Origin of the sequence: Neotamlana nanhaiensis (assembly GCF_000943555.1) — a bacterium.
GTDB classification, from domain to species: domain Bacteria; phylum Bacteroidota; class Bacteroidia; order Flavobacteriales; family Flavobacteriaceae; genus Neotamlana; species Neotamlana nanhaiensis.
This window is the reverse complement of the sequence record NZ_JTDV01000019.1, coordinates 1-57671: the sequence shown is the minus strand read 5'-3', so window position 1 is coordinate 57671 and position 57671 is coordinate 1. Positions and strand designations below refer to the sequence as shown.

General features: G+C 34.9%; 48 protein-coding genes and 1 tRNA gene (1 of these 49 running past the window's edge). 26 read left to right on the top strand and 23 right to left on the bottom strand.

The genetic code is table 11. The annotated features are described in order from the left end of the window. The 7 genes from PK35_RS16575 to PK35_RS16545 all read right to left on the bottom strand — a co-directional run. Positions 1-57 carry the start of a glycoside hydrolase family 88/105 protein gene (locus PK35_RS16575; protein ID WP_044627695.1) on the bottom strand. Its footprint begins 1188 nt before the window's first position, so the window shows 57 of its 1245 coding nt (coding positions 1-57); the start codon lies at positions 55-57; the stop codon falls past the left edge of the window. A 128-nt stretch (positions 58-185) separates the two neighbouring features. After that, positions 186-1193 carry a DUF4861 family protein gene (locus PK35_RS16570; protein ID WP_044627694.1) on the bottom strand — a complete coding sequence of 336 codons (1008 nt, stop codon included), beginning with the start codon at positions 1191-1193 and terminating at the stop codon, positions 186-188. A gap of 5 nt (positions 1194-1198) precedes the next feature. Then, on the bottom strand, positions 1199-2623 hold the full coding sequence (locus PK35_RS16565) for a glycoside hydrolase family 28 protein (RefSeq protein ID WP_044627693.1): 1425 nt from the start codon (positions 2621-2623) through the stop codon (positions 1199-1201). Positions 2624-2702: 79 nt separating this feature from the next. After that, entirely contained in the window at positions 2703-4943 is a 2241-nt protein-coding gene (locus PK35_RS16560) for a pectinesterase family protein (RefSeq protein WP_044627692.1), read from the bottom strand. Positions 4944-5040: 97 nt separating this feature from the next. Next, positions 5041-6585 (bottom strand): DUF5123 domain-containing protein, encoded by a 1545-nt coding sequence (locus PK35_RS16555; protein ID WP_044627691.1) that lies wholly within the window; start codon positions 6583-6585, stop codon positions 5041-5043. 27 nt (positions 6586-6612) lie between these two features. Continuing rightward, positions 6613-8472, bottom strand: coding sequence for a RagB/SusD family nutrient uptake outer membrane protein (locus PK35_RS16550; RefSeq protein ID WP_044627690.1), 1860 nt, complete (start codon positions 8470-8472; stop codon positions 6613-6615). 20 nt (positions 8473-8492) lie between these two features. Next, complete coding sequence (locus PK35_RS16545) at positions 8493-11753, bottom strand: SusC/RagA family TonB-linked outer membrane protein (protein WP_082048614.1); 3261 nt, start codon at positions 11751-11753, stop codon at positions 8493-8495. Positions 11754-12002: 249 nt separating this feature from the next. Here PK35_RS16545 and pelA point away from each other — a divergent pair, with 249 nt between their 5' ends. Genes pelA through PK35_RS16530 form a run of 3 tightly spaced genes read left to right on the top strand, consistent with a single transcriptional unit; the run spans position 12003 to position 16115 of the window. Then, positions 12003-14009 carry a pectate lyase gene (pelA, locus tag PK35_RS16540; RefSeq protein ID WP_044627689.1) on the top strand — a complete coding sequence of 669 codons (2007 nt, stop codon included), beginning with the start codon at positions 12003-12005 and terminating at the stop codon, positions 14007-14009. After that, on the top strand, positions 14002-14742 hold the full coding sequence (locus PK35_RS16535) for a rhamnogalacturonan acetylesterase (protein ID WP_044627688.1): 741 nt from the start codon (positions 14002-14004) through the stop codon (positions 14740-14742). The genes pelA and PK35_RS16535 overlap by 8 nt, the downstream gene beginning before the upstream one ends. An 8-nt stretch (positions 14743-14750) precedes the next feature. After that, positions 14751-16115 (top strand): glycoside hydrolase family 28 protein, encoded by a 1365-nt coding sequence (locus PK35_RS16530; RefSeq protein WP_082048613.1) that lies wholly within the window; start codon positions 14751-14753, stop codon positions 16113-16115. A gap of 146 nt (positions 16116-16261) precedes the next feature. Here the strand turns inward: PK35_RS16530 and PK35_RS16525 are convergent, their stop codons facing one another. From PK35_RS16525 to PK35_RS16510, 4 genes are all read right to left on the bottom strand, one after another. Beyond that, positions 16262-18445, bottom strand: a complete 2184-nt coding sequence (locus tag PK35_RS16525; RefSeq protein WP_044627687.1) for a PepSY domain-containing protein — start codon at positions 18443-18445, stop codon at positions 16262-16264. A 145-nt stretch (positions 18446-18590) separates the two neighbouring features. Beyond that, the gene (locus tag PK35_RS16520) at positions 18591-19073 is read right to left on the bottom strand and encodes a DUF2271 domain-containing protein (protein ID WP_044627686.1); all 483 of its coding nucleotides are present in this window, start codon (positions 19071-19073) and stop codon (positions 18591-18593) included. Positions 19074-19182: 109 nt separating this feature from the next. After that, positions 19183-20685: an ankyrin repeat domain-containing protein gene (locus PK35_RS16515; protein ID WP_044627685.1), complete on the bottom strand. Its 1503-nt coding sequence runs from the start codon at positions 20683-20685 to the stop codon at positions 19183-19185. Between the two features lie 4 nt (positions 20686-20689). Then, on the bottom strand, positions 20690-21595 hold the full coding sequence (locus PK35_RS16510) for a DUF6607 family protein (RefSeq protein ID WP_044627684.1): 906 nt from the start codon (positions 21593-21595) through the stop codon (positions 20690-20692). 149 nt (positions 21596-21744) lie between these two features. Between PK35_RS16510 and PK35_RS16505 the strand changes: the two genes are divergently transcribed. The 7 genes from PK35_RS16505 to PK35_RS16480 all read left to right on the top strand — a co-directional run bounded on the left by PK35_RS16505 (position 21745) and on the right by PK35_RS16480 (position 30752). After that, the gene (locus tag PK35_RS16505; protein WP_157841076.1) at positions 21745-23808 is read left to right on the top strand and encodes a TonB-dependent receptor plug domain-containing protein; all 2064 of its coding nucleotides are present in this window, start codon (positions 21745-21747) and stop codon (positions 23806-23808) included. A 3-nt stretch (positions 23809-23811) separates the two neighbouring features. Further along, entirely contained in the window at positions 23812-25200 is a 1389-nt protein-coding gene (locus PK35_RS16500) for an HmuY family protein (protein WP_044627683.1), read from the top strand. A gap of 31 nt (positions 25201-25231) precedes the next feature. Continuing rightward, a complete protein-coding gene (locus tag PK35_RS16495; RefSeq protein ID WP_044627682.1) occupies positions 25232-26494 on the top strand; it encodes a T9SS type A sorting domain-containing protein in 1263 nt (420 codons plus the stop codon). A gap of 129 nt (positions 26495-26623) precedes the next feature. Then, positions 26624-27628 (top strand): LacI family DNA-binding transcriptional regulator, encoded by a 1005-nt coding sequence (locus tag PK35_RS16490; RefSeq protein WP_044627681.1) that lies wholly within the window; start codon positions 26624-26626, stop codon positions 27626-27628. Positions 27629-27975: 347 nt separating this feature from the next. Next, positions 27976-28122, top strand: coding sequence for a hypothetical protein (locus PK35_RS17645; protein WP_157841075.1), 147 nt, complete (start codon positions 27976-27978; stop codon positions 28120-28122). A gap of 164 nt (positions 28123-28286) precedes the next feature. Further along, complete coding sequence (locus PK35_RS16485; RefSeq protein WP_162182425.1) at positions 28287-30071, top strand: tetratricopeptide repeat-containing sensor histidine kinase; 1785 nt, start codon at positions 28287-28289, stop codon at positions 30069-30071. A 9-nt stretch (positions 30072-30080) separates the two neighbouring features. Next, positions 30081-30752: a response regulator gene (locus PK35_RS16480; protein WP_044627680.1), complete on the top strand. Its 672-nt coding sequence runs from the start codon at positions 30081-30083 to the stop codon at positions 30750-30752. A gap of 243 nt (positions 30753-30995) precedes the next feature. Here the strand turns inward: PK35_RS16480 and PK35_RS16475 are convergent, their stop codons facing one another. Next, positions 30996-31493, bottom strand: coding sequence for a DUF456 domain-containing protein (locus PK35_RS16475; protein ID WP_044627679.1), 498 nt, complete (start codon positions 31491-31493; stop codon positions 30996-30998). Positions 31494-31679: 186 nt separating this feature from the next. Here PK35_RS16475 and PK35_RS16470 point away from each other — a divergent pair, with 186 nt between their 5' ends. The 4 genes from PK35_RS16470 to PK35_RS16455 are packed head-to-tail and all read left to right on the top strand — an operon-like array spanning position 31680 to position 35890. Further along, on the top strand, positions 31680-32039 hold the full coding sequence (locus PK35_RS16470; protein ID WP_044627678.1) for a BlaI/MecI/CopY family transcriptional regulator: 360 nt from the start codon (positions 31680-31682) through the stop codon (positions 32037-32039). Between the two features lie 2 nt (positions 32040-32041). Then, positions 32042-34237, top strand: coding sequence for a M56 family metallopeptidase (locus PK35_RS17915; RefSeq protein WP_052826061.1), 2196 nt, complete (start codon positions 32042-32044; stop codon positions 34235-34237). Continuing rightward, the gene (locus PK35_RS16460; protein ID WP_044627677.1) at positions 34230-35372 is read left to right on the top strand and encodes a tetratricopeptide repeat protein; all 1143 of its coding nucleotides are present in this window, start codon (positions 34230-34232) and stop codon (positions 35370-35372) included. Before PK35_RS17915 ends, PK35_RS16460 begins: the two co-directional genes overlap by 8 nt. 41 nt (positions 35373-35413) lie before the next feature. Further along, the gene (locus PK35_RS16455) at positions 35414-35890 is read left to right on the top strand and encodes a hypothetical protein (protein ID WP_044627711.1); all 477 of its coding nucleotides are present in this window, start codon (positions 35414-35416) and stop codon (positions 35888-35890) included. Here PK35_RS16455 and PK35_RS16450 read toward each other — a convergent pair. The 3 genes from PK35_RS16450 to PK35_RS16440 form a co-directional block, all read right to left on the bottom strand. Then, positions 35887-36621, bottom strand: coding sequence for a Bax inhibitor-1/YccA family protein (locus PK35_RS16450; RefSeq protein WP_044627676.1), 735 nt, complete (start codon positions 36619-36621; stop codon positions 35887-35889). The genes PK35_RS16455 and PK35_RS16450 overlap by 4 nt on opposite strands. A gap of 78 nt (positions 36622-36699) precedes the next feature. Beyond that, positions 36700-37809, bottom strand: a complete 1110-nt coding sequence (locus tag PK35_RS16445; protein WP_044627675.1) for a glycosyltransferase — start codon at positions 37807-37809, stop codon at positions 36700-36702. Then, a complete protein-coding gene (locus PK35_RS16440) occupies positions 37806-38492 on the bottom strand; it encodes a hypothetical protein (RefSeq protein ID WP_349675073.1) in 687 nt (228 codons plus the stop codon). The genes PK35_RS16445 and PK35_RS16440 overlap by 4 nt, the downstream gene beginning before the upstream one ends. 356 nt (positions 38493-38848) lie before the next feature. Between PK35_RS16440 and ruvC the strand changes: the two genes are divergently transcribed. From ruvC to PK35_RS16400, 8 genes are all read left to right on the top strand, one after another. After that, positions 38849-39400: a crossover junction endodeoxyribonuclease RuvC gene (gene ruvC / locus PK35_RS16435; protein ID WP_044627673.1), complete on the top strand. Its 552-nt coding sequence runs from the start codon at positions 38849-38851 to the stop codon at positions 39398-39400. After that, positions 39400-40524 carry a radical SAM family heme chaperone HemW gene (hemW, locus tag PK35_RS16430; protein ID WP_044627672.1) on the top strand — a complete coding sequence of 375 codons (1125 nt, stop codon included), beginning with the start codon at positions 39400-39402 and terminating at the stop codon, positions 40522-40524. The genes ruvC and hemW overlap by 1 nt, the downstream gene beginning before the upstream one ends. Before the next feature lie 61 nt (positions 40525-40585). Continuing rightward, positions 40586-41335 carry a cyclase family protein gene (locus PK35_RS16425; RefSeq protein ID WP_044627671.1) on the top strand — a complete coding sequence of 250 codons (750 nt, stop codon included), beginning with the start codon at positions 40586-40588 and terminating at the stop codon, positions 41333-41335. After that, positions 41336-41680, top strand: a complete 345-nt coding sequence (locus PK35_RS16420; RefSeq protein ID WP_044627670.1) for a DUF4260 domain-containing protein — start codon at positions 41336-41338, stop codon at positions 41678-41680. A 7-nt stretch (positions 41681-41687) separates the two neighbouring features. Next, positions 41688-42296 (top strand): DUF4230 domain-containing protein, encoded by a 609-nt coding sequence (locus PK35_RS16415; RefSeq protein WP_044627669.1) that lies wholly within the window; start codon positions 41688-41690, stop codon positions 42294-42296. Further along, a complete protein-coding gene (locus PK35_RS16410) occupies positions 42296-42694 on the top strand; it encodes a GNAT family N-acetyltransferase (RefSeq protein WP_044627668.1) in 399 nt (132 codons plus the stop codon). Before PK35_RS16415 ends, PK35_RS16410 begins: the two co-directional genes overlap by 1 nt. 3 nt (positions 42695-42697) lie before the next feature. Beyond that, complete coding sequence (locus tag PK35_RS16405; protein ID WP_044627667.1) at positions 42698-43063, top strand: MmcQ/YjbR family DNA-binding protein; 366 nt, start codon at positions 42698-42700, stop codon at positions 43061-43063. A 17-nt stretch (positions 43064-43080) separates the two neighbouring features. Further along, the gene (locus tag PK35_RS16400) at positions 43081-43659 is read left to right on the top strand and encodes a PhnA domain-containing protein (protein WP_044627666.1); all 579 of its coding nucleotides are present in this window, start codon (positions 43081-43083) and stop codon (positions 43657-43659) included. Here PK35_RS16400 and PK35_RS17910 read toward each other — a convergent pair. After that, the gene (locus PK35_RS17910) at positions 43656-43796 is read right to left on the bottom strand and encodes a hypothetical protein (RefSeq protein WP_044627665.1); all 141 of its coding nucleotides are present in this window, start codon (positions 43794-43796) and stop codon (positions 43656-43658) included. The two genes, PK35_RS16400 and PK35_RS17910, sit on opposite strands and share 4 nt — an antisense overlap. 30 nt (positions 43797-43826) lie before the next feature. Next, positions 43827-44255, bottom strand: a complete 429-nt coding sequence (locus PK35_RS16390) for a YybH family protein (RefSeq protein ID WP_044627664.1) — start codon at positions 44253-44255, stop codon at positions 43827-43829. A 214-nt stretch (positions 44256-44469) separates the two neighbouring features. On the opposite strand from PK35_RS16390, the gene PK35_RS16385 reads away from it, so the two are divergent. Beyond that, positions 44470-44748 carry an STAS domain-containing protein gene (locus tag PK35_RS16385; protein WP_044627663.1) on the top strand — a complete coding sequence of 93 codons (279 nt, stop codon included), beginning with the start codon at positions 44470-44472 and terminating at the stop codon, positions 44746-44748. Here PK35_RS16385 and PK35_RS16380 read toward each other — a convergent pair whose 3' ends face one another. The 6 genes from PK35_RS16380 to PK35_RS16355 form a co-directional block, all read right to left on the bottom strand. After that, positions 44749-45849 carry a DUF4407 domain-containing protein gene (locus PK35_RS16380; RefSeq protein ID WP_044627710.1) on the bottom strand — a complete coding sequence of 367 codons (1101 nt, stop codon included), beginning with the start codon at positions 45847-45849 and terminating at the stop codon, positions 44749-44751. 149 nt (positions 45850-45998) lie between these two features. After that, positions 45999-46589 carry a hypothetical protein gene (locus tag PK35_RS16375; protein WP_131474431.1) on the bottom strand — a complete coding sequence of 197 codons (591 nt, stop codon included), beginning with the start codon at positions 46587-46589 and terminating at the stop codon, positions 45999-46001. A gap of 72 nt (positions 46590-46661) precedes the next feature. Further along, a complete protein-coding gene (locus PK35_RS17245) occupies positions 46662-48233 on the bottom strand; it encodes a M56 family metallopeptidase (RefSeq protein WP_052826059.1) in 1572 nt (523 codons plus the stop codon). Between the two features lie 2 nt (positions 48234-48235). Continuing rightward, positions 48236-48601, bottom strand: a complete 366-nt coding sequence (locus tag PK35_RS16365) for a BlaI/MecI/CopY family transcriptional regulator (protein WP_044627661.1) — start codon at positions 48599-48601, stop codon at positions 48236-48238. A 74-nt stretch (positions 48602-48675) separates the two neighbouring features. Next, positions 48676-49536 carry a DMT family transporter gene (locus PK35_RS16360; RefSeq protein ID WP_044627660.1) on the bottom strand — a complete coding sequence of 287 codons (861 nt, stop codon included), beginning with the start codon at positions 49534-49536 and terminating at the stop codon, positions 48676-48678. A gap of 119 nt (positions 49537-49655) precedes the next feature. Then, positions 49656-51044 carry a dipeptidase gene (locus tag PK35_RS16355; protein ID WP_044627659.1) on the bottom strand — a complete coding sequence of 463 codons (1389 nt, stop codon included), beginning with the start codon at positions 51042-51044 and terminating at the stop codon, positions 49656-49658. A gap of 128 nt (positions 51045-51172) precedes the next feature. Between PK35_RS16355 and PK35_RS16350 the strand changes: the two genes are divergently transcribed. The 3 genes from PK35_RS16350 to PK35_RS16340 all read left to right on the top strand — a co-directional run. Further along, positions 51173-51254: transfer RNA gene (locus tag PK35_RS16350), tRNA-Leu, on the top strand. Positions 51255-51646: 392 nt separating this feature from the next. Continuing rightward, the gene (locus PK35_RS16345; protein WP_044627658.1) at positions 51647-53041 is read left to right on the top strand and encodes a PKD domain-containing protein; all 1395 of its coding nucleotides are present in this window, start codon (positions 51647-51649) and stop codon (positions 53039-53041) included. After that, positions 52950-57671 (top strand): PKD domain-containing protein (locus PK35_RS16340; RefSeq protein ID WP_162182424.1); only part of this gene is annotated, 4722 nt, incomplete at its 3' end. The genes PK35_RS16345 and PK35_RS16340, both read left to right, overlap by 92 nt.

Genomic DNA, 57671 nt, shown 5'->3' with positions numbered 1-57671 from the left:
AAGAAATAAGCATAATGCCACTGCTAAAAGCGACATATGTTTTGTTGAAGTTTTCATTATAGTTTGATGTTTAATTTTAGTTGATTTATTAATGTTTAAATGTGGCCTCTTAAAAGGTTGTAAAAAATTAAATTTAAGGGTTACACCATTTAAATTTTTATTCTTTTTTTATTGAAAAGTGACTTTTATTCTAAAGCACCATTAGCTTCTAAAGTACTTAGTTTGCTGTTTATGTCGCTTAAAAAATCAGCTTCATTGGTAATACCTTTAAGTTCTTTTTCCCAAGCTGCTAAAAAGTAATACGTAACTGTTTCTGTAGTAGGTTTAAAAATAACTAAGTGGTCGTCTTTACCTAATTTTTGAGTTTCAACTTCATCAACTTTATAAAATAAAGCCATTCCTAATTTATCGGCAGGATGGTTTAAGGTTTGCACGCCATAAGTCGCGATATAAGCCCATTTAGAACCTACTTTTTTATGAAGCGCTACATCGTGGTTAACAATACCTGTACATAAGCCTGTTATCGCTTTTGATGGTGTTAATTCTGCTTTTGTAAATCTATCGGAAGGAAAAATAGATAGTTTTGATGTTAAGTCGATTGTGTCTTCACCCGATTCCCAACCGGTATATTCAATATTTACTGATGATACTGCTGAAGCATTTTCTACACTAGCAAACGTACTTTTTACGTTTTGAAAATGTACAACGGTATCTGCAACCACACGACCGTAGCCACCAATACCCATTGATTTTCCTGCTTTTAAAATATCCATTCCCCATGGCGACGAATCGTGGTAAGAATCGAAACCATTTTGTCCTACTTGTGGTAAAACCAAAGTATCTACTTTTTTACCAAAAATATCGATAGCATTTCGCCAATCTAAATACAAACGATAACCTACTTGTGCATTTTCCCAACCTGGACCTTCGTAGCGTAAGTACCAAGAGTGGTCGGTATGCTCTTCAGGAACGGTTAAAGAATCAATGTTTTGAAAAGTACCGTTTAAATATTCTTTGTGACCTCTAGGGCCATCTGCCCATTCGCCACCTACAGCTTTAGAAAGTTCTGCGTAAGTAATTTGTTTACTGCTTTCAACTTCTGCAACAGGAGCAGTTTCGGGGTTGTTTGATGCTTTGTTTTTACACGCAAAAAGTGCTAAGGCAGCACAAGATAGAATGGCTAATTTTTTCATGAATTTTAATATTGTTTTCCGTTAATGGTTGTGTTTTTAAATACTATTGGATCTGAGTGTTCCACAGACAAAGGTGTTTTTGCACCTTTAATAGTAACATTGGTTAAAGTTACGTTTTTTACTGGGTTTTGCTCGCGTCCTTTTATTAAAATAGCATATTTACCACTGTTTTCTACGGTTACATTTTCTAAATGAATATTTTTTATTTCAGGAATGTAGTTGCCCTCTTGATTCGCATAAATACCATAATGCGTGTTTATTTTTAAAACAGCCTCTTTTACTTGACCAACTTTTATGTTTTTTACAAAAACGTTTTCAACAAAACCACCTCTAAGCGTGTTTGTTTTTATACGAATGGCACGATCTAGGTTTGGACTATCCATATTACAATTTCTAACATAAACGTTTCTAATACCCGCAGAAAGCTCGCTTCCCATTACAACGCCACCGTGGCCATCTTTCATATAGCAATTTTCTACTACAATGTTTTCACTTGGAATGTTAACGCGTCTACCTTCATCGTTTCTTCCAGATTTAATGGCAATACAATCATCACCAGTATCGAAAGTACAATTGTTAATGTGCACGTATTTTGAATATTCGGGATCGCAACCATCATTATTTGGTCCATGACTGCTAACGGTAACACCATCAACTCTCACATAATTACATTTTATAGGATGCATTACCCAAAACGGTGCATTAGTAAAAGTAACACCTTCAACCAGCACGTTATCGCACTCGAAAGGTTGGAAAAACAATGGACGCAATTGGTGTCCTTCACCAAAAATACGTTCTGCAACAGGCGTTGCATTTTCGTTCATGGTTCTTAAGCGTGGTAAATTGTGTTCGTCTTTTTGTTGTGGTTCACCATCTAAATGTCCATAACGCTCAGCACCACACCAAGGCCACCAGTTTTCTTTATCGGCTTGACCGTTAAAAGTACCTTTGCCAGTCACCGCAAAATTGTTTTGTTTGTAAGCATAGATTAGCGGTGAATAATTCATTAATTCTACGGCTTCGTAAGAGGTGTGAACCACAGGAAGGTAAGCCGATTTGTCTGTTGTAAATAAAACATTTGCGCCAGTTTCTAAATGTAAATTTACATTGCTTTTTAAATGAATTGGGCCTGTTAAAAAGTTGCCTGCAGGAATTAGCACTTTACCACCGCCAGAAGCATTACAAGAATCTATTGCTTTTTTAATGGCGTCGGTGTTTAATGTAGATCCATCTGCCACAGCTCCAAAGTCTAATATATTAAAAGTTTTGTCGGGAAAAGTTAAAGGTTTTATAGATGCAATGATAGAATCAGCTTTAGCAAATACGTCAACAGGTGTTTGCGTTTCCTTTTTTTTGTTTTTACAAGATGCCAAAATAAGACTGCTTAAAATAAACAGAAACAGGTACTTAGTGTGAAATAGTTTTTTCATGATTTTATTTAGTGTAATCGATTGTACTAAAATACAAAAGAAGTTGTAGTTTGTTTAATTTTTTAAGAATGAATTTAAGTTAGAACTCAGAATTCCAATCGTCATCGCCTCCTAAAACATTTTTAATGCTAAAGTTTTCTAAATCTTTTTTGGTTATTTTTTTTGCCCACTTTACTCGTTTTTTAGAAGCGCCTGCACCGGTAGATTTATATTCGGCGTAAAAGGTGGTTACTTCTGCATGAGGTTTTCCCCAATTGTGCCAACCTTCAGGTTTTATTAAGTTGCCCATGTCGCAGTTTATAAAAACAGTTTTCGCATAATCACGCCAAGGTCTGCCAAGGTAAAAGCTATGCTCTTCGGCACTTCCTGTAATTTTACAATCTTTAAATACAAAGCCAAATTTGGTGTTTTCGTTGGTTGATGCTGCCGTAACGTAGCCTTTGTTTTTACAGTAAATTTCGCAGTTTTCGAAATAGCCTGTGGACCATCCGAAGATAAAATCTACCGTACCCTCAATATAACAATCTTTATAATATTGGCGGCTATCGTTACCATGTAAATACAAGGTGTCTTGGTTGCCTAAAAAACGACAATTAACAAACACAGCCTTGTCCCCATCTACACGCACCGCCACGGCTTGACCAACGGTACCCGCACTATTTTCGAAAGTGATGTTTTTTGCTTTAAAATTATCACCAAAAATAAAAAACGAGGTTGAGCCTGTGGTGCCCATTTCTTCCCCAAAACTATTTAGTTTTTTTGCGTAATCGTCGTGGGTAATGATGGTTTTTAATTTATCTTCTCCAACAAAAGTGATATTGGTTTTTGAGGTTGGAAGTACTAATTTCTCTTTGTAAACGCCATTCTTTATGTAGAACTTGGTTTCGTTTTTTCTAAAATCTGGTACGGCGTTAATAGCTTCTTGAACAGTAGTGAAGTCGCCATTCCCTTCAGCATCAATTATAAAATGAAACTTTTCGCCGTTAATTTCTTTTTCTTGCGGAAGTACTTTAGTTAAACTGTTTGCATACAATTCAATATTTGTGTAATCGGCGTTTAAACTATTTAAGTTACTGTCGTTGGCGCTAGGGTTGAGGTTATTTTGTGTTTCCCAATCATCGGGAATACCATCGTTATCGGTATCTGTTTTTGCTTCGGAAGATTTTAATTCTGGCCATCCGCCAACATCTTTTTGCGAATCGATGATGCCATTTTTTATGCTAGCTGAACCTTCTTCAACGGCATGAATAATTCTAATATCAACTTTATCGCGAGCAACACTAGCGCCAGCTTGTTTTAAAACCATTTTGTATGCGGTTTTAGAATCTGAAGTTTCAATATTGCCTTCAATAAAAATAGGATCATTTAGTTTTGTTTCTAATGGGTTGTCGCATTGCACACCGCCATTCCAATTGTTTGTAGTGATGTTTGGGTAGCCGTCTACATAATTACCATTTACATAAAATTTACCGTATGGTTTATTCGGACTTACAATTCTATCTAATTTTGAAGACGTTGTTGCGGGTCCTGATTTGAAGTAATTATTAACCAGATTATAAGTGCCTTTTTCGCCACCATAAATATTGTTTTCGCCCCAGTTGTAAATGACGTTATTTCTAAAATCGACAAATTCGTTTTCTGAATTTTCGGTAGTTTTCGAACCACTAAAACGGGGGTTTCTACTATTGTTTGACGCTAAAAGGTTATGGTGAAACGACACATTAACGCCTCCCCAAATACCACCGTAACCGTGGGCACCTTTACTATGTACGGAACGATTTAATGCCTCGGAAATGATGCACCATTGCAAAGTGAAATTTTTGTTGTTGTAAAATGAAGCGTTTTCGTCTGTTCCCCAGCTAATAGAACAGTGGTCGATAATAACGTTTTGGGCATCGCGACAGCCTAAAGCGTCTCCTTCAATATTAGCTTCGTCTCCCATTCTAAATCGAAAATAGCGTACAATAACATTATCTGCTTTTATAGTAAACGGATAGTTTTTTAGCGTTATGCCATCTCCAGGTGCAGTTTGCCCCAAGATGGTTAAATCACCGCGGTTAACATCGAGTTTAGATTTTAGTTCAATAGTTCCAGCTACTGAAAAAACAATAGTTCGAGGGCCTTTTTTTAAAATACCTTTTCTAAAACTACCTTCACCATCATCGTTTAGGTTAGTTACGGTATACACCAATCCGCCACGACCACCCGAAGCATATTTACCAAAACCCTCCGCCGTTGGGAAAGCTAAATTTTGCCCGTAGCTATGGCTGCAAACAAATAGTATTACTGTTATTAAAATGGTTTTAGAAAAAGTTGTCATAATGAAACTATTAATTTATAAAAAAAGAGGTACACGTTAACATATTGTGTACCTCTTTACTTTAATTAAAATATATGAAATTTAGTGGTAATACTTTTTATTGTCTCCAACGAGGGTCACCAATTTGATTGTCGATAATAGTTTGGTTAGTTATAGTAAAATCACCATTAGCGGCATTGGCAAAACCTGGATCTAAATCTGATCCTGAACCGTCGAATATATATTGATTAGAGTCAGAAAAACCAGGAGCATTAAAGTAGTTGTTATTACTGAAAGTTGGCGTTTCATCAATACCAGAACGGTCGGCATAACCTTCAGAATCCGTTTCAGCAATTAACGTATTTCTAACGGTAACGTCGTTAGTAACAAAACGAACATATAAAATTCTACGGCTATCAGAATTAGAACAACCATATAAGGTACAACTATCAATTAAAATGTTACAGTTGCTATTTCCGTTTGAAACACCCGAAGCATCAAGTCTTAAGAAATCACGACCAGGTGCACAGTTGTTAAAAGTACTTGTTGTAATGTTAACGTTTAATACATCCGAACTTCTAAAGTCAATAAAGTCACCAGCGGCAGTTAACACATTACTAACTATACTGTTTTCTATGGTTAAAGTTTGAAGAACAGAACCACTAGTACTACCTCTTACGAAAGAACGATCGAAATCGTGGATGTTACAACCACTTATTAGCATAGAGTTGAAGTTACCTACATCGGAATAACTTACCATATCAATAAGTTCTGAAGCTGAATCTCCTGCAATATCTAAATCTATTAAACTAACATCTTCTGCTCCAGCAGCAATGGAAAATCCTATTTTTAAAAGTGGTTTAAAATCGGTTCTTAACCCTTGAATTGTTATTGATTTATCTAAAGTAACACTACCTACTTGTGAGGTATAGTCACCTTGCTCTAGTAGTAAGATATCTCCTGACTCAGCATCGGCAATCATTTGGAATAAGTCGTCGCTTGGTAACACTAAGGTGTTGTCTCCAATATCGATTCCTGTTTTAAAAGTAGAAGTACCTCTAATTTTAGCATTGTTGTAAAGGGTACCTTGGTAATCAGTATCAGCCATTAAATCTGGTATCGTTGCTACACCAGCTGCAATTTCTTGAGCTGAAAGATCGTAACGAACATCACCAGGCTGTAAAATGAAATGCGTAACATTTAACCCCGCTTCCCAACGTAAAGTTGCTTGTAATGCTTGAATGTCACCTGGTTGAGAAGGTAACATAATTTGCTCGGTTAACGTTTCTGCTTCTGCAATAACCCAAGACGAATCATTTAATCCGCGATTACTAACAGCTTTAATACGAATAGCATAAAGCGTTTCGCCTTCTAAACGAATTTGAATAGGTAATTCGCTAGCATCAATTTGTTGCGAAAGGTAGATGGTTGAAAACGTTGGGTCGTCTGCGCTAAACTCAGCGACATAATAATCGATGTTATCATCGGTAACCCAATTTAATTCAACATTAGTTTGATTTCTTATAAAAACTGATAAATCAGTTGGTGCAAATTCACGACTAATAGAAAGTTCTTCTATTACATCTTCGTTATACCCACAACCTGTAACCAAAATGGCTAAAAGCAGTACTGGTATTATTTTGAATATATATATTGTCTTCATAATTGTAATACTTTTAAATTATTAATTCTAGTAACCGTAATCGTTAACTAATTTTCCATTACTAGCAGCAATAAAAGTTTGCCAAATAGGCCAAAATTGTCTGGTATCTGGATCTACACCTTCAAGGAAAAGCGAATTAATTTCATTTTCAGGAAGGTTAGTCCAGTCTTGTGCAATATAGTCGCCTCCAGGGTTTACAGTTTCACCACGGTTTAATCCATAAATTACTATGGTTTCATCATCTTCATCAAGTTCGGTGTAATCGTTGTCTAAATAACGATAATATAGTGTTGTTGGGACATCGGCATACTCGCCAGTGCGGTCGCGTAAGTTGCGCATTTTTTCTTTGGCTTCTCTTAGTTTTTCTCCAAGTAAATTCCAACGAATTAAGGCTTGTTTACGTTCCATTTCTCCTGTAAATTCAAATTTATGTTCATCTACAATAGCGTTAAACATGGCTTGTTTACTAGATAGTGCATTTACATAATCGTCTACTTTTTCGGCATGAAGTTCAGCAGGGAAAGCGCGTCGTCTTAATTCTTTTAAGTACACAGCACCAGCAGCAGGACCTTCTAGTTCATTAGCAGCTTCGGCAGCCATTAACAGTATTTCGGCATAGCGCATGTAAAGTCTGTTAATACCGTCATCATTATCAGAGGTTACATACCTGTTCATCCACTCGTAGCGGTATTTTCCAAAATACCATCTGTTTAAACCGGCTAAAGTTTGTTGCGTAAAGGCAACGTTGCTATCTTTTGTTGGGTCTGGTGACGGTACTTCGCCAATTTGAGTACTCCATTCATATGGAACAGCTGTAATGTCTCTTCGTGTATCATCTTCATCAAAATCGTAAAAAACAGTCGGTAATGGACCTGCAATTCCACCTCGAGCTTGTCCTGTATTTTGATCGACCATACGATGACGAACAGCAAACGAGAAATTAACACGCCCACGACCATCAGAAAATGGCATTTCCCATAACGATTCGCCTCCTACAATTATATTTTCTTCGTTTAATTTTCTCCAAACACCTTCAAAGGTAGGTTCTAATCCTACGGTTCCGCTGTTTATTACATCGCGACATTCATCTAAAGCAATTTTATACATTTTTTGAACAGAAAGATCTGGGTCGTTACTTCTGCGAACCCCATCGTTAGGGTATTGTTGGTAGCCACAAGCAGACAATGCAATGCGAGCACGAAGTCCTTTTACGAATGCTTTGTTGATGCGTTCTACGGTTGTAGTTTTGCTATCTTCGTTTGGCCAAGGTACAAGGTCTGAAGCTATTTTTAAATCGGCAATAATTTGTTTGTAAATGGTATCGCGACTTGTTTTTGCTATGTATAAAGTTTCAGAATTTATAGGCTCGAAACGTGCTGGAACATCACCCCAAGCTTTAATTAAGTCGCTATAAAATACGGCACGATAGGTTAAGGCTACACCAAGTAAGCGACCAAGTTCGGTACCTGGTTCTTCGGTGCCGAATGTACGAATTCCTTCAATACACTTGTTTGCACGCTCTATCCCAATGTAAATTTCGTTCCAAGAACTATTGTCTCTGTCCATTTGCCCGTTATTAGGCTTGGCATCATAAATCACTAATTCACCAGAAGAGTTACCTACAGATGAAGAGTTATAGTTCCATTCTACATCGGTATTAAAACCATAAAAAGGAATATGACGACCACGGTACGAGTTGGTATGTGCAATAATTTCGATTACACCATCTACAGCACCTTGAGCTAAATCTGGGTTTGCAAATATTACGTTATCGGCAATGGTTGAAATAGCAGGTCCTTCTAAGTAATCGTCTTCAAATTCTTGGCAAGAATTGAAAGTAGCGATAGCAACCATGCTAAGCGTTAATGTTTTTATTAAGTTTTTCATTTTTCTTTAGAATTTTTTGATTAAAAGTTAAGATTTAAACCGAAAACGATTTGTCTACTTCTAGGATAAGGCGAGTAATCTACACCCGGTGTAAGTGGTGTGTTTCGTCTTGTTGAAACTTCAGGGTCTAAGCCTGAGTAATTAGTAACGATGAAAACGTTGCTAGCGGTGGCATAAAATCTTAAATTAGAAATGTGTAGCATCTCTGTAAACTCTTCAGGAATGGTGTAACCTAATGTTAAGGTGTTTAATCTTAAAAACGATCCGTCTTCAACAGCCCAATCACTAAAAACGTAATCAGACATATAGGGGGACCACATGGTTGTATTGGCGTTTAAAGCATCTAATTGTATAGGATCGGTTACTAATTGGCCTGTAGCCGGATCTAGGTTAGTCCAACGGTTACCATCACTCATAATAGTACTTAAATTCCTATATTGATTGTTTTCGTTTGCTGTTGTAAACTCAATTTTGTTCGCGTTATATACTTCACTACCTATGCTGTAACTAAAGGCTGCAGAAAAATCGAAACCATAGGCTGTAGCGTTCAGTACGATACCACCAGTAAAATCTGGGTTTGCATTTCCAATGATTTCTTGGTCATCGGCATCAATAATACCATCGTTGTTTAGGTCTTTAAGTTTCATCATACCTGGTTGTGCACCGCCTAACCATTCGTTATCTACTAAGCCTGATTTTAATGTGTATTCTTGTGAGGTTGCATCGTAATCGAAGTCTGATACTTCGTAACGTCCGTCGTTTCTAAATCCATACATTACACCTAGAGGTTGTCCTACAGTTACCAAATAATCAACACCAATTTGAGAAGATGCCCAATTAGTATTGGTTCTAAAATCTTCTAAACCTCCTAAAGCGGTTATTTCATTTTTGTTATAACTTCCGTTAAGTGCTAAGCTTAAAGAATAGTTTGGTTTTTCTAAAATAGATAAGTTTAAAGAGGCTTCGAGACCTTCATTTTGTACCTCACCTAAGTTTCTATATTGGTCGTCGTAACCAGAACCTGGTATTGGGAAGCGGATAAGTAAGTCTTTAGTAATGTTTTTGTAAGCTTCAAACGAACCGCTAACACGTCCTTTAAATATATCGAAATCTATACCAATGTTTTGTGTAATTGTAGTTTCCCATTTTAAATCTGGGTTTGCTAAAATACTAGAAGGTCTCCAATAATTACTAAAAGTATTTATTTGAGAAGTGGTTGTCGATTGATAGTTTTGAATAGTTTGTCCTGCTGGGATGTTGTTGTTACCCGATTGACCGTAACTAACTCTTAATTTTAAGTTGTTTAACCAGTTAGCATTGCTTAAAAATTCTTCTTCAGAAATTTTCCAAGCTAAGGCAGCAGAAGGGAAATAGCCCCAACGGTTGTTGCCTAAAAACTTGCTAGAACCATCGGCTCTGTACGTAGCTGTTAATAAATAGCGATCTTTTAAGTTGTAGTTTACACGCCCAAAGAATGATAATAGTTTATCATTAGGACTGTAAAAATCGTCTACTAAAAACGGAGTTGCCTGCGAGGTTAATGTTCTTGCTGTTTCAAAATCGAATAATTTTGGGAAACCGTGTAATGCAGAAGTTACTTCGTTGTTTTTAGTAAAAATAGATTCTTGACCAACTAAAAGTTTTAAATCGTGATTTTCGTTATTTAAAATATCCTTAAAATCGTAATTTAAAGTGTTGGCAGTTCTAAAACGCACACGCTTTTCGTCTTTGTTAACCAACGCAGGAGCACCTTGATTGTCTCCAGAAGGGACGTTGCCTGAGTAGTAGGTAGAACGGCCATAAAAACGATAATCTAAATCGTTACGGTTATCTAAACCTAAATCCATTTTGTATTGTAGGTTTTTAAATATTTTCCAAGAAAAGCTACCTACCATATTGAAGTTTTTTCTTAAACGCTTACGTTGGTTATCATCTACTGCTACAAAAGGGTTTACTAAATAACTCGATAAAGCTTCGTCGGTATTTGCTGTGGTAAGACCTGCAATTGGAATAGGCGAGTACCCAACACTGTGTCTTAAACGAGCATCGGCTGATGATACTTCATTTTGTTCGTTAGCACCACCACCGTTAACTTCGGTTTCAGAATAGCGTAAAGTGAACGATAAATCCACTTTGTCGTTTACTTTGCTTTTTAAACCTACAGAAAAGTTATTACGCTTAAAGTTAGAACCAACCATTATTGCTTTTTCATCGTAAAGTGCGTAATTAAGGTTGAAGTTAATTTTTTCGGTACCACCTCTCACAGATAAATCGCGACTTTCAACTTCACCCATTCGTCCGTAAATTTGTTTTTGCCAGTTGGTGCCTTTTTGACCAAGGTATTGATCGTAATCTTGCCATAAACCAAAAAGACTTTCGTAAGATTCCATTTCTTCTGGATTATCTAAAAGTGCATATTCGTATTGCCATTTAACAAAATCTTCTGGACTTAAAACATCGATAGTATTAGCAATTTTTTTAACACCGTAAAACATGTTAAAGTTTGCTGAAATTTTACCTTCTTTACCACTTTTTGTTGTGATAATAACAACACCGTTTGCGCCACGAGAACCGTAAATCGCGGTTGAAGAGGCGTCTTTTAAAACAGTAATATTTTCAATATCTGAAGACGATACGTCACTAATACTGTTTACAGGGAAACCATCAACAATAACTAATGGCGAACTGTTTTGCGTGATAGACCCACCACCACGAATTCGAATGCTAATATCGGCATCGGGAGAACCTTCAGTTGAGTTAATTTGTACACCTGCTAAACGACCTGTAAGTGCCTCGGCAACGTTTGGTATAGGTTGTTCTTTTAAGTCTGAACCTGAAATAGCAACAACCGAACCTGTTAAGTCCGATTTTTTAGCTGTTCCATATCCAATAACCACAACTTCGTTAAGTGCAGCAACATCTGGAGCTAAATTAGCATTTACCGTAGATTTACCAGCAGCATTTAATTCTAAAGTTTTGTAACCAATGTAAGAGAAAACTAGAGTAGCGTTTTCGCTTGAAACGGAAAGAGAATAGTTTCCGTCAAAATCTGTAGCGGCACCGTTAGAAGTGCCTTTTTCAATCACGGTTACACCTAATAGCGGTTCTCCCGTATCGGCATCGGTTACCAATCCTTTTATGGTCTTATTTTGAGCAAACAATGAAATGCTACTTAGCAAAAATGCACCCAAAACTAAAACTGAAAAACTTTTTTTACAGAAAAGACTTTTTGTTCCTCTTTTGAAAGCATAGAGAAACAAACCATTTAAATAGTTTGTCATAAAATTAGTTTAGTTGTTAACTTGTTTAGTTATTACATTCATATTGAATAATAAATGTAATCGATTGCACAAATATATAAGTTTTTATTTAATAATCAAACGAAATAAAGTTAGTTTAGATGATAAATTTTGACGCTGTTTTTTTGTTAATACCATAAAGTAATCTATTAATTAGCTTCATAAAGCTATAAAGATGAGCTATATTTGTAATCGATTACCTTAAAATTAAAATTAAAATTACCAACTACTATGTTTATTTATCACCGAATTTTACTTTGTTGCTTTATCCTTATTTTTTTTAATACGTCTCACGGGCAAGTTCATGATCCATCTTGGAGACGAATTATTAATAAACAGGACAAGGAATGGTTTGCATCTGATGAAGCCCAAACAATCGCCGATAATGTGTTATTATATCAAAGAGATATTGGCGGTTGGCCTAAAAACACGCAAATGCAAAAGCTGCTTTCTCCAGAGGAAAAGGAAAAGTTAAAAGCCTTAAAGCAAAGCACCGATGATGTTACAACCGATAATGGCGCCACCATTCAAGAACTCTTGTTTTTATCAAAAATGTATCGAGCCACAAAAAATGCAACTTATAAAGAGGCGTGGATAAAAGGTTTGCATTACATTTTTGAAGCCCAATATGAAAATGGTGGTTGGCCACAGTTTTATCCGTTACGAAAAGGGTATTACAGTCATATTACTTATAATGATAATTCCATGGTTAACATTTTGAAACTGTTGCAACAGGTGAAAAATAAAACCGATTATTATGCTGTTCCAGTTTCTGATGCTGATGTAAAACGTGCAGAAGAAGCTTTTAATAAAGGTATTGAATGCATTGTTAAAACCCAATACAAGCAAAATGGTGCGCTTACCGCTTGGTGTGCACAACACGATGTAAAAACACTTGCACCTGCAAAAGCAAGAAGTTACGAATTGCCATCGTTAAGCGGCGCCGAATCTGCTGAAATCGTTTGGTTATTAATGTCTATTGAAAATCCTTCGGAAGCGGTTAAGAATGCTATTGTGCATGCCGTGTCTTGGTTTAAAAAGGTGAAAATTGAAGGTTTAAAAGTGGAGCGAAAATTTGATGAAACTATACAAAAGAGAAATACCATAGTGGTTGAAGATGATGATGCGACACCCGTTTGGGCGCGTTTTATGGAACTCGATGATAATACACCGTTTTTTTGCGATAGAGACGGAATTAAAAAAGCAACACTTGCCGAAATAGGTTACGAACGCCGAAACGGTTACGCGTGGTATACTCAAAATCCGCAAAAAGTAATTGATAAATTTCCAGAATGGAAGGCAAAACATTACGAAAAGCCCTCTAAAAAAGTAAAAGACGCTTATAATGTTACTGTGGCCAAAGACGGAAGCGGTGATTATACGAGCATTCAAGAAGCTATTTATGCATCAAAAGCATTTCCGTACCAAAGGGTGATTATTAATATTAAAGATGGTGTTTACAACGAAAAAGTTCACGTATTTTCATGGAATACGCATGTGAGTTTTTTGGGTGAAAGTAAAGAAAATACCATTATTACGTTTGATGACTATTTTAGTAAGATAGATTTAGGGCGAAATAGCACCTTTTTAACATCAACCGTTTTAATTGAAGGTGACTATTTTCTGGCCAAAAACTTAACCATTCAAAATACTGCAGGTCCTGTTGGGCAAGCTGTAGCTTTATCGGTAAATGCGAATAATTGTTTTTTTGAAAATTGTAACTTAAAAGGTTATCAAGATACGGTTTACACAGCAGGCGAAGGTTTTAAACAATATTTTAAAAATTGTTTTATTGAAGGTAGTACCGATTTTATTTTTGGTGAAGCCACAGTGCTTTTCGACGATTGTGTAATAAATAATAAAACCAACTCTTACATCACCGCAGCATCAACAGCTAAAAATGAAACTTTTGGTTATGTGTTTAAAAATTGTAAACTTACAGCTGATGTTGGTGTAAATGAAGTTTATTTAGGCCGGCCATGGCGAAAATATGCCAAAACCGTTTTTATAAACTGCGATATGGGCAATCATATTTTACCAGTAGGATGGCATAATTGGAAGAATAAGGAAGCAGAATCGACCTCGTTTTATGCCGAGTATAACAATACGGGAATAGGTTTTAAACCAAATGAACGTGTTAGCTGGTCGCATCAACTCGCAAAAAAACAGGCAAAAAAATATACCATCAACAACATACTAGGAAATCAATTTTTTGAAAATTTAAATCAACATGACTAAGCATTTCATTTTTATCATTTCATTGGCGTTTACATTAAGTTGTTCGGCGCAAAAAACAACCATTTATTTAATTGGCGATTCTACCATGGCCAACAAAAAGAATCCAGAACACAACCCAGAACATGGTTGGGGGCAAGTGCTTCAAGATTATTTTACAAATGATGCTGTAATCGATAACAGAGCAGTTAACGGACGAAGCTCAAAAAGTTTTATCGGTGAAGGACGCTGGGACTCTGTTTTAGAAACATTAAAAAAAGATGATTATGTGTTCATTCAATTTGGGCATAACGACCAAAAGTTTAAATCGCCCGATCGTTACACAAATCCGCATACAACTTACAGACATAACCTCATTAAATATGTAAATGAAACACGAGAAAAAGGTGCTATTCCAGTTTTGTTTTCATCTATAACCCGACGAAATTTTAACGAACACGGCGTATTGGTTGATACTCATGGCGAATACCCGTTGGAAGTACGCTTGGTTGCGCAAGAGTATAATGTGCCTTTTATTGATTTGCAATATTTAACCGAAGTTTTAGAGCTTTCGTACGGCGAAGAAGCTTCAAAAAAATTACATCTGCATTTTGCTCCAGGTGAACACCCGTATTATAAAAAGGGAAAGGAAGATAATACACATTTATCAAACTTAGGAGCTAATGAGGTTGCTAAATTGGCTATTGTTTCATTAAAAGAAAAAGTGGCATCAATTAAAAAATACATTAAAGACTAAATTTTAAAATGAAATTGAAGTCAATTAAAGCTTATGTGCTTTTACTAATCCTTTTCACCGTTCAATTTACATTTGGGCAATGGAGTGCAAAACAAGATTCGGCGGTAACTGCAATTCAGCAACGAATAAAATTACCTAATATCCCTAATTTTTCGGTTAATGTTTCTCAGTTTGGAGCCATTGGCGATGGTAAAAAAGATTGCAAAAAGGCATTCGATAAGGCTATGAAAGCCTGTGCAAAAAGAAACGGTGGAACTATTGTAGTTTCAAAAGGTGTTTACAAAATTAATGGACCTATTCATTTTAAAAGTCATGTGAAATTGCATTTAGAAGCGGGTTCAAAATTGGTTTTTGGTTCCAATCCAGACGACTATCCTTTAGTGCTTACCAGTTGGGAAGGAACAGCTGTTTACAATTACAGTCCGATGATTTACGGTATCAATGTGCAGGATGTAGCGATTACTGGCGAAGGAACAATTGATGGCGAAGGTCATGGTGTTTGGGCAACTTGGAAACCTTTAGAGCAAAAAGGAAAACAATTAAGCCGAGATATGAATCATGAGCAAACGCCTGTTGAAAAGCGCATATTAGGCGATGGCTATTATCTGCGCCCGCAACTTATACAATTTATCAATAGCGAATCTATTTTAATTGAAGGTGTTAAAGTTGAAGATGCGCCGTTTTGGTGTGTGCATTTATTAAGAAGTAAAAGTATAACGCTACGAGGGATTCGTTACGATGCGCACAATAAAAATAATGATGGTTTAGATATTGAACAATCGAGTGATGTGCTTATTGAAAATATTACCTTTAATAATGCAGATGATAACGTAGCCATTAAAGCTGGACGAGACGATGATGGTAGAAATAGCGCGATGCCTTCGGAAAATATTATCGTGAAAAACTGCAAGTTTAAAGGTTTGCATGCTCTGGTGATAGGCAGCGAAATGTCGGCAGGAGTTAAAAATGTATTTGCTTTTAACAATGAAGCAAGCGGTTATTTAAAACGTGGCATTTATTTAAAAACGAATTCTGATAGAGGCGGATATATTAAAAATGTATTTATTGATAATATTGATTTTGGTAATGTTGAAGATGCGATTTACATGACCTCAAATTATCACGGTGAAGGAAGTGGATTGCATCCATCAAAAATTTCTAATATTAATATTTCTAATGTCAACTTTAAAACGGTTTCCAATGCCGCGATTGTTATTGAGGGTTATCCTGGTTTTGAGGTTGAAAATGTGACCTTAGACCATTTAAATATTGAAAAAGCCACCAACGGAATGACTTTAAGCAATACTAAAAATATTCAGTTTAACGAAGTGGTTATTGGCGAAAAACAAGGTGTTCCAAGTTCTGTGAAATAAAAATGATTTCGTTGTTCCCTTGAGCGAAGTCGAAAGGTGCTTTAGATAAAAAAAATAATGAGGTTTCGACTGCGCTCAACCTGACAAACAGAGATTATCTCTTATGATTTTTAGTAAAATGATATAACGCTAAACACTTTAAATTTCTAATAACAATCGCTTTTAATTTGTTGCTTATTTTGGTAATAACTTAAGGGTTTGTTATTGTATTTGGTAACAATATCTTCCAAGGTTGCTAACACACTTTTGTACATGGCAAGCGAGCCGCAAATCATAATAACACCATCACTGTAAAGCGTTTGGGCAATGTTTTGTGCATTTTCATCTAGTTTATCTTGAACGTATTGTTTTTCGTTTTCGCGGGATAATGCCAAATGAAATTTGCTCAGTTTTTTAGATGCTATATAATCGTCAATTTGATTTTTATATAAGTTGAAAGAAGCCGCGGTACGCAAACCTAAATACAATTGGGTTTCAGAATTTTTATTTTGACTCAGCATACCTAAAAACGGCGCAATACCCGTACCGTTCGCAATCATAATCACAGATTTTGACTTTTTTGGTAGATGGAAGGCTGAATTTTTCACCAATCGCGCTTTAAAAGCGGTGTTATTTTGAAGGTTATGTAAAAACCCAGAACCTATGCCGTTTTCATGAAGCTTCACACTTAAATGAATGTTACCATCTACTTTTCCAATTGAATATAAGCGTTCGCGGTAATCGTTTTTCGGGTAAATAGCCAGCAAATCGCCCGAAGTAAATTGATGATGTTTTTTAGGTTTTAAAGTGATTAAAAACGTTTCGTCAATATTATTTTCGGTTTTACTTAATACTTTAAGCTTTTTAAGCTGTTTTGGAGCAATAGCGAGCGCTTTTTCAGGAATTGAAACGTTTATGTTTGTCGCTTCGCACCATTGTTGTACCCATTGGTTAAAAGCTTCAACGGACTTGTCGTTTATGGTAAAAATAGGCAACAAGCTTTTAAATTTTTGTTGCAATGCCAAATCAACGTCAAAGGCAAACTGACAAAAATCGGGGTATGCCAACGAACCAAAACCAACTACCGAAAATTGTAATTCGTTATGGTTTGCTTCGTTGTTTAAACGTTGTATAAACTTATTGGCGTTTGTGGTTGCTTCACCTTGCCCATAAGTAGCGGTCATTACAATTAAATGTTTTGCTTTCGGGTAATTGGTGTAGCTGTTCAATTGATTTATAAATGCTTTTTTGCCTGCAGCGATAAGTTGTTTATAAAAGGCATTGGCGTAGGTGAGTGTGCTTCCGTTTTCCGATCCAACTAAAATGATGTATTCAGCTTCGTCTTTTTTGTATTTGTTTTTTAGTCTGGCTTTGCGTCTCGCAAAAGTCATAGCAAACCCAGAATAAATAAAGAACAGAATATTTGCGGTAGCAACAGCTAAAATAAGTGCCCAAATAATGCTGCCTTTTCCTGTGTGTAGATTGAGGCTTAGTCTGGTGAAAATAGTAACTAAAGGCGTTTCAATACTACTTAAAATATCGCCCGTAATTTGGTTGACAACAAGTTCTTTGCTTTTTAATGTTAAAGTGAAATAGTCTTCAACATCTTCCGAAAAGGGAAACTCTATAGTTTTAACTTCAGAAAGTTTGGTGTTTTTAAATATTGCAATTTCAGAAATGGATTGTTTTGGGGTTTCAGAAATAGCATCAAAATCTATTTGATGGTCGGTTGTGGTTTCTGGCAGTAAGTTGAATTTTTCAAAAGACAAATACACACCCGTTGCGGTAATGATTAAAATAGGAATTAACGACAATCGGCCCAATACCACATGCCAATATTGGTTGAAGTTTTCGTTTACAATTTTCGCAAAAAACTTTTTAATACCACGTTGACGCTTTAGTATTAAAATGGTTCCGGTAATGGTGATTAAAAACAATAAAAACGAACATAACCCAACAAAAAAACGTCCAACACTTTTTAAAAATAACGACCTATGTAAGCTAGTAACCCATTGAAAAAATTTTGACGTTTCAATTTCTTCGCCTAAATATTGCGCTGTTTTTGGGTTGAAATAGCCTTCCAGATTATCGCCTTCTTCAGTAAAAACCGATGCGATTACAAAATCGTTGTCATCAACTTTTATATCGATAATTTCTGGATAGGTTGCTTTAAAAACGGTGATGGTTTCAGCAACGGAAATGTTATTTAGGTTTTCAACGTGGTAAGGTTCTAGTTGTTCTGAAATAGGTTGAAATGCCAGAATTATTCCGGTAACCGATGCTAGTAGTATAAAAACAAAAGAAGATACAGCCAGTGCGAGGTGACTGTATCTCCAAATGGAAATGGTCATGTGTTATGTTGTTTTTGAGACGTTTTGAGCGGTGATCAGGCTTATAACAAAGAGATTACTTCGTCGAGCCTCCGCGTAATGCCAGGTACTTGAACTTCTATATTCAAACCACTTGCTTTACTGCTTCAAAAAGTCTCAGCTTTTCCTAATTAGGCATCATACGTACGTAACGTATAAAACCAGTACCTTCTTTTTTACTTTTTACAGTTTCTGATGTTAAAGGGAACTCCACGTCTTTTGTAAAGTATTTGTCATCTTCAACGGCAGTTTCAAAACGAATGCTATAACCAGCATCAATTTTAGAATCGTCTATACTTAAAACGCTAATGGTACGCTCACCACCAGCAATAGTTTCACCTGTAATAGCATCAATATTATTGCGTTTTTTTCCATAGAAATCCCACCAAGATTCTAAGGTGTTAAACCACTCGTCGTCGTCGCCTTGCATGTAAAGTGTTTCTTCGTATTTGCCATCAGGATTAATAAGCGAAATAACCACGTATGCACCATGACCTGTATAGTTTGTCATTTGTATCATGCATTTGTATTTACTGGCTTTGGTGAAGTTGGTAAACGATGCTAAACCTAGCACTGCGATTCCTAAAAGGGTTAAAAATTTTAATTTCATTTGTTTTGTTTATTTTTAATTAGCTGTAAGTATTGAAAAGTTGTTGAGATTCTTCACTGCGTTCTGAATGACACAAATTAACATTTTAACAGCCTTTGTAAACTTAGTATTATTTTAAAAATTCGATTGAAATGTTATTCTTTTTTAATAATTCGTTTTCTGAAGCTAAATCGTATGCAGTTTCTTCAAAATCGGTTTTAGCATCTTTTTTTGCGCCTTTATCAAGTAAGAATTTAAGAATATCTTGATCCTTTGCTTTCATGGCAGCAATGTGTAACGCGGTGTTACCGTCGCTGTTTTTAGCATTAACATCGGCTTTTGTTTTTGCGGCAATGTTTAATAAATCGGTGCTGTTTTTTTCAACGGCTAAATGGTATAATGTATTTCCGCTTTTTTGAGGTGCAGCAATATCTAAGCCTTTACTTTTTAAAAGGTCTAACTTTTTGTTGAAATCGTCTTTACTTCTAGGCGATAATCCGCTAACTAAAGCATAAGTGGCGTTATTTCCAGCGGCATCGGTAACCTCTAAATCGGCACCATTATCTAATAAAAATTCAACAACCTCTGGTTTATTAGAGCGAATCGCTAAAAGTAGGGCAGTTTCACCTTTTTTATTCGCGTGGTTTATGTCTTTAGTCTCTTTCAACAAGGCTTTTAAAATACTTAAATCGTTTCTTGAAGCCGCACTTAAAAAGGCTGTGTTGCCATCGTTATCTTCGGCGTTGGCATTTAACCCTTTTTCTAATAAATAGTTTAAAATTTCGGTGTCTTTGCTACGTGCTGCAATAATATGTAGAGGCGTTTGGCCGTCTTCGTTAGTTACTTTCGGACTTAAACCAACGCTTTCTAAATAGTTGTAAACCTCTAATCCGTTAGAAGTACCGCGACCACCTTGAGACGCAAATAAGAAGGCTTGATTGTTTCCTTTAACACCTTTTTTAATTAAGGTATTCATTAAATCGATATTTCCAGTTCTGGCTACATAATTAAACGCGCCATTACCGTGCATGTCTTTACTATCAATGCTTAAACCTTTAGACTCGAAATACTCGGTAAGTTTAAAATCTTTGTCTTTTGAAATTGCAATAAGTAACGCGTTTGCACCATCATGGTTTACGTCTTCTTTTAAATTTGCACCATTAGCAATAAGTAAATCGTAAACTTTTAAATTGGTGTTACCAGCATTGGCCGCAAAATTTAAAGGCGTGTAATCGTGATCGTCTCTAACATCGGTTTTTGCGCCATTTTTTATTAAGTATTCTACCAATTTAGCGTTGCCTTTGTAGCCTGCCCAAAAGATGTATGTACGTCCGTCGTGAGTAGGTTTGTTAACGTCGTTACCAGGTTTTGAAATCATATGTAAAATAGATTCGTAAGGCGCATTAGAGTTAATGGCAAGGGTTACACCATCAAAGTTAGCACCGTTAGCTTCAGCAGGATCGTTACCAGCTTTTATTTTAGCATCGATAATTTCTGGTGTTGGGTTTGAACCCCAAAAGTCACGGCTTAAAAATATGTTATCAGGTTCTGGAAAACTTGGTCGCTGTGGTTGAGCGAAACAAGTCATACTTACAAAAAGAGTAATTACAGCAAGTTGTATTTGTGTTTTCATGGTTTTATTTTACAAATGATTCAATTAATGGATTAATTTCTTCGGCAGTTTGGTACTTTTCTTCATCAAAAAGGTATTTGTAAAGTACTTTGTTATCTACTTTTTCTTCTAATTCTAAATTTTTATGTCTTGCAAACACATCGTCCCACTTAGCACGAACAATTGCCCATTTAGGTGCGTTGGTTTTCCAGTAATCTTGCGCTGCTTTACACTTGCTGTCGGCTACTTTTACATAGGTATTATAACCTTTTTCTTGAGCAAGTAGCACATCTTCTTTTCCGTCTTCGCGGATGACTTTATCGTTGTCTTGATCGTGAATCCATCCATTTTCAACAATTTGATGACGATTACTGCGTACCGTTACGTTATAATCGCTACGTTTTGTGTATTCGCGACGTGGTAATGGTGCCGATGTGGTGCTTTCCCAGTAACTTTTACCATCAACATGTACCCATGTTGCAGTACCTTCGTAACGTGGGCTATCATCAACTTGAAAGACTTTCTGTGTCCATTGGCCTTTAACATCGGATTTAGGTAAGCTTACATAAGTCCATTTGTTATCGTGATTAAACTCGTATAAATCGGTATTTTCGTATTCCCAGTCTTGTCTCCAGTGTTTTACAATATAAGGATGCGCAGGAGGACCTACGATTAGCAAATGCTGCATCGATATTTTGTTTTTATCGTCTTCAACTAATTGTACCCACTCTAGACCTTTATCGTGTTTCGTTTCTGATGGTACGTATGTTGAATCTCCCGAGTATTCGAAAGTTTCAGCAAAATTAAAGGTTACTTCGTAACAACCACACATCTTTTTAATGGCTGCTTGGTCTTGGGCTTTTTTGTTTTGCGCCACAGAAGCAAACGGTAAAGCTAGAGTTAGTAAAGCAATTACAGCTAAGTGTTTCATTTTTAGTATGAATTATTTTAATTAAAATTTAACTACTCTTATTTAGATTAAATAAAAATAAGTTATCTATATTTGCAGCAAATTTAAATAGAATGAATCTAAATAAAAATAATTTCTCTCTTTATTTTATGCTTTTAACAAACCTTTTAATGTTTTCTCAGGTTGTTAAGCAAGATTCTACTAAAATAGAACAATTAAGTGAGGTTGTTGTTACCGGTCAGTTAAAACCACAATCAATTAAAAAGTCGGTTTTTGAGGTAAAAGTGATTACCCGAGAAGATATTGATAATAGAGCAGGAAACAACTTAGCCGATTTATTAAATCAAACCCTAAATATTGATGTTTTTCAGAACGCATCCAACGGTCGGTCGGAAATTAACGTGTTAGGTTTAGGTGCGCGTTATTTTAAGGTTTTAATTGATAATATTCCTGTAATTAATGAAGAAGGCTTTGGTAATTCAACCGATTTAACACTTATCAATTTAAATGATGTGGAGCGCATCGAGTTGGTGCAAGGTGCCATGGGTGTGCAATACGGTGCCAATGCCATGTCTGGAGTGTTAAACATTATAACCAAAAAGAAATCTAAAAACGATTGGGAAATAAACACTTTTATACAGGAAGAAACCGTTGGTGATGAGTATGAGTTGTTCGATAAAGGACGCCATATTCAGTCGGTTAGTGTAGGACATCAAATAACAGACAAAAATTTTATAAGCGCGACATATAACCGTAACGATTTTGCGGGTTTTTACGATAATTTTCAAGGCGAATATTACGATGCGAACGATAGCTTGCGTGGTTACCGTTGGTTGCCTAAAACCCAAAACTTTGGTAAGTTTTTAATTAGCCATAAAGGTGAAAATTTTACGGCTTTTTATAAGTTCGATTATTTACACGAAGATATTTTTAAGCACGATTCTATTGTTGCTCAAAATTACAATTCGGCGACCGATACCAGAAATCCTTCCGCTTTAGATGAAACTTTTAATAATCAACGTTTTCTGCATCATTTAAATGTTTCGGGTCGCTTAGGTGAAGTACCTTATAGTATTTCGGCATCTTATCAAAAACAAGAAAATAAGCGCGAAAGTTATACGTATTACATTCACGAAGACAGAAAGGACAACGTAAGCAATACTACCTATTTATCGAAAGACGTGTTGTTTTCTCGTGGTACGTTTAGCAATCTTATTAATCAAGATAAATTTAAGCTTCAAGCAGGTTACGAATACAATCGAGAAATGGGATTTGGTTCGTCGTTTAGCGTTAATCTTGCGCCAGGAGAAGAAGGCGTATCTAAAACCTTAAATAATTTAGATGTATTTACGTCTGCCGAAATAGATTTTAACAAAGACTTTTCGGTAAAACCAGGAATTCGAGCATCGTTTAACGATAAGTTTAATACTCAGTACTACTATTCGCTAAGTGCGCGACATTTGTTTAAAAACAATTGGGAAGCCCGAGGTGTTCTAGGTTTTGGAACGCGTACACCAACTTTCGATGAGCTTTACAGATATTTTGTAGATGTGAATCATGACGTTCAGGGTAACGAAAACCTAAATCCTGAGGAAGGTCTTTCGGCATTTTTCCACCTCAAAAAACAATCGCGATTAGCTGAAAATGTAATGATGAATAATAAGTTAACCTTTTCATACATCGATGTAAAAGATAGAATTGATATGGTGGTTGTTAATGATAGTCCGTTACAATTTCAATTTAATAACATCGACGATTTTTCATCATTAAACCTGTCGCTTGAAAATAGTTTTTATTTCAATAACCTGTCTCTTGGTTTTGGTGCGAGTTATTTTGGTATTAATCGAACGATTGATTACGACACAAACGAAACTTCTGATCGACAAGATAATTTTCAGGTAAATGCCAATGCAACCTACACCATTCCTAAAGCCGATGCGATTGTTACAGCATATTTTAAGCATATTGGTGAAACTAATAGGTTTGTACAAAATGGTGATGGTTCATTTCAAACGCAAACCATCAATCCATATAGTTGGTTAGATGTTAACCTGCGCAAATTTTTCTGTAAAAAACAGTTTGAAGCCACTTTTGGAGTGCGCAATTTACTTGATACAGCAACGGTAAATACCAATGCGGTAAGCGGTGGTGCGCATTCAGGAACGTCGAGTAATATCACATTAGGTTATGGCAGATCGTACTTTTTAAAACTAGCCTACAATTTAAATATCTAAACCATGAAGAGATTATACGTTTTACTTATTGCAATCATTTTTAGCGCATGTAGTGAAGAAACCACGTTTGTGCAAGATCCGTTTGTGGTGGCTTTCGAGAGTTTATCTCAAAACTTAATGGATATTGAAAATGAAGCTGAAATTGCTTTAGTATACTCTAAAACAGCTTTAGAAAATGGATCGGTAACTATTCAAATAACTTCAGAAAATGCTATTTACGGAACCGATTTTACAACAACACCTGAAGCTTCTAGTGGTGTAATTACGTTAGATATAACTTCCGGACAAAGTACCGATACCATCGCTTTTAACAAGTTAAATCCGTTTTTAGATGAAACTACCGAAATTACATTCGCGGTTGCTTCAATAAACTACATCGATGCTAATGTTCAAGGAAACACTCAGTTTAAACTTAACGCTTCGGCCGCTTTAGGTGGCAGTATGCAACCCGAAGTAGGTGGTCCAAATCAAGGCAATCAAGTATTTGTAGATTTAAGTAGCGCTGCGAGCACTTTTGTACAACGCGATTCGTGGGATTTAGGATTTTACAGTGGCGACGCCTTTAGAGTTGCCATAAACGGATCAATTTATATGGCCGCAGGTGCGCTAGAATTTACCGATATAGATGCGGTTACCGAGAGTGATGTGTCTAGCTATAAAAGTCAGATTGCTGTTGGTACTTTTAATGCCGATAACGCCGCGTATGTTGATGCGCCAAATGGCAATATTTTAGAAACCGCTATTGCCGAAGTGTCCGATACCGCTTCAGAAAACAAAGTGTATTTGTTAAACTTAGGTTACGAGGTTGGAACAGCTACGCCAAATTCAGGAAGTGTAGCAGTAGCAGGCGATCATCGTGGTTGGAAAAAAATTAGAATTCTAAAAAATGGAGACGATTATGTGCTTCAATATGCCGATTTAGATGCTACTTCACATCAAGAAGTTACTATAAGTAAAGCCAGTGGTTATAACTTTTCATTCTTCAGTTTAACAAACAATCAATTAGTCGATGTTGAGCCAGAGCAAGACCGTTGGGACATCAGTTTTACAGTATTTACAAATATTATTGATGGTGCTGGCAGTTATGGTTATTCCGATTTTGTAACCCATAATACTAAAGGTGGCGCTGAAGCATATATGGTTGAAACCAGTAGCAGCAATTACGATGCATTTACACTAGATAATGTAGACCTAAATCTTCTCAATACAGACCAAACTACAATTGGGGCAAATTGGCGCGATGTGTTTTCTAGCATGCCGTTTGAAGACCGCTTTTTTGTAATAAAAGATCCTAATGACAACATCTATAAAATACGATTTTTAGCCATGGTAAACGATGGTGGAGAACGTGGCTATCCTGAATTTGAATACGAACTTTTACAAGCAGAATAATAACTAATAATAAATTTAATCCTTTTAAAATATGAAAACAAAATTACATTTTTCATTATTAATGCTTTTAAGCATTTTTATGACTCAAGCACAAGAAACAACAGTAGATTTAAGCATGACAGCTAGTTACGCAAACGATGTGTTTTATAAATTAAGCGATGGTACAACAAACGCATACGATAGAAGTACTTGGGATATAGCCTTTTTAAGAACAAGTTCAATGAGTTTTTCTTTAAGAGTAAACGATGGCGCTGGCATTCAGGTTTTCGATGTGTCTAACGATCCAAACGACTGGGAAAACGTAGATGTTGCCAACGAAGCATCATGGACCGAATTACACAACCTTGAAACTAGTTGGAATACTGGTGCTTTCGATACGGGTTCTGCCGATGGTACGTATGCATACGGTTGGGGTAATTATAACTTTGCAACACACCATATTGAAGGTGATGTGGTATTTGTTTTAAAATATGCTGACGGTTCTTACATTAAATTCTTCTGTGAAGATTATTATGGTGGTTATACCTTTAAATATGCTTCTTGGGATGGAAGTAATTGGAGTACGGATGAAACCGCTACGGTATCGAACACCAATAACCCAAACAACAAATTTAATTATTACTCATTACAAAATGACGCTGAGGTTGTTGCAGAACCTGGGATTGGTAATTGGGATTTAAAATTCACTAAATATATTGCCGATTTAGATGGTGCAGGTACGTATTATTTAGTAACAGGAGTTTTACATAGCGATGATGTAACTGTGGCACAAAACGAAGAAACTTCGGGTATGCCAGCAAATCCTTCGTTAACGTATTCAGAAGAGATAAACACCATTGGTTACGATTGGAAATCGTTCAACATGAGTACATTTACTTATGATGTTGATGCTACTCAAGCTTATTACGTAAAATATGCCGATGGAACTGTTTATCGCTTGTATTTTACTGCGTTTGAAGGCACCAGTACAGGAAATATCACGTTTAAACAACAAGATGTTACTGCTACTTTAGGTATTGAAGCGATTAATGATGCTGTTTCTTTTGGCGTGTATCCAAATCCATCAACAGATAAAAATATAAACTTAGTTTACGATGTAAATCAATTAGGTTCTGGGAAAAATGAAGTCGCTATTTACTCTGTTTCTGGTGCCAAAGTATTTGAATCTGAACTTAAGAAAAATTCTGGGTTTTATAACAAATCTTTAAATTTATCGAACTTACAAAGCGGTGTTTATGTTCTTAAGTTTACTTCAGGAAATAATAGTGCTACAAAAAAATTAATTCTCAACTAAAAGGAGAGGGGTAATTCCTTATAAGCCACTTTATTAAAGTGGCTTTTTTTATTTTATTAAGTAGTTAACATTTAATTTAAGAGTCGCATAAAAGTAATTTTGTAAATTACGCCACTTAAACGTGTTTATATGGTTACACTCAAACAACTGGCTAAAGAGTTAAATGTTTCAATTTCAACAGTTTCTAAAGCTTTAAATAACAGTGAAGAAATAGGAGAAACTACGGTAAGACGAGTAAAGGAACTTGCCGAATTATATAATTACAAACCTAATAAAGTAGCCTTAAGTTTAAAGAATAATAAAACTAAAACTATAGGTGTTATAATTCCTAATATATTAAATAGGTTTTTAGCCAAAGTGCTTTTTGGTATAGAGCGTGAAGCCAATAAACAAGGTTATAATATTATTACCTGTATATCTAACGAATCCTTAGATAAGGAAAAGGAAAGTTTGCAGCTTTTAGCCAATGGAAGTGTCGATGGATTTATTCTATCGGTGGCCGAAGAAACTCAAATAAGTAATGAAATTGAACACTTTAAAAAAACCATAAGTCAAGGTTTGCCAATAGTAATGTTCGATAGGGTGGCGCACGATGTGTTATGTGATAAAGTTATAGTTGATGATTTTGATGCTACCTACAATGCTACGCAATTATTAACTAGTGAAAACCGAAAAAAAATAGCCTTTATAAGTAATATTAACGATTTAAGTGTTGGTAAATTACGAGAGCGGGGTTACAATAAAGCTATTTTAGAGCAAAAACAGCAAGAACCGCTGGTTTTAAAAATTAAAAAGAAAGACGATCATCAAAAGAAAATAAAATCTTTTTTTAAGAAAAACCCAGGTATCGATGCAGTTTTAGCAGCCGATAGTTCTTCGGGAATAATAGCTTTAAATACAGCAGTAAATTTAGGACTTAAAGTGCCAAAAGATGTATCGGTAATTGCCTTTGCCAGTAAATCCGATTCTAATCATACCTTACCTAAATTAACAACTATTAGGCAGCATGCCAAGACCATTGGTGAAAATGCAGCGCAATTGCTAATTAATCGCATGCTTAATACTAATAAAGAGGAAGATGTAAAAACCAATATTGTAAAAACAAGTTTGGTTAAAACCAAGTCTATATTGTAATATAATACTTTCTTTATCGATAAAATACATCATTTTGGCTTGTTTTAGGTGTTTTTTATCTAATATTTATTAAATTATTGGTTTTGTTGATATATATTAGCCTTAGCTAAGTTGAGCGCTCCCGTTTTCCCTAAGTTCAGTTTACTAAAAAATTAATCCAAATAGGCAGTTTGTGCCAATTCCCTCATCAAAAAAACTTATATAATCGTAGGCTGTTTGTGCTTATCGGTTTAAGGTTAATTATTCCATTTATCCCTCAAAAAGCAAGACTTTAATTTAAGTCTTTTGAAACGTGTTTTTTAATAAATGAAATAAATAATAGTTAAACCTTAAAAATCGAAATTAATATGAAAGCCTTAAGAATTACTCTAATTTTAGCATCACTTTTTTTAACCGTAGCCTCTTGTACAAAACAAGATTTAAACGAGGACGATGTTTTACAATCTCCTGAGACCGAAGAGATGCCTTATACTGGTGGTAGTGGTTCAGACTAAGAAACAATTACATTTAATATTTTATAAAAAAGCTTCAGCTATTATAGTTGAAGCTTTTTTTATGGAAATAAATAAAAATTAAATACATTTGAGGGTAAATGTTTTAATAGTAGTTGAAAGTTTTAGCCCATATTTGTTTTGTGTTTTTTTTAAACATAATTGTGTTGAATGCACAAGATTCTAGGGTTTTTCAAAAAATAGATTCTGTTAAAGCCGAATTAAAAACACTTCCTAAAAACGATTCTGTTGCGATTGCAGAGGTGCAATATAAAATTGGAGAATTATTTAGAAAATCACTATTTAGCGATAGCGCATTAGTATACTTCCAAAAGGCCGAAAAGGTTTTTCAATCTCATAATTTAACCTTTAACGTTGCTATAACTCGCTATGGCATTGCTGTTTGCCAGCTTTACCAAAAAGATTACACAGGTAGCGAATCGCTTTCTATTGAAGTTTTAACTTTACTAAATGGTTTAAATCAAACCAACAGCGTTAGGCAGTATAAAGCCTATACTTACAATAATTTAGGAATTGTTTTTGATGAGTTAGAACAACACGAACAATCTATTACATATTTTGAAAAGGCGTTAGAAATTAAAAATGATTTAAAAGGCAATTACGTGCGTAGCAAAGGGTTAACTTTAAATAATATGCTTAAAGTTTATAGGCGCTCAGGACAGTTCGATAAGGCTTTTAATAAATATCAGGAAATTTATAACAACAAAAAATTAATAACACAATATCCCGATGTTTATGGTTTAGCTTTGGGTAATTATGCGAATGCCCTTTATTTAGCGAATAAACATAAAGAATTACCAGGACTTTATTTAAAGGCCTTAAAAATTTTCGACAGTATAAACGATTCTTATAATTCTATAATTATTCATCAACATTTAGCCGAATTTTATAACGATATCAACCAAAAGGATTCGGCTCGATTTTATGCCTATAAAGCCAAAAATATTTCGGAGAAGTACAATAATGACGATTTGCTTAAATCGCTCTATATTATTGCTAAGATAGAAAAAGGCGAAACTGCTAATAAATATTTAAATGAATACATAGTGTTAAGCGATAGTTTACAAAAAATAGAACGCCTTAACCGCGATAAATTTGCAAGAATACGCTACGAAACCGACCAAATTGAGCAAGAAAATAAACGCATTGCTAAAGAGCGCCAATGGCTATTTATAATTTCAATAATTATTATGTTGGCAGCCTTACTTCTATATTTATTTTTAACCCAACGCGCAAAAAATAAAGCACTCGAATTTAAACAATCGCAGCAAGAAAGTAACGAAGAAATTTATAACCTAATGCTTTCGCAAAACGAAAGTATTGAGGAAGCAAGGGCTCAAGAAAAAACTAGAATTTCGCAAGAACTACACGACGGTGTTTTGGGACGCTTGTTTGGAACGCGTTTAAGTTTAGATAGCTTAAATATGAATACTAGTGAGCAGGCAATAAAGGCACGAGAACAGTATATTAATGAGTTGCAAGATATTGAACACGATATTCGTAAAGTATCGCACGAGTTAAATACCGATTTTGTGTCAGGTTCTGGTTTTATCGATATTATTAAAACTTTAGTTGAGACCCAAACTTTAAGTTATAATTTGAAACATACTTTTATGGCAGATTCTAACATAAACTGGGATCTTGTTAGCAATAAAACTAAAATTCATATATACCGCATTATACAAGAAGCCTTACACAACATTAATAAGCATGCCAATGCAAGCCTTGTAAAAATTAGCTTTAAATTAAAAAAAGATGTAATTTGCATAACGATGGTAGATGACGGCGGAGGATTTGATGTTAATAAAGCAAAATCTGGAATTGGTTTAAAAAACATGAATTCTAGAGTAAAAGAAATTAACGGAAATATAACTATAACATCCCAGAAACAACAAGGTACAACCTTAATTTTAGAAGCTCCAATTACATAATAACCTAACATGACCGAAAACATAAAAATATTAATGATTGATGATCATCCTATGATTATTGAAGGATATCAAAACACATTATTATTTACAAAAAAAGAACATCAAAATTTAAAAATTGATATCGCAAATAATTGCGATCAGGCTGTAGAATTAATTAATAAATCGGTAAACGAAACGCCTTACGATGTACTGTTTGTCGATATAAGTTTACCACCGTCAACCGATGGTGTTATGAGTTCTGGCGAAGACATAGCCGAATATGCCAAAAAAGTACTTCCAAATGCTAAAATTGTGGTGTTAACCATGTTTAACGAATCGTTTAGAATACATAATATTATTAAAACCATCGATCCAGAAGGTTTTTTAATTAAAAGTGATTTAACATCAAGTGAATTGGCAAGTGCTTTTCAAGCGGTTTTAAATAATCCGCCATTTTATAGCGGTACCGTAAATCAGCATATTAGAAAATCGTTAACCACAGATATTGTAATCGACGAGAAAAACCGAAAAATACTTTACTTATTATCGCAAGGGATAAAAACCAAAAATTTAGCGCAACATTTAGATATTTCTTTAAGCGCTATAGAAAAACGTAAAAAACAATTACGAGAAATTTTTGAGGTAGAAGATGGGCAAGATGAAACTTTAATAAACGAAGCTCGTAGCAAAGGGTTTATATAAAATTTATGATTTTTTACAGTTTTTTTCTGCTTAAAACCCTTGTATTCATTGAGTTCTGTAAGTTAACCGTAAGTTAATTACGGGTTTCCCACATCTAAAATTAGAAATTTATAGGTATATTTGTATATACAACGCTTCAAAAAAATTAATTAATCCCTCATTTTTTTGTTGATAATAGCAATTTACACAAAAACCCTGTGGAGGTGAGAGACCCACAGGGTTTCTTCTTTTTTTAGATTAAAATTAAAATAAGATGTCTCTATTTTCCCAAACTATACCAATAAAAAGTCCGGTATAAATTATAGCCACAATAAACTTTATAAAAGTTGAGGTAATAAAGCCTAAAAACGATCCAAATGCTGCGCGTGTAGCTGTTTTTGTATCACTTTTATTTAATAATTCGCCTATTAGAGCCCCTAAAAATGGACCAATAATTATACCGCCAGGTATTGGAGCAAAAATGCCAACAATTAGCCCAATGGTTGTGCCAATAACCCCATACTTACTTCCGCCAAATCGCTTGGTGCCAATAGCAGGAATTATATAATCGAGTATGTAAATAAATAAGGCAATTAATCCTGTTATCACTAAAAATGATGTTTCTAAAGTTATGGTTTTAGTAAAATGTAAAATCAAAAAACCAAGCCAACTGGTTACAGGTCCAGGTAAAATGGGTAAAAAACTACCAATAATGCCTAAAAACATTAAAAAGCAAGCAATAATAAATAAAGTAATATCCATGGGTTAAGTGATTTTGTTCTTGATTATTAGACTAAAAATTAGGTCACGTGTTACATTTTAAACTAAAATTATAGTTTTAACTAATTTTTTAGTTATATTAGCGGTATGAAATTTTTTCATTGTCATCAATGAATTGGTTTCAGAAACTTTAAAAATAGAAACAAAAAATTACTTAAATAAAAAAATATGGTACAACTTACAAAAGCAGAAGAGGATATAATGAAAATACTTTGGCAACTAAAAAAGGCCAATGTTAAAGCCATAATTGAAGAATTCCCTGATCCAAAACCAGCTTACAATACGGTTTCAACTATTGTTAGAATTTTAGAAGGTAAAGGTGTTGTAGATTACGAAAAACAGGGAAAAGGGCATATTTATTTTCCTGTTTTAAAACAACAAGATTACAGTAATCAATCTATAAATAAGTTGGTAGATGGGTACTTTCAAGGGTCGTTTAAAAGCATGGTATCTTTCTTTATGAAGAAAAACGACATTAGTGTAAACGAGTTAGAATCGGTGTTAAAAGAAATTAATAAAAACGAGTAATCATGTGGCATTATCTACTTCAAACTGTAACGTTTCAGTTGTTTTTTCTTTTGGTTTACGATACATTTTTAAAACGCGAAACCTTTTTTAATTGGAATAGAGCATACCTTTTATTCACAGCATGGTTGTCGTTGGTATTGCCCTTTATAAAAATTGAAAGTTTTAAAAAAGCAGTGCCAGAGCAGTTTGTTGTAGCTTTACCCGAAGTATTTTTAGGGCAAACAAATAAAACCATACAACTCGATCCAGTTGTTATTCAATCTCAAAGCGCATCAATTATAATGCTTTTTACATGGCAAAATTTATTTTATCTGGGCGTTGTCATAACCTTAATTTTATTTGTTGTAAAGTTATTTAAAGTACTGGTTTTAATAAAAAATAGTCCTAAAATCAACAACGGAAAACTGTGTTTAGTTACCTTATTAAAAAGCACCAACGCCTTTTCATTTTTTAATTATGTGTTTTTAGGCGAACGGTTAAGCGAACCAGAAAAGCATACCATTTTACAACACGAAATGGTTCATGTTAAACAAAAACATACACTCGATTTATTGTTTTTCGAGGTGCTTCGTATTGTGTTTTGGTTTAACCCGTTGGTATACATTTATCAAAATAAAATGATAACGCTACACGAATTTATAGCCGATTCGCAAGCAGTAAAACATCAAAACAAAAAAGATTACTATCAAAATTTATTGGCGCAAGTGTTTCAAACCAAGCGCATATCATTCATCAATCCATTTTACAAACAATCATTAATCAAAAAACGAATCGTTATGTTACAAAAATCAAAATCGAAACAAATTTATTTATTAAAATATGCACTCTTAATTCCGTTGGTTTTTGGGATGCTAATTTATACTTCGACCGAGGCTCAGGATATAAAATTGACAAGTCAGAGTTCAGGAAATCAAGAATTACCAGACGAAGAGATAAAGGAAAAGTTAGAAAAAGAATATGATGAATTAGTAAAAAACGGAGCGGATTTTCAAGCGATTTACAAAGCATTTTTCGTTAAGTCTCATAAATATGTTCTTTCAAAAGAAGAGTACTATAGGCAGAATATTTACTTTGAAAAATTACTTGGTGATAAAAAGAAAGATTTACTTAAATCAAAGATAATTGGTAGAAATTATAAAGAATATTTGGAATGGAAAAGAACGGATGAGGCAAAAGAAATTTGGGAAAATAGTACAAGTGATGGCGTTTTGAAACTTGTAGTTGACAATATGAAAAGCTTGACAGAAGCAGAGGATAAGCGCAGGAAAGAAAAAATTGATTTTATAATGAGAGATGAGTTTTTTCATTCGTTGGTAATGACAGATGGTGAAATTATTACCACATTACTAATTAATGAACCGTCAAAAGAAATGAACGACTTGAAAATATATGAAAGTGAAAATATTGAAGTTCCATTTTCAGTTATAGAAAAGGTTCCATTGTTTCCAGGTTGTGAAGATTTAACAACCAACAAAGAACAGAGTGATTGTATGTCCAGAAGTATTTCGCAATTTGTTAACAAAAATTTCAACACCAAAATAGCCGATAGTTTACAATTAAAAGGCAGACAACGTATCAATGTTATTTTTAAGATAGATACCAAAGGAAATATTATAGATATACGCTCAAGAGCCCCGCATCCAGCTTTAGAAGAAGAAGCAATACGAGTAATTAGTAGCTTGCCAAGAATGATACCCGGCGAACATCAAGGTAAAAAGGTAAATGTGCCTTATAGTTTACCTATAATTTTTCAGGTTGCCGATGTAGAATTAGAAAAAGTATCGGAGACATCAGAAGACATAATTGCTGATGATATTGAAGTGCCCTTTTCAGTAGTTGAAAATGCTCCCGTATTCCCAGGTTGCGAAAACTTACAAACCAATGAGGAACGTAAAAAGTGTATGTCTGAAAAAATTAGTGAATTTGTAGCTCAAAAATTTAATACAGATTTAGGAAACGAATTAGGTTTAACAGGTAGGCAACGTATAAGTGTTATTTTTAAAATTGATGAATTTGGAAGCGTAACTACCGATGACATTAAGGCAAGAGCGCCACATAAAGTATTGGAAGAAGAAGCCATTCGCGTTATTAGTGAACTTCCTAAAATGACTCCTGGAACCCAAAAAGGAAAAACTGTAAAAGTACCATACAGCTTGCCAATTATTTTTGAAGTAGAAGAAACTAAAACTAATGATTAGAATTTCAATTCTATTTTTAGTATTCATATTTAAAACCGAAGCACAAACTTCGGTTTTAAATGCTGCAGATAGTCTGTTTGTTCTGGGAAATTATTCAAATGCAATTCGCGTTTACAAATCGCATTCAAATCAACCCGAAGTTTATGATAAGTTAGCCAAGTCTTACACGGCTATTGGTAATTACGATGAGGCTTTAAAGTATTATGAATTGGGAGTAGAAACCAATCCGACTAATATGTTGTTAAAATACGATTATGCAAAATTATTATCAGCTACAAAAAAGTTTAAAGAAGCTAAAAGTATATTTAGTAGTTTGATAAAAACCGATAGTTTAAACCCGAATTTCCATTACGAATTAGGTTTGGTACTTGAAAAATTAAACGATTCCACAGCAATAAATGCTTTTAAAACAACCTATAGTTTAGACGAAACACACCAAAAAGCCATTTACGAAATTGCAAAAACACATTTGCAAAAACGTGAGTATGCTCTGGTAGATAAATATGTTGATAAAGGTTTGGAAAGTTACCAAAACAACGCAAAACTAATAAGTCTTAAAGCGCAAAATTACTTTTGGTCTCAAAATTATCGTGAAGCGATAGCTTGGTTTGAAAAACTTATCGATTTGGGAGAAAAATCAGCATTCGTTTATGAAAAAATAAGCTTAAGTTATGCTAAGCATTTTAATTATGAAAAAGCGATAGAATACCGATTAAAAGCTTTAAAGTTTAATCCTCATGATGCCACAGCACGTTACGTCATTGGAACCTATTATTTAAATACAAATGATTTTGAAAACGCAGAAAAGTTTATTAAAGATGCACTGTTTCTTTTAGACCAACCGCTTGATAAAGAATATATGAAGTTAGCAACGGTATTTAACCGACAGAAAAAATATAAAGAAGCCGTTGAAACTTTAAAAATAGCCATAAAAGAAGCTCCTGATAATTACTTGGCGCATTTTCAAATGGCTGTAACACTGGACAGCTATTATAAAGACTACGATGCAAGAATTAAAGTATTCGAAAACTTACTTGAAAAATTTCCCGATAAAGGCATGAATGCTTTCATAGAAGACAGAATATCAAAACTAAAACAAGAAAAATTTATTAAAGAAGGTGAAAAGAAAGATTGAAAACCGAAAAAAATTGTAAATTTCGGTTTCAGTTGAAATCTATGAGGTTTATTTTTACTCTGTTATTCTTTTTTTTACTCATTTCCTGCGACTTTTTTAAGGTGAAGAAAACGTCGTCTCAAGATATTTTAAACGAAGAATTAAAAGCATTTAATTGGACCGATGTAGATGAATATCCAAGCTTTTCGAGCTGCGATTCTATTGCTGTGAAACAAGATAGAAAAAATTGTTTTCAAAACAGTTTAGCACTTCATATTTGGGAATTTTTAAAACAAGAACAAATAACTGTTACACAAGATATTACAGATACTATTGTTTTGAAATTTAACTTATCGAAAGATGGTATTTTAAAGCTTGTAGATACTAAAATGACTATTACAACACGCAATGAAATTCCTAATATCGAAGCTTTAATAACCCAAAGTTTAGATTCGCTTCCTCAAGTTTATCCAGCTATAAAACGAGGGCAACATGTAAACGCTGCTTTTAGTTTGCCAATAATTATTAATGTAGACTAAAACCTGATAGATAGCTTACGCATTAGTCTTAAAATTTCGGCGTAAAGCCAAACTAAAGTGACTAGTAATCCCCAAGTTGCTAACCATTCTTTATATTTTGGAGCTTTGTTTTTATAGCGCTCAATATAATCGAAATCTAATAGAAGAGACAAGGCAGCAAAAATGGCCGCGACTATGTTAAAAATAATAGCAGGCCAAGAAATCCCCCAAATAAAGACTTTTACCCCAAAAAAACTCAATATCCATGAGATGAGATAAATTACAAAAATACTGGTGCAAACCGTAATAATAACACTGCGTAATTTTTTTGTAACTACTATAATACGAGTTTGGTACAACAGTAAAACGACAATAAAAGTAACAACCGTAATGCCGATAGCTTGGTACGGTAAATTTGGAAATTGATTATGCGCATAAATACTTAAACTCGATAAAAACAAACCCTTTGCAACGGCGTAAAGCGGTACTAAAATATGTGCCCAATGTTGCCTAACCGAAATAACAATGCTAATGACGATGGCCGCAAGCATGCCGCCTAAACTCAGCCATTTTATAGTGTAACCCAAGCTGTAAAGTTTATAAACGCCAAAAGCAACCGCAATAATTATGGCTATTGAGAAAAGCGATTTTATAAAAATACCAGTAACAGTCATTGTTTTGGTGCTACGGTTTTCGTCGTCAAAAAAGTAATTGGTAAAAGCAGGATTCGATGTTTTGTTTAAAAGCTTCATGTTACTAAAATAACCAGTTTTAGTTTTATGCTGAAATTATACAGATTGCATTAATTGAATTCGCAAAATGATCTAGATTTAGGCTTTAAACGAGCGTCCTTTCCAAGTATATCCAGTAAACATAGATTTTACTGCAACAAAAACACTAAAAAACGAATACACAAAAAAGCCCAAAGCAAAATGTTTTAATACCTGTTTTTGATTAAAAAAAGAAGCCGTTTTACTTAATAAAATTAAATCTATAAGTGCTTTAGCGATAACAACTCCAAGAAATGTAAACGGATTTATAAAACCTAAAATAGTAAGTAAAATACCAGTTACAATAAACGCATTCATTAGTAAAACAAAGAGTCCAGTAATTTTGCCAAACATATTGTTGTATTTACTTGTTTTGGCTGCCCAACGTATATGTTGCGCAATTAAATCGCGCCAATTGTCTTGGGTTTTGGTTTTTACTATGGCGTGTTTGCTTTTAACGTAGCCAATGGTTTTATTTTGTTTTATTAATTTTTCGAGGAAGAATACATCGTCGCCACTCGCTATGTTTTGGTTACCTTTAAATCCTTTTAGGCTTTTAAAAACCGACTTTTTATAGGAAAAATTAGCGCCATTGCACATAAAAGGTTTGTTTAAACCAAAACCGCCTATTGTGGCACCTTGTAAACTAAGGCTATCTAATATTTGAAATTGGTTTAAAAATGAGTTTTTATTAGTGTAGTTTATTGGCGCTACCAATGCATCAACATTGTGATTTTGTATGTAGGCATCAAAAGTGTCGAGCCAATATTTAGGAAGTTCGCAATCGGCATCGGTAGTTATAATCCATTCGTGTTTTGCAAAATCCATGGCTGTTGTAATCGCATCTTTTTTTGGCGATTTGGTTTTACGCTTATTCGGAATTAAGATAGCATCGCTACCACTTTTTACTATAACTTCAACCGAGTTGTCTTCCGAGGCATCGTCAACCAAAAATACTTCAAAAAGTAGTTTGTGATAGTTAAGATTTTCAATCGATTTTAAAAGTCGCGGTAAATTTTCAGCTTCATTTCTAAACGGAATAATAATTGAAAACCGCGTTTTAGGAGGTAGTTTTTTCAGCTTAAAATCTTCAACTTTATTAAACCCAATAATAAAACTTCCTATTAAAATTAGGTAAATTAAAGTTATTAAAAGGCTTAATATCATCATGTAATGCTGTTTGTTTTGGGAAGTTTAAACTTTAGTACATAAAAACTGCCTATTAGGCTTGGAATAACAAAGTTAAAAATCCACATTAAAGAAACAATGCTTAGCACCGTTAACTCGTTAATTTGAGCAAACGAAAATAGATAAACGGCAATACTTCCCTTTACAATCACATCAAAAATAAAAATAGACGGGATTACCGAACTCAATAAATATAAGGTTGAAATAATTATCATGGCATCCAAAAAGCTAAGATTGACACTAAAAATTTGAAGCAAAACAAAAAACTGAAATGAAAACGTAGCATAACGAATTAGGCTGTAAAAACTACCTAAAATAACCTTTTGTTTGGGGAAGTTGATAAAGAATTTTTGAAGCTTATCCAGTCGAAAACCACCAATTTTCAGCTTACTATTTTTTATTCCGAAGATGAAAAGCACACCAACAACCAAAATTGCTATGGCAAACCGACTAATTTTAAAGTAGTTGATGTTGGGTTGATAGGTTTTTACAAAAAGATAAAAGCCAATAAGACCTAAAACGGTTGTAACCAGCATTTGTAGGCTGTTGTGAAGCAAATTAACAAGTAGTACTTTTTTACGAAGGTTGCCAACAAAGTACATGGCTTTTGCGCCATATTCACCAATTCTATTGGGTGTAACAAGCGATGCAGTTAAGCTGCCCAAGCTTTGTTCGAGCGCATGTTTAAAACTGATTTTCGTTACGGCACTAACTAAAGTCTGCCATTTTAAAATTTCGAAAAACCAGTTAAAAGTGCTTAAAAACAAAAGCAAAACACCATTTTTTAAGCTGAAAACGTCATTTTTTTGTAATAAACTAACAAATTCCAAAAAACTCAAAGTGCTATTATTTGTGAGTTTTTGGTAAATAAAATAAAAAGCACCAACAACAATGCTTAACTTAATAAGTACAAAAAAGAATTGCTTAGTTTTGTAGGGCAGTTGGCGCATATCGTTTGCAAATTACGCAATAAAATGCCGTTTAAAAACTTACCTTTTTAAGTTGTTGATATTTAAGTAGAATGAAAGAACGAATTATTTTAGGCATAGACCCAGGAACAACTATTATGGGTTTCGGACTCATAAAAGTAGTGGGGAAAACCATGCAATTTTTACAACTTAATGAGCTCGATTTAAAAAAATACGACGACCATTACCTAAAACTCAAACTTATTTTTGAGCGCACCATAGAACTTATCGATACCCACAACCCAGACGAAATTGCTATTGAAGCGCCGTTTTTTGGTAAAAATGTACAAAGTATGTTAAAGCTTGGGCGTGCACAAGGTGTAGCTATGGCGGCAGGTTTGAGTAGAGAAATACCCATAACCGAGTATTTACCCAAAAAAATAAAAATGGCCATAACAGGAAATGGTAACGCGAGTAAAGAACAAGTTGCCAAAATGCTTCAAGGTATGTTAGGCTTAAAAACACTACCTAAAAACCTCGATGCTACCGATGGTTTAGCCGCGGCAGTTTGTCATTTTTACAATTCGGGTCGTGTTGAGGTAGGTAAAAGCTATTCGGGTTGGGATGCTTTTGTAAAACAAAATCAAGATAGAGTTAAAAAATAATGGCCGGAATTTACATCCATATTCCGTTTTGCAAGCAAGCTTGTTATTATTGCGATTTTCATTTTTCAACCTCATTAAAAAAGAAAGACGAACTTATTGACGCGTTAATACACGAAATTGAACTACGTCATGACATTTTAAAAAATCAAACTGTCGAAACGATTTACTTCGGTGGTGGCACGCCATCGTTGTTAAGTAATGCCGAATTACAGAAAATTATTGATACGGTTTACCAAAAGTTTCACGTGTGTGAGCATCTGGAAATCACTTTGGAAGCCAATCCAGATGACTTGTCGGTGGAGCGCATTAAAACCTTATCGGAATCTAAAATTAACCGATTGAGTATTGGTATTCAGTCGTTTTTTGATCACGATTTAAAACGTATGAATCGGGCGCACGATGCCAATGAAGCTAAAATTTGTTTAGAGGAAGCCACCAAATATTTCAATAATATTACCATCGATTTAATTTATGGTATTCCAGAAATGAGCCTTGAAAAATGGAACCAAAATTTACAAAAGGCATTTAACTTTGGAATTAATCATATTTCGAGTTACGCCTTAACGGTAGAACCAAAAACGGCCTTAGATACTTTAATTGCAAAAGGAGCTTATCCGCCAATAGATGAAGATTTAGCGCTTCAGCATTTTAATCATTTGGTAGAGCAAACCCAAAAAGAAGGTTTTGTACATTATGAAATTTCTAACTTTGGGAAACCTCATTTTTTCTCGAAACACAACACAAGTTATTGGCATGGGAAATCGTATTTAGGCATTGGGCCATCGGCGCATTCGTTTTACAATAATCAGCGTAGTTGGAATGTTTCAAACAATACCAAGTACATTAAAAGTATCATGAAAAATGAGTTGCCTTCTTCAACAGAAAATCTCACCAAAGAAGATGCTTTTAATGAATATGTCATGACGGGTTTACGAACCATTTGGGGTGTTTCGCTACAAAAAGTTACAGCCGAATTTGGAGGTGACTTTCTTCAGCATTTAAAACAATCCGCTAAAAAATACATTCATCAAGAATTGTTGTATATTGAAGATGATACGTTGCGAACTACACAAAAAGGAAAGTTTTTATGCGATGGCATCGCTTCGGAGTTATTTTATTTATAAAAGAGTTTTAAGTTTCAGGTAATTTTTTATTTTAAAACAGAAAAGCCCTTAGTTAAATTTTATGCTTGCAACAATTCAATACAATTCAAGAAAATTAAAAATAAATTTATCCAATCCTCTCGATATTTCTATTCCTATTCGCAATGGCGACAAAAATGTTAATGCGTGGTATATTGGTCCGCCAAAAATAACGCCACATGTAGAAGACGATTGGGTGGCGAGTGTAGAAGAAGGCGCGAGTGTTAATTTTAATAACATTCAGTTTAATCCGCATGCACACGGTACACACACCGAAACGGTTGGACACATCACTAAAAAAGTACATTCTATTAATCAGAATTTAAAGCAGTTTTTCTTTTTAGCTGAAGTAATTACCGTAGCGCCAGAAACCTTTAACGACGATAGAGTGATTTCGAAAAAGCAAATACAATTCGCTTTAGGAAACAAAAAACGCGATGCTTTGGTAATTAGAACCATACCAAACACCAAGGAAAAATTAACACGACAATACTCCAATACCAATTGGCCATATTTACAAGCCGAGGCGGTAGATTATTTGGTGAAAAAGGGTGTTAAGCATTTGCTTATCGATTTACCGAGTATTGATCGAGAAAAAGATGCCGGTGCGTTGCGCGGACACAATGCTTTTTGGAATACCAAAGGAAAGTTACGATTAGATGCCACGATAACCGAGTTTATTTATGTACCAAATACCATTGAAGATGGTGAGTATTTTGTTAATTTGCAAATAGCACCGTTCGAAAACGACGCCACACCAAGCAAACCCGTTTTGTATAAAACTGTACCGTAAATGAAAACCATTTTAAAGTTCGAAGAATTACTCATGTTCATGTTAGGTATGTACTTGTTCTCGCAACTACAACTTAGTTGGTGGTGGTTTGTAGGTTTGCTATTAACGCCCGATGTTGGTATGCTGGGTTATATTGTAAACACTAAAGTTGGTGCGTATTCATACAATCTGTTCCACCATAAAGGACTAGCAATTTTAATTTATTTTCTAGGGCTATATTTGCAACAAGATGTTTTAAAATTAATAGGTGTTATTTTGTTTTCGCATGCTAGTTTCGATCGCGTTTTTGGTTACGGATTAAAATACGTCGATCATTTTAAAAACACCCATTTAGGTAAACTTTAAAAGAAATATGGAAGCTTTTTTAGGCATAATTATAGGCGTTTTAGTTACGTTAGGAATCGTAACTTTCGTAAAATCTTTTAAAAAGAAAAGTTTAGTAAACTCGCAATCCACTATTTTAATCGATAAAATTAAAAAGGTTTGTAAGTTTATAACTGTTGAAGGTGATTTTGCTGAAATTTACCATTACGAAGATGTCAAAGAGCGCTTTTTAAAATTAATTACCAGCAAGAAAAAAGCCTTGGTAGTAATAAATGCGAAAGCGCATGTGGGTTACGACTTATCCAAGATTGAAATAAAAGCTGAAAATGATAACAAGAAGATAGTTTTAGAACATTTTCCGCAACCTGAAGTCCTTTCTATTGAAACCAATTTGAATTACTACGATAAAAAAGATGGCTATTTCAATAAGTTTGAAGCCACCGATTTAACAGGGTTGCACAACGAGGCGAAACGTCATATTCAAGAAAAAATTCCAGAAAGCGGACTCATAGAAATTGCTCAAAAAGAAGCGCTTGATACCATTTTGCTTATAGAAACGATAGTCGAAACCATTGGTTGGCAGTTAGATTATTCCGCTTTAAAAATAGAAGATGAAACCCCTAAAAAGTTGAATTAATGCTAGAAATATCGACCGACAAAAGTAAACTCGATGTATCGCTGATTCATCAGTTTTTAAGTCAAACCTATTGGGCTAAGGGTAGGACTTTAGCGCAAGTAAAAACAACTATTGATAATTGCTTGTGTTTCGGTGTTTATTTAAATAAGGCGCAAATTGGTTTTGCTCGTGTAGCAACAGATTATGCCGTTTTTGCTTATATAATGGATGTTTTTATATTGCCAGAACATCGCGGTAATGGTTATTCAAAAAAACTCATGGATGCCGTCACAACAAATAAGACTTTACAGGATTGTAAAGTTTGGATGCTAAAAACAAAAGATGCTCACGGTTTGTACAAACAATATGGTTTTACCAATTTAAGTCATCCTGAAAAACTCATGGAAAAACTATTGTAGTTTATGAATATAGAAGATTACCGCAACTACTGTTTAAGTAAAAAAGCAGTGACCGAGCATTTTCCGTTCGATGAAGATACTTTGGTGTTTAAAGTGTTAGGGAAAATGTTTGCTTTATCCTCATTGCGTGGTTGGGAAGCTGGTACACCTTCGGTTAATTTAAAGTGCGATCCAGATTATGCTTTGGAATTGCGTGGAGAATACGAAGCGATATTTCCAGGGTTTCATATGAGTAAAAAGCACTGGAATACGGTGAATCTGCATTCAAACGAATTACAACCAAATTTTATAAAGGAACTTATTGATCATTCATACAACATGGTGGTTAGAGGTATGCCTAAGAAACTTCAAGCCCAATTAAACGATTAATATCTAATTAAAATATAATGAGTGTACTACAAACACTAAAAGAACGCAGTGGCGAGAGCTGCGAGTTATGTAAATCTACCCAAGATTTAAGTCAATATACTATTCCGCCATCGTTAAACGAAAATGTTGATAACGACGTTTTGGTTTGTAAAGTGTGTTTAGATCAAATTGAAGGCAACACCGAAATGGATGTAAACCACTGGCGTTGTTTAAACGACAGTATGTGGAGCGAATTTGTTGCGGTACAAATTATGTCGTGGCGTATGCTACAAAGGTTGCGTAACGAAGGTTGGCCAAAAGATTTACTAGATATGATGTATTTAGACGATGAAGCTTTGGCATTGGCAAGAGCTACGGGTGAAGATAAGGACGAGAGCGAAAAAATAATTCATCGCGATAGTAATGGTGTTATTTTGGCTAACGGCGATTCGGTTGTACTGATAAAAGATTTAAAAGTTAAAGGCAGCAGTATGGTAGCAAAACAAGGTACTGCGGTTAGAAATATTAGATTAGATCATGAAAATGCCAAATACATTGAAGGTAAAGTAGATGGACAACACATTGTGATTATTACCGATTATGTAAAGAAAACTTAATGGTCGTTTTTCTTTTTAAATATGTTAAGCCCTAACGGAAACATAAACACTAAAAACAAATATTTTCCGGTCGCCAAACCGTAAATGGTTATGGCGGCTAGAATAACCATAAGTATAACTTTGTAGCTGTATTTCATTAAAAAAGAGAGGCGTGTACCGTACAAGTATTACGAAGACGTATCGGCAATAATCTTCCATTCCCCGTTAATTTTCTTAAAAACGAGCATAAAAAATCCGTCGGCATTACCAACTTCGCGCTTTAAATGGTATTCACCTAAAACATAATACGCGTTGGTTTCAATTTTGTTAACAGCGTTAATTTTAAAGCTTAAAGTTCCTGTGTGGTCTTCGGTTGGGTAACCTTGTTTGTAGCGATCTAAAGTAGCCTGCCAACCATTTACAACACCATTGGCTCCGTAAAAAGTAAGCGAGTCACTTTTCCAGTAACCTTCCATAAATTCTTCAAGATTGTTTTTGGACCATGCTAAGCGTTGTTTTTTAAGTACTTTTTGAATGGCTTTTTTATCGTCTTCTTCGGTTTGAGAAAACCCATAAAAAGCTGTAAATAGACAAAAAATTAAAAGAAATTTTTTCATAAATGCGATTTGTTGTTACGTTTTATATTGGTAAAAATAGAAAAATTTAGTTGGTTACTCATCGATAAAATCGACAGAAAAGTTTTATTCATCTAAAGTAAATTTCTATTTATCGATAAAATACGGCTAGTAGTTGTTTTTGTTTCTATATTTATTTCAAAGTCAGTGACTTGGTCTCCCTCAAATTTATTATTAACATTAAAACCACCTAATTATGGAATTAAAAATTTCTGGCTACAACAACTTCTATAAAGTTAAAGGTCACTTAAACAAAAAAAACGCTTATACTTTTAAAGCGGAATTTAAAAACATTTTTAATAAAGTAGATGCTGTAACTATTAGCATACAAGATGTTGAAAGTATGGATAAATATGGTGTAGCAGCTATTTCTCAACTACATTTTGATGCGTTAAAGCAAAATAAAAAGTTATCGATTATTGGCTACGGTTGTAAAGATTTATACGAACATTTTAGTTCTAATTCTGCCGCGTAACTACAAAATATTTTTCTGTTTTTTATAAAAAGCATCGGCTTGTAATTGCATAAGTTCGCGTGCTTTTTTGCGTTTGTAATTATAGAGTTCGTCTTCGTTTTTAATATCGTTGTAAATGCGGTCGTTTACGGCTGTATCTGTTTCTAACATAATCTCTCGCTGATTTTTATTTTGTAGTACATGCGTTTTTAATGCGGTTTCTTCGTCTTCAAGTTTATAATCGTAAGCACCTCTTGGAGAAAGTAACTTAGCGAAAATAGGCGATGTTTCTATGGCTAAAAACAATAGGAAAATAAAAAATGAAGGTAACCACGGTAGTTTGTTTAAGGCGTTTACACGAGCCATTAAACCATCAAAATTATCAATTATAGGTTGCGAACTGGTTACTTGGTTGGTGTAATCGGTTTCCGCTTGAGTAATTTTAGCTTCTAGAGCTTCAATTTTTGCTTTATTATCGGTTTTTAATTGCTGTAGTTCTGCAAGAGCAGCATCGTGCTTATCGCGTTTTTCTTTGTAAACAGGTCCTTTTCCTAAAAGTTTGGTGCCAGCAGTTCCTTCGGCTTCATTAATGTAAACGTCGTAAAGGGCATTGACTTCGGCTTCTTTATTGTTTATGTCACTTTGTAAGGAATCTATTTTTGTGTTAAAAGCTTCAATTTTTGGCGTGAATTGTTCAGCTATTTGCGTTTTGTTATCCAAAGTCATGTTGTTTTTTTCGGTTAGCAAGACTTGGTTTATTTCCTTTTCAAAAATTTTAAGTTCTATAGGTTTCGAAATTACAATGGCAATAATTACGGCTAGAAGCAGTCGTGGTGATGCTTGAATAAGTTCGTCTACAATATTTCCTGTTTTTTTAATGGTTGATACAATGTAGCGATCTAAATTAAAAATGAGTAATCCCCAAACCAATCCAAAAAATACGGATGTATATAAGTTATCGAACACCGTATAAAGGGCATAACTCGCCGCAATGGTTGCCATAACAGCGGTAAAAAACACTGTAGCGCCTATACCTGCGTATTTATTTTGTTCGCCGTTACTACAGGTGTCTAGAATATCGGTGTCGGCGCCAGAGCAAAGAATAAAGAATTTTTTTAACATAACTTGATGGTTTTTTGATTTACTGCCTAAAGCAGAGTGATGATTGTTTATTAGAACGCTAAAACGCATCATTTGTTACAATTAAAAAGAAAAACCTGTTTGTTAAAACACAAAACAGGCTTTATAATAATGTTTAACTTGTTATTTTATTAATCTGTTGAAAGTTTTACAAAGATTTCATTATTTATTTTATGAATATCAATACCTAAATAGGTAATGTGTTTTTTTTGAATAATTTTTTTAGCCTTTTCGAAAGAAATTTTTTCGTTTTTGTAATAAAACATGGCTCCTTTTTTCTCCAAATCTTTTATGCGCTCTAATGACGACTTTGACTCAGGAGGTGTTGGAATGTTCTCGACATTGCCTAATGTTTTTGAAGGGGGTAGTGGAGATGGCGGTGGAATAATTGGTATAATTTTTTCTTTTTTGGATTTTTTTGAATATTGAATATACAGCTTCATTACAGAATTAAATTGTTCATTTAGTTCTGCTCGGGTACCTTTATTTTCTTTTAAATAGAGTTGTATTGCCTTGCTGTATTGTTTTGATTCTTTTTCGTAATCAGTTTTTAATTTTAACAATTCTGGAGACAGCGTATTATTTGTAGTTGAGGGAACAGTTGGTGGCGGTGGCGGAGGTGGGAACTTAGGAAAAGGTTCTGCACTGGCTTTTTGGGCTTTACTCATTAAACCATACAAATATTCCATACGCTCTAAATCGTTGAATTTATAAATACGCATGTTGTCGGTTTGGTTGTTGTGCTTTGAGGCGATTTTGTTGTACTCAGCTATTTGCTCTGGGGTTGCTTTTTGTTACTCAGACTTAGGTGGTGGAGGCGGAAAATATGGAAACGGTTTAGCATTAGCCTTTTGTGCTTTGTTCATTAAGCTATACAAATATTTTATATGGACAACATCCTTCATTTTGTAAATACGTTTTTCTACTGTGAGATTGTTGTATTTCGTTGCAAGCTTATTGTATTCCGATATTTGTTCTGGGGTTGCTTTTTCCTGATTCGGATTGACAGGTACAGGCATTACTGTATTAAAATTTGGAAATATTTCACTATTTCTCTTTTGTTCAAAGGTCATTAAATTATAAATCTCCTCTAAGCGGTTTTTATCTTTAATTGTAATTATCCGACTGCCTGCGGGTAAAGAATTAAATTTTTTAACCAGCTTGTTATACTGGGCTATTTGCTCTGGCGTTGCTTTTTGTTGAGTTGTATTTACTTCTTGTTTCGTATTTATTTTTAAAAGGTTATGTTTTCTTAAAATAATGTTTACTGTTTTTAAGGTTTTATTGTCATTAGGACCATGAACAATAAAAGAAGTGAGCTTTTCTTTTTGTTCTGGAGGTAGGGGTTTAAGGAAATTCTTTAAATGATTATCAAAGTTTTGTAAACTGTATTTCTTACCGTTTAAAGAAATAGTTTCATCGTCAATTATTGTTATAAAGCACGTTGGAGTTCGGTTTAAGCTATCACTTTTAAATAAATGATTTGGAGTTTCTGATTGATTGGGTTGAGGTAAAACAATTTTATCACTAAAGCTATAAATAAGCATAGCGAGTAATGGAAAAACGATAAGACCTCGAATCCATAAATTTACTTTTGATGTTTTTGTTTTCATAACTGTAAAACGTTTTTTGATTAATGAATAATTAATGGCATTTGCCAAAGGCGTATCAGCTGCATGTGATGAGTATGCTAATAGTAATTGCTGATAATGTTTTGTGTTGTAACCTTGATTTATAACGGACTGATCGGCTAAAAATTCGTGGTTAAGTTTTATATCTTTCTTTAGTAAATAAAGTATTGGATTAAACCAAAATATAATTTGAAGCAGTTCAATGAATAAAATATCTATGCCGTGTTTTTGTTTGGCGTGTGTTTGTTCGTGTAATAAAACTTCGGTTGGTATTTGATGATTTTCAAATTTATTTCGATTAATAAATATGTAATTAAAAAACGTGTGCGGGTGGAGTAAATCCATCACCAAAACATTTATAAACGATGCATTTTTGTACTTAGGATTTGCTTTTATCGTCTCAAAAATATCGAACAAGTTCTTTATAAATCGAACCATAAAAACAGCCACACCTAGCAAATAAATACCCCAGAATAATTTTGGAGAATAGGCTTCCCAAAAGGTTGGTTCGTGTATGATAATTGATAAATCGGTTTCAATATAAGGCTGAGTAAAGGTGTTTTCAACTTCGACATAGGAGGTAAACGTTATAAAGGGAATAGCAACCGACACTAGAACTATGGCTAACAAATAAAACCGTTTAAAGTGGTGTGCGCTTGTTTTTTCTAAACAGAGTTTATAAAACAGCATTAAAATAGCTAAACAGGCGCTCGATTTTATTAAGTAAATTAGCATAATTACTTGTTTTTAATTTCGTTATCGATAATTGCTTTTAAATCTTCTAACTCTTTTTTAGTGAGGTTGGTTTCTTTGGTAAAAAACGACGCAAACTGCGATGCGCTATCATTAAAAAAGTTTTTAATCAATCCGTTTACGTGCTTCGAGAAATAGTCTTTCTTTTTTACAAGCGGGTAATACTCTCTCGATTTTCCATAAAGTTTATAAGCAATAAAACCTTTATCGGTCATACGCTTTAAAAGTGTAGCTACGGTTGTAGTAGCAGGTTTGGGTTCTGGATAAGCTTCGAGTAAATCTTTCATAAAAGCTTTTTCGAGTTTCCAGAGGTGGTTCATTAAATCTTCTTCGGTTTTTGATAGTTGCATTTTCTACAAGATTAGAATGTTTTCTACAAATGTAGAATAAAAATATGTTTTCTACAAGTGTAGAGTTGTTTTTTCTATTGTTTTTTAGAGCGAATACTCTCTACAATAACCGTTATCAAAATTAAACCGCCACCAATAAAAGTGTTTTGGTTGGGTGTTTCGTTTAAAAAGAAATAGGCGATCACAATGCCAAAAACCGGTTGAATACCGTTTATAATGCTAGCAGTACTTACCGAAAAGTGTTTAAACGAGCGAATAAGTAAAGTGTGCCCAATAGCGGTTGTTAAAATAGCTAACATTAAAATATAAGGATATTGTGTGCTAATATTACTAGTGCCTAACGTGAATAAAAATGGTGATAAAATGATACTTAGTATAGCTAGCTGATAAAAATTAAGCACAACACCATTGTATTTTTTTACTTCGTTTTTCATAATCAGGTTGCGAATGGCATAACACAAAGCTGAAGCTATCCCAAACAGAATACCTTTAAAATAGCTGTTTTCGAAATTAAAATCGGGCGCTAAAATATACAGGCCAATAAGTACCAAAACACCTAAGAATACATGAACAACATTGAGTTTGGTTTTGCTAAAAATGGGTTCTAACAAAGCTGTAATTACAGGAAATGTAAAAAGCGACAACATACCTAAAGCAACGTTAGATAATTTTAAAGCGTAGAAATAGGTAATTAAATGTCCGCCAAATAATAAGGCACTAACGCCAATGGTGGTATAATCTTTTTTTGAGTTTAGGGCTAAATTAAATTTTTGGTATTTGCACAACACGAACAAAACTAGGGCTGCAATAGCAACGCGCCACCAAATAATAACAGGAACGGGTAAGTCGATAAATTTTCCGAGTGGCCCTGAGGTACTTATTAAAAAAGTAGCTAACAGTAGTATTAATAAGTTTTGCGAGTTGGTATTTTTCATTGAAGTTGTGCGTTGCGTTAGCGATAGTAACGGTTAGCTTTTGGCGAGCGGCCGCTTTGAGCCAAAACTAGTAGTGTATAGCACGACCCCGCCATGAGAAGCGGGGTAACGCCCAATATTTATTGATTTAACGCTGTGAAATATTTGTAAAACCACGGAATAGTTTCGATGCCTTTTAGATAATTCCAAATGCCAAAATGCTCGTTTGGCGAGTGTATGGCGTCGCTGTCGAGACCAAAGCCCATTAAAATGGTTTTGCTTTTAAGTTCCTGCTCGAAAAGTGACACGATAGGAATGCTACCACCACTGCGTTGCGGTATCGGAGTTTTGCCAAAGGTTTGTTGGTAGGCCTTACTTGCGGCTTGGTAACCAAGGCTGTCTATGGGTGTTACATAACCTTGTCCGCCGTGGTGTGGCATTATTTTTACCTTTACGGCATCGGGCGCAATAGTTTCGAAATGTGTTTTAAATAGTTGCGTAATTTCTTCCCAATCTTGGTTTGGTACCAATCGCATTGATATTTTAGCATAGGCTTTACTGGCAATTACGGTTTTGGCACCTTCGCCAGTGTAACCGCCCCAAATACCATTTACATCGAGGGTTGGACGAATAGCATTACGTTCGTTAGTGCTGTAACCTGTTTCGCCGTAAACAGCGTTAATATCGAGTGCTTTTTTATAGTTTTCGAGAGAAAAAGGGGCTTTTGCCATTTCTGCACGTTCGGCATCGCTTAGGTTTTCCACCTTGTCGTAAAATCCAGGAATGGTTATGTGATTGTTTTCATCGTGTAACGACGCAATCATTTTACTCAATACATTTATAGGGTTTGCCACGGCACCGCCGTATAAGCCAGAATGTAAATCGCGATTTGGTCCGGTAACTTCCACTTCAACGTAGCTCAAGCCGCGTAATCCGGTGGTTATGGATGGCACATCGTTGGCAATCATACCCGTATCGGAAATTAAAATAACATCGTTTTTTAACTTCTCCTGGTTGTTTTTTACAAAGGTGGCGAGGTTTGCACTGCCTACTTCTTCTTCACCTTCAATCATAAATTTTACGTTGCACGGTAGCTCGTTATTCGCCGTCATGTACTCTAAAGCTTTTACATGCATGTACATTTGACCTTTATCGTCGCAGGCACCACGCGCGAAAATGGCGCCTTCGGGGTGGCGTTCGGTAGTTTTTATAACAGGCTCGAATGGAGGTGAGTTCCACAGGTTTAAAGGATCTGGCGGTTGCACATCGTAATGCCCGTAAACTAAAACGGTTGGTAAGTTTTTGTCAATTAATTTTTCGCCATACACAATTGGGTAGCCCGCGGTTTCGCAAATTTCTACCGCATCGCAACCTGCGTTTTCAAGGCTTGTTTTTATGGCTTCGGCAGTTTTTAAAACGTCGTTTTTATAAGCAGAATCGGCACTTATAGATGGTATTTTTAGTAGTTCGATAAGCTCGTTTAAAAAACGATCTTTGTGTTCTTGTATGTAAGATTGTATGTTTTGCATAATAAGATTAAGAGGATTGATTTCAAAAGTATTAAAAAAAGTATGTTTTTAATGATTATAAGTTTGCAATTTAAAAATCTTGATTATATTTGCATCCCGATTCTTGATAGCAATCGGGATTACATAATGCGGGCGTGGTGGAATTGGTAGACACGCTAGACTTAGGATCTAGTGCCGCGAGGTGTGAGAGTTCGAGTCTCTCCGCCCGCACACAAGCCGAAGATTTTCTTCGGCTTTTTTATTTAAAATTTATTATAAAATTTTAGATGGGTACAACATAGGTACAGCATTTTACTATTTTAATTGACTTAATTTTGAATAGTGAGATTTAAATATATTTAATGTTAAAAACAATCTAGTAGGAAATTTATTAACAAATCTTTATTAATAAATTGTTTTTTTAAAACTAATTTCTGTTTCTATATTAGAGATTGTAATTGCTTTGTAGTATTAATAATATGATATAATTTTTGGTAATTTTCTCTCATTTTTTTATTTTAATTGGTTATTAATCGATAAATATGTATTTTTAATCTTGGATAAGATTAAAAATATCAATTTTTATTTTAGACAATTAATATATCAACTATAATAAATTATAAATGAATAATTTCTACCCTAGTAACAAAACAAGTCTTTCTTGTATTTATACTTTTGTTCTGCTTGTATTATTATTTAGTGCTAACTCATTAAATGCCCAATCGTGTACTATAAATGCTGGAATTGATCAAACAATTTGTTCTAATGACCTTTTTCAATTAAATGGAAATTCCCCTGACACTTATGCTGAAGGACCTACATGGGCACAAATTGGAGGGCCATCTGTAGTTATAAGTGATCCAACAATTGATAATCCAATAATTACCGGTTTTTCTGGAGGCAACACCTATGTTTTTCAATTATCTGCTGTTTGCCCAAATGGAGATACACCTTCGCAAACAGTTACATTTACTGTGGAGCCCATTACTGTTGCTGATGCAGGCTTAGATGTTGCTTCTTGCCCAGATAGTTCAGGTTCATTAGTAATAAATGCTAACGTTCCGGGTAATCCAGGAGAAATAGGTGTGTGGTCTGTAAATGGAAGTAATGATGCTGGAGTTGTAATTAACCAACCTAATTCGGCAACATCTACAATTACTTTGCCAGAAAGTAGTGCTGGAACAACAACCTTAAGGTGGACTATTACTGGTCCTGAATATGCTTCTGGGCGATTTTGTGAATCCTTTGATGAAATTACAGTTACCAACTATGGAGGTGAAGCGCCAGTTGATGCTGGTGGAGATCAAACCTTGTCAAATTGTTATACAATAAGTCAAAATACTAATTTAAATGGGAGCTTTGCTGGTAATAATATAAATGGTCAATTAGGTACTTGGACATTTGTTAGCGGGCCATCAAACCCAAATATAGTTAGCCCTAACTCAAGTAACACTAGTGTGAATAGTTTGGTTGAAGGAGTGTATGTGTTTAGGTGGGATGTTGTAGGTCCTTGTGTCTCTGGTAGTGATACAGTTACAGTTACGGTACCGCCTGCAACCCAAGATGTAACACAAGCTAGTATTTCAGATGATAATCAACGTTTTTGTGATCCCTCTATCACCGAAACTACTTTAGTAGGAAATTCGCCAGATTTCACCAATGAAACAGTGCTTTGGGAGCAAATTAGTGGTCCAGCAGCTACAATAGTAGATCCGACAAGTGCTACAACTCAGGTTACAGGTTTATCTTCTCCAAGTGCTTATCAATTTAGATATACTATTACAAATTCGGTTACTTTATGTACATCAACAGATATTGTTAATGTTAGGTATAATGTAAACCCAATAAGTATAAGTGCAAATTCTGGTAACGATATTATTGGAGATTGTGGAGATACATCAATTTCTGTGCCATACACATCTACTAGTGGAAATAGAACTGAGTATAGTATTGTTAGTGGGCCAGCATTCAGGGTTAACATTTCCTACTACTTATACAAACTTAGGAAGCGGAAATAGTGGTACAGCTAATATTAATGTTTTTGATGTTGCTGGTACTTATACTGTAAACTTTAGAAGAAGAAGAATTGGTAATCTTTTGCTAAGTTGCGATACAGCTAATGATGCCATTAATATATTTATTTCAACTCCAATATCTGGCGCTAATGCTGGCTCACCTCAAACTTTTGTTTGTGGTCAAGTTGGAGGTACAATAGCAGGTAGTGCTATTCTACCAGGGGAAACTTCGGTTTGGTCTCAAGTATCTGGACCAGATGCAGCTACCATTGCTGATGTTTATGCCAGAACAACTACTATATCTGGACTTGTTCCTGGAGAATATGTGTTTAGATATACTGTGACTGCTGGACCAAATTGTACACCACCTCAAGTATCAGATACGAGTGTTTTTGTTTCTCCTTTGGATAATTCACCAGTTGAAGCTGGTGCAAATCAAACAGTTTGCTTTAACGCACCAGTGCAGTTAGCCGCAGATCCAGGAACAGATAGCCAAACGGGGACATGGACAGCATCAGACCCTAGTGTTGTTTTTTCTGATGTAAATGACCCTAATGCTATAGCTACTGGTTTTGTATTGCCATCAACAGCATACACATTAACATGGTCGCTTTTAAACGATTATTTAAACTGTGGGCCAGCAGCAACTGATGATGTGATTATAACAACATCTGCAGATGAATCTCCAACAATTGCTGATGCTGGCACAGATTTTTGTTTTGGCCCTGGAGTAACAACAATACCAAATCTTAGTGGGAATGCACCAGATATTGATGAAACTGGAACTTGGACACAAATTTCAGGTCCATCAACAGTAACATTTACAAATCCAAATAGTGAAACTTCTGAAGTAACAGGTTTGATTGATGGGCAATATGAGTTTCAATGGGAAATAGCTTACTCAGCACCACCTCCAAATGCATGCCCTTCAACATTAGATACAGTAGAAGTTGTTGTAGCAGATACGAACATAACTATTGATGCTGGTCCAGATCAATTGCAATTATGCTTAGATCCAGTATTATTATCGTTTACTATGAATGCAACTCCTGCACCAGATGGAGGGCAAGGAACTTGGAATTTAGTATCTGGTTTAGGAGGTTACACTGTAGATGACGTTAACAGTCCAACTGCAACCTTCTCAGATCTATTAGATGGAACTTATGTTTTTGAATGGGTAATAGATTACGGGAATTGTGTAGCTTCCGCTACACCTGATCAAGTTACAATAGAGGTAGGAATTCCACCTACGCAAGCAGTTATACAAGGAGGTAATCAAGTGATATGTGCTGCTACAAATACAAATATCACAGCAGATCCTTTAGTTAACCCAGATGCTGAAAACGGAACTTGGACTGTAGTTTCAGGACCAAATACACCAACTATAGATAATCCAGGGGATAATTCGATAAACGTAACAAATCTTGAAACGGGTTCTTATGTGTTTAGATGGACAACTGTTGGAAGTTCGCCATTTTGTCCAAATTCTTCTGATGACGTTACGGTAGATGTTTTTGCTCCTGCAGCACCTATGGCAGATCAAGAACTTTGTTTAGTTAGCAGCGTTTTTCTTGAAGCTACGCAAGGTACTACAGGTATTTGGAGTATAGTTTCTGTGGATGGAGATACAACTCCTGGGGTAATTGCACCTTATTCTCCAACACAATCACCAAGTAATAGTAACACAGCAAATGCACCTGTTGATGCAGGCTCTGTTTATGTATTTGAATATACAACTGATTATGCTGGATCAGGAGCAGCATGTAATAATACAGAACAAGTAACTGTGACCGTTAGTGATGGTCCAAGTGAAGATGCTGATGCAGGTTTAGATCAAGATATTTGTATTGCTGATACAACAACGGCTTCTTTAACTGCAGGAAATATTGCAATTCCTGGGGATGTAACATCAGAATGGAGATTATTATCCCAACCAGGAGGAGCAACGGTTGGTTTTACTACACCAAATAATAGTACAACAACAGATGTAACAGGGTTAACAGTTCCTGGTATTTATATTGTAGAGTTAAATTTTGTTACAGGTTTTTGTACCGATAATGCTGATATAGTTAGAATTGAAGTTTTTGAGGCTCCAACGCCTGTCGAAGCTGGTCCAAACCAACCATTAGCATGTCAACAAAATACGCAGCTAAATGCAACAACACCAACTGTAGGCATAGGACAATGGACATTTGAAAATCCAGGAGATGATCCTTCAGGTGGAATTGTAATAATAGATAGCCCAAACAACCCGCAAACTACATTATCAAATATACCAGATGATATTGGAAATGATGGAGTTGATGATGTTTATGTTTTAACGTGGACAGTAACAAGTGGGCCATTAACATCAGGAGCATGTGCACCTCAATCTGATACCGTTACTTTAACCTATACAGGTGCACCACCTTCACAAGCTATTGCAGGTCCAGATCAAGAATATTGCGATAATACTCAAGCTTTTCTTGATGCTACACCTCTAGCAGTTGGCACAGGAACATGGACACAGACGGCAGGGGCTCCAGCAACAATTACTGCCCCCAATAATCCAAAAAGTTTAGTGCTTGGCTTATCTGCAGGCACTTATCAATTTACTTGGACAGCAGTTGGCGGAGGATGTACTTCCGTTGATACGATGGAAATTCTTATATATTCTGATCCTATAACTGCGGAAGCTGGTCCAGATCAATCATTACCACAATTTTCAGCAGTTACTTTAGATGCTACCCCAGCTACATCTGGAATTGGAACTTGGACTCAAGTTTCTGGTCCTTCTACTGTTAATTTTATAAATGAAAACGATCCTACAACAACAGTTGCTGGAACAACAGTTGGAACATATGTTTTTAGATGGACTGTTTCCAATGGAACATGTAGTGATGCTTCAGATGATGTAACTATTACTATTAATCCAATTTCAGATTTAGAATTAACAAAAACAGTTTCAAATTCAAATGTAAATGTAGGGGATATTGTAACATTTACGGTTTCCATTTTTAATAATGATGCAAATGCCACAAACGCTGATGCAACAGGTGTTAATGTTGAAGACGTTTTGCCTTTAGGCTTTTCTCTAGTGTCTGGAACAGTTTCTAATAGTGGAACTTTTGATTTAGGGACACAAACCATCACTTGGACAAACTTAAGTATAGCAAATGGGGATACTTTAAACTTAACTTTTGATGCAACAGTTAACGCTACAGGATCCTATGTGAATTCTGCTCAAATCACTGCCAGTGATAACTTAGACCCAGATAGTGATCCTAATACTGATGCTACGGTAGATGAAGATAATGCTGATGGAGATGATAATCCAAATACAGGTGGTGACGACGATGATGAGGATACAGCATCAGTTACTATTCAATCAGCAGATTTGTCACTTCAAAAAACAGTGTTGCCTACAAGTGTAAGCGTTGGAGATACAGTCGTATTTACCATAACAGTTTCTAATGGAGGTGCAGATACAGCTACAAATGTAGAGGTGGTAGATCAATTACCTAGCGGATATGCCTATCAAAGTGATGATGCTTCTGGTAATTATAACCCTGCTACAGGAGTTTGGACTACAGGTTCAGTAACTGCGGCGTTAGATCAGGTATTGAATATCACAGCAATAGTTAATGCACCATCTGGTACTTTAAATGAGTATTTAAATATAGCTGAAATTACAAATAGCGATCAAGCAGACCCAAATAGTACTCCGAATAATGATAATGGCGACCAAAGTGAAGATGACGAAGATAACGCAGAAATAACATTAGAATTAGCCGATTTACAAATAACAAAATCAGTTTTACCACTGTCAGGTTCAGTAGGGGACACAGTTACATTCTCAATATTTTTAGAGAATTTTGGTCCAGGAGATGCTACAGGTGTTGCCATTGAAGATTTACTACCATCTGGATTTGATGTAGTTCCAGGTACAATTTCTAACTCAGGAGTATTTATTTTAGGAAATAAATCTATAGTTTGGAGTAATTTAGATTTAGGAAATGGTTTATCAAGAACACTTACTTATGATGCTATTGTGAATGACTCAGGAAATTATACTAATAATGTTCAAATTACTGCAAGTGATTTAGATGATCCAGACAGTGATCCAACAACAGATGCTACAGTAGATGAGGATAATGCCGATGGAGATAATGACCCAACAACAGGTGGTGATGATGATGATGAGGATACGGTAACTTTTATAATTGAAGAAGCCGATTTGAATTTGGCAAAAACCGTAATGCCTTCTAACGCAACCGTTGGGGATACAGTAACATTTACTATAATTGTTGATAATGATGGAGCTAATGATGCCACTAATGTAGAAGTTGTAGATCAGTTACCAGCAGGTTTTACCTATGTTGGTGATGATTCTTCAGGTGACTATGATTCAGCTACAGGCCTTTGGACTATAGCTACTATTACAAATGGTAGCTCAGCAACGTTAAATATTACAGCTACGGTAAATGCGCCAACGGGAGCAGCAGGCGAGTACAATAATATAGCCGAAATTACTGCCAGCGATCAGGTAGATCCCGATAGTGATGTTAATAATGATGATGGTGACCAGAGTGAAGATGATGAGGATAATGCAGAACTTACACTTGATACTTCCGACCTAAGCATCAGCAAAGCG

Excerpts from the sequence above, each read along its gene's own strand:
- PK35_RS16570 (WP_044627694.1), bottom strand. The coding sequence starts at position 1,193 with ATGAAAAAATTAGCCATTCTATCTTGTGCTGCCTTAGCACTTTTTGCG.
- PK35_RS16565 (WP_044627693.1), bottom strand. The coding sequence starts at position 2,623 with ATGAAAAAACTATTTCACACTAAGTACCTGTTTCTGTTTATTTTAAGC.
- PK35_RS16560 (WP_044627692.1), bottom strand. The coding sequence starts at position 4,943 with ATGACAACTTTTTCTAAAACCATTTTAATAACAGTAATACTATTTGTT.
- PK35_RS16555 (WP_044627691.1), bottom strand. The coding sequence starts at position 6,585 with ATGAAGACAATATATATATTCAAAATAATACCAGTACTGCTTTTAGCC.
- PK35_RS16550 (WP_044627690.1), bottom strand. The coding sequence starts at position 8,472 with ATGAAAAACTTAATAAAAACATTAACGCTTAGCATGGTTGCTATCGCT.
- PK35_RS16545 (WP_082048614.1), bottom strand. The coding sequence starts at position 11,753 with ATGACAAACTATTTAAATGGTTTGTTTCTCTATGCTTTCAAAAGAGGA.
- pelA (WP_044627689.1), top strand. The coding sequence starts at position 12,003 with ATGTTTATTTATCACCGAATTTTACTTTGTTGCTTTATCCTTATTTTT.
- PK35_RS16535 (WP_044627688.1), top strand. The coding sequence starts at position 14,002 with ATGACTAAGCATTTCATTTTTATCATTTCATTGGCGTTTACATTAAGT.
- PK35_RS16530 (WP_082048613.1), top strand. The coding sequence starts at position 14,751 with ATGAAATTGAAGTCAATTAAAGCTTATGTGCTTTTACTAATCCTTTTC.
- PK35_RS16525 (WP_044627687.1), bottom strand. The coding sequence starts at position 18,445 with ATGACCATTTCCATTTGGAGATACAGTCACCTCGCACTGGCTGTATCT.
- PK35_RS16520 (WP_044627686.1), bottom strand. The coding sequence starts at position 19,073 with ATGAAATTAAAATTTTTAACCCTTTTAGGAATCGCAGTGCTAGGTTTA.
- PK35_RS16515 (WP_044627685.1), bottom strand. The coding sequence starts at position 20,685 with ATGAAAACACAAATACAACTTGCTGTAATTACTCTTTTTGTAAGTATG.
- PK35_RS16510 (WP_044627684.1), bottom strand. The coding sequence starts at position 21,595 with ATGAAACACTTAGCTGTAATTGCTTTACTAACTCTAGCTTTACCGTTT.
- PK35_RS16505 (WP_157841076.1), top strand. The coding sequence starts at position 21,745 with ATGTTTTCTCAGGTTGTTAAGCAAGATTCTACTAAAATAGAACAATTA.
- PK35_RS16500 (WP_044627683.1), top strand. The coding sequence starts at position 23,812 with ATGAAGAGATTATACGTTTTACTTATTGCAATCATTTTTAGCGCATGT.
- PK35_RS16495 (WP_044627682.1), top strand. The coding sequence starts at position 25,232 with ATGAAAACAAAATTACATTTTTCATTATTAATGCTTTTAAGCATTTTT.
- PK35_RS16490 (WP_044627681.1), top strand. The coding sequence starts at position 26,624 with ATGGTTACACTCAAACAACTGGCTAAAGAGTTAAATGTTTCAATTTCA.
- PK35_RS17645 (WP_157841075.1), top strand. The coding sequence starts at position 27,976 with ATGAAAGCCTTAAGAATTACTCTAATTTTAGCATCACTTTTTTTAACC.
- PK35_RS16480 (WP_044627680.1), top strand. The coding sequence starts at position 30,081 with ATGACCGAAAACATAAAAATATTAATGATTGATGATCATCCTATGATT.
- PK35_RS16475 (WP_044627679.1), bottom strand. The coding sequence starts at position 31,493 with ATGGATATTACTTTATTTATTATTGCTTGCTTTTTAATGTTTTTAGGC.
- PK35_RS16470 (WP_044627678.1), top strand. The coding sequence starts at position 31,680 with ATGGTACAACTTACAAAAGCAGAAGAGGATATAATGAAAATACTTTGG.
- PK35_RS17915 (WP_052826061.1), top strand. The coding sequence starts at position 32,042 with ATGTGGCATTATCTACTTCAAACTGTAACGTTTCAGTTGTTTTTTCTT.
- PK35_RS16460 (WP_044627677.1), top strand. The coding sequence starts at position 34,230 with ATGATTAGAATTTCAATTCTATTTTTAGTATTCATATTTAAAACCGAA.
- PK35_RS16455 (WP_044627711.1), top strand. The coding sequence starts at position 35,414 with ATGAGGTTTATTTTTACTCTGTTATTCTTTTTTTTACTCATTTCCTGC.
- PK35_RS16450 (WP_044627676.1), bottom strand. The coding sequence starts at position 36,621 with ATGAAGCTTTTAAACAAAACATCGAATCCTGCTTTTACCAATTACTTT.
- PK35_RS16445 (WP_044627675.1), bottom strand. The coding sequence starts at position 37,809 with ATGATGATATTAAGCCTTTTAATAACTTTAATTTACCTAATTTTAATA.
- ruvC (WP_044627673.1), top strand. The coding sequence starts at position 38,849 with ATGAAAGAACGAATTATTTTAGGCATAGACCCAGGAACAACTATTATG.
- hemW (WP_044627672.1), top strand. The coding sequence starts at position 39,400 with ATGGCCGGAATTTACATCCATATTCCGTTTTGCAAGCAAGCTTGTTAT.
- PK35_RS16425 (WP_044627671.1), top strand. The coding sequence starts at position 40,586 with ATGCTTGCAACAATTCAATACAATTCAAGAAAATTAAAAATAAATTTA.
- PK35_RS16420 (WP_044627670.1), top strand. The coding sequence starts at position 41,336 with ATGAAAACCATTTTAAAGTTCGAAGAATTACTCATGTTCATGTTAGGT.
- PK35_RS16415 (WP_044627669.1), top strand. The coding sequence starts at position 41,688 with ATGGAAGCTTTTTTAGGCATAATTATAGGCGTTTTAGTTACGTTAGGA.
- PK35_RS16410 (WP_044627668.1), top strand. The coding sequence starts at position 42,296 with ATGCTAGAAATATCGACCGACAAAAGTAAACTCGATGTATCGCTGATT.
- PK35_RS16405 (WP_044627667.1), top strand. The coding sequence starts at position 42,698 with ATGAATATAGAAGATTACCGCAACTACTGTTTAAGTAAAAAAGCAGTG.
- PK35_RS16400 (WP_044627666.1), top strand. The coding sequence starts at position 43,081 with ATGAGTGTACTACAAACACTAAAAGAACGCAGTGGCGAGAGCTGCGAG.
- PK35_RS17910 (WP_044627665.1), bottom strand. The coding sequence starts at position 43,796 with ATGAAATACAGCTACAAAGTTATACTTATGGTTATTCTAGCCGCCATA.
- PK35_RS16390 (WP_044627664.1), bottom strand. The coding sequence starts at position 44,255 with ATGAAAAAATTTCTTTTAATTTTTTGTCTATTTACAGCTTTTTATGGG.
- PK35_RS16385 (WP_044627663.1), top strand. The coding sequence starts at position 44,470 with ATGGAATTAAAAATTTCTGGCTACAACAACTTCTATAAAGTTAAAGGT.
- PK35_RS16380 (WP_044627710.1), bottom strand. The coding sequence starts at position 45,849 with ATGTTAAAAAAATTCTTTATTCTTTGCTCTGGCGCCGACACCGATATT.
- PK35_RS16375 (WP_131474431.1), bottom strand. The coding sequence starts at position 46,589 with ATGCGTATTTATAAATTCAACGATTTAGAGCGTATGGAATATTTGTAT.
- PK35_RS17245 (WP_052826059.1), bottom strand. The coding sequence starts at position 48,233 with ATGCTAATTTACTTAATAAAATCGAGCGCCTGTTTAGCTATTTTAATG.
- PK35_RS16365 (WP_044627661.1), bottom strand. The coding sequence starts at position 48,601 with ATGCAACTATCAAAAACCGAAGAAGATTTAATGAACCACCTCTGGAAA.
- PK35_RS16360 (WP_044627660.1), bottom strand. The coding sequence starts at position 49,536 with ATGAAAAATACCAACTCGCAAAACTTATTAATACTACTGTTAGCTACT.
- PK35_RS16355 (WP_044627659.1), bottom strand. The coding sequence starts at position 51,044 with ATGCAAAACATACAATCTTACATACAAGAACACAAAGATCGTTTTTTA.
- PK35_RS16345 (WP_044627658.1), top strand. The coding sequence starts at position 51,647 with ATGAATAATTTCTACCCTAGTAACAAAACAAGTCTTTCTTGTATTTAT.